The following is a 57,671-nucleotide window of genomic DNA, read 5'->3' as shown; positions in this document are numbered from 1 at the left end:
TATAGTAATGCAAAAAAAGTATTCGAAAACGCAGCAAGCACAGGAGAAGAAATTGTTCAAACGTATAATGAATTAAAAACAGCAAACCAAACATTTGTACAATCAAAAGTGGTAGAAGAACAGCCAAAAACACCGAAAGAAAAATTACAAGTGAATATTGAATCTGCAAAAGCTTTAGTAAAAAAAGCGCAAGCTGGAGAAATAACAGATGGATCAGTTAAATCATTAAGTCAAAAAATCACAGTTGCAGAAGCGGTGTTAAAAGATAAAAATGTAAAAGATGAGTATGTAGAATCAATGAATCGTACGTTAGAGCATGCTATTTCATTGGTTGAAAAAAGCATTAACAAATAAGGAAGAAGAAAAAGAAGCTTATCATGATAGGCTTCTTTTTTGTTATACTAAAAGTAGAATAGAAAAAGGGAGCGAATAATTTGGAAGAGAAAAAGATAAAAAGAATTCTTGAATATGTATGGATCGCTGTTGTGCTCCTTGTAGGATATTATTTATTAAAAGATAAAAGTATATGGGTTCTATTTTTAATGACATTTTTATTAGCGGGATTAGGAACGCTATTTATTAACTTTTTCTTTGATAGTGTAAACGCGTGGAGAAAGAAAAAGAAGGAGACGAAGTAAGGGAAAATAAGCATGCAAAAGTTGAAGTTTATGAATTAACTTGCATCGGCATATTTGTCATTTTACAATCGTTAACTAAACAACAGAATAGAACATGAAAATAGCTCGCCTTTTTATAGGCGAGCTATTTTTTATGCTTCTTTTTTCTCATCGTTTGTTTTTTCAGTAGCTAAATGACTATGCTTTCTAGAGTAGAAGAAATAGACGCATAAACCGATAATAAGCCAAACTGCAAAGCTGATCCATGTTGTTTTAGACAAATTAATCATTAAATATAAACAACAAAGAATAGCGACAACTGGTAATACAGGTACGAGAGGTGCACGGAATCCACGTTTTAAATCAGGATGAGTTTTTCGTAAAATAAGTACAGCACAGCAAACGAATGTGAAGGCTGTTAACGTACCGATGTTTACTAAATTCGCTAGTAAATGTAAGTCTAAAAGTCCTGCTAATAAAGCTGCAAATACCCCAGTAATCCATGTGTTTAGTAAAGGGATTTTCACTTTTTTATTTATGCGTGCTAACGCTTTTGGAAGTAAACCGTCTCGGCTCATTGCATACGAAACGCGAACTTGTCCATACATAACGACTAAAAGAACGGTTGTCATTCCTGTCATTGCACCAACTGCAAGTAGCCCAGCGATAGTATCTTCTCCAACGAAATGTAGTGCAAATGCAACGGGATCAGAAACATCTAATTGAGTATAGGGAACCATACCTGTTAAAACGAAAGATACGATCATGTATAAAACGGTACAAATAAGAAGGGAACCGATAATACCGATTGGTAAATCACGCTGTGGTTTTTTCGTTTCTTCCGCAGCAGTTGCGATCGCATCAAAACCTAAGAATGCGAAGAAGACAGTGGCAGCTCCAGTAATAATGCCGTCGTATCCGAATGGAATGAACGGTGTCCAATTTTCAGGCTTTACATATTTTGCGCCTGCTACGATAAAGGCGATAATAACTGCTAATTTTATAAGGACCATAACATTATTAATGCGTGCGCTTTCGCGTATACCAAAACTTAAAAGCCCAGTAATGATAAGTAAAATACAAACAGCTGGTAAATCAATGAGACCACCTTTTCCCATGCCGGGGGCCGAGGCAATAATGGCGGGAAGGTGTATATTGAACCCTTGAAGCAATGATTGTAAATATCCAGACCAACCAACAGCTACCGCTGCAACTGCGAGTAAATATTCGAGCATTAAACACCAACCAACGATGAAGGCGACAACTTCTCCGACGGTCATGTATGCATAAGTATAAACACTTCCTGAGACTGGTATAGAAGAAGCGAATTCTGCATAACAAAATGCTACACAAGCACAAGTAAATGCAGCGATAAGGAATGATAACATAATACCAGGACCAGAATGTTTTGCCGCTACAATACCTGTTAATACAAAAATCCCTGTCCCAATTACGGCGCCGATTCCTAAAAACGTTAAATCTAATGCAGTTAGTGTTCGATCTAGCTGCCGTGGTGATTCAGTACTAAGCGCTTTTTTTCGTAATAATGATTTCACTTTGGACTCTCCCCCCATTTTTTCGTCTCCATAACTGCGAATAGTGTGAACCCATTGGAAAAGAGTACGTAAGTGAAGGTACAGTTATGGTATATAGTTTTTTGAAATTTCTGGATTAATTTTAATATAATTCAGAATATTTTGTCAAATAAAACTTTAACAAATAAAATGCCGGTTGTAAGGAGAAACTATGTGCAGACATAGATGCAGGTTAACAATCAGTAGAGATGAAGAATAATCCACTGATTAAAGTTTTACTTTATATAGTAGGAGAAGATGCTATGTTATTTTATTTCGAACTTGTCGTCATTTTACTTTGTACGAAATTAGCTGGTGATATTAGTGTTAGACTTGGCCAGCCTTCTGTACTCGGTAAATTAATCATTGGTATTATTATCGGTCCAGCCGTGCTAGGTATTATTAATAGTTCTGAACTTATTGATGAGCTTAGCGAAATTGGTGTTTTGCTACTTATGTTTATGGCGGGGCTCGAAACAGATTTAGAAGAGCTAAATCGGAACTTAAAATCGTCATTTGCAGTAGCGGCTGGTGGAATTATTTTTCCTTTTATCGGTGGATATGTAGTAGGACTGCTTTTTGGATTGATGCAATCCCATGCTATTTTTTTAGGATTATTACTTTGCGCCACATCGGTTAGTATTACGGTACAAACGTTACGAGATTTAGGGAAAATGAATACGAGAGAAAGTACAACAATTTTAGGAGCAGCTGTATTTGATGATGTGATAGTCGTTATTTTATTAGCGTTTGTAATGAGCTTTTTAGGAACGCAAGATGTGAATATAACACTTGTCATTGCAAAGAAAATTATTTTCTTTGTAAGTATTGTTTTTATCGCATGGAAAGTTGTTCCGTGGATTATGAAAATGCTCGTACCACTTCGTGTATCTGAAGCGTTAATTAGCGCGGCTCTTATTATTTGTTTTTCATTTGCTTATTATAGTGAACAAATGGGAATCGCAGGTATCATCGGAGCTTTTGCAGCAGGAATTGCAATATCTCAAACAGCGTATAAGCATGAAGTGGAACATAAAATTGAACCGATTGCGTATGCGATATTTGTACCAGTGTTCTTCGTAAGTATCGGGATGGAAATTACATTTCAAGGTATTGGAAGCCAACTTTGGTTCATTATCATTATGACGCTTATTGCGATTTTCACAAAGTTAATTGGATCAGGTTTAGGAGCAAGACTAACAGGATTTAATTTACAATCTTCTATTAGTATTGGGGCAGGGATGGTATCGCGCGGTGAAGTAGCGCTCATCATTGCAGCAAATGGATTAACGGCGAATTTGTTAGCGAAAGAAAATTTCACAGCTATTGTCATTGTCGTTATATTAACGACGATTATTACGCCGCCGCTTTTGAAGAAATATTTTGTATAGAGAGAAGGAGCTTATCTTATATAGGTAAGCTCTTTTTTTATCGTAAAAAGCAATGGTTATGTAGCATGAATAGGTTGTAATTATGTTAAAATCTACGTATATGCTAGGGCAAGGAGAGAAATAGATGAAGATTACGAGGGGAAAAGTTATAGGCGTAGTTATACTTCTTTTACTTTGCATACCATGTATTGTAGGAAAAGAATCAAAAGTGAAAGATTTTCCGGTTTCTATTTTTTCTTCTCATGTGGAAGGCGGTTATCCACATGAATATAAATACACTGCATTTTTACCAGACTTCGCAGTTTGGCTAAATGGATGGGAAAAGAAGTGGACAGAAGGGGAAAGAACCGTTTATCAAAAAGGGAATCGCACTGTAAATGTGTTTCATCCTCCTGGTGATGATGGCTATTATCTTCATGAAGAAGGAGAATATACGAAATAAAAAGTAGCCACAAGAAGTGGAGGTTAAATGGTGAAAGCTTCAACATTACTATTTAAAATTGAAAATAATATGGATCAATTTTCACCAGCTGAAAAGAAGGTTGCCATGTATATAATGGAGAACGCAGAGATTGTTCCGAATTTAACGACGAAAGAAGTGTCTACAAATGCGGGAGCGAGTGAGGCGAGTGTTGTACGTTTTTGTAAAACAATCGGTATTGGGAGCTTTAAAGCATTTAAGTTAGCGCTCGTTCGTGAATTAACGATTGCTGATTATAATATTAACGATTTTTCAGTGATGAATACAGAAGATGGACCGTATGATTTGTTCAATAAAGTTACATATGTGAATAAAGCTGCAATTGAGGCGAGTGTTACCGCGATAGATAAAAAGGAACTCGAGAAAGCAGCAGATAGCATTGTAAATGCTGATAAGGTCATGTTTTACGGTGTAGGTGGGTCAGCTACACCGGCGATGGACGGAGCTTATAAATTTACTCGACTTGGATTTACAGCGATGATGCTATCTGATTTTCATATGATGTTGCCACTCGTCACGAATTTAAAAGAGGGAGATATATTTGTGGCGATTTCTACTTCTGGGCGGACGAAAGATGTGCTCGAAATGGCGCAATATGCGAAGAAGCGAGGAGCTACGGTTATTGCGATTACGAAGCTAGATCAATCATCTCCTTTATATAAAACGGCAGACATTCGCCTTTGTATGCCAGATGTGGAGCAAGATCATCGTATAGCGAGTATTGCTTCAAGGATGACGCAACTCAATATGATTGATGCTTTATACGTTATTACTTTTAATCGTATTGGTAATAATGTGATAGATCAATTTATGGAGACTAGAGAAGAAGCAGTAAGGTTACGGAAGTTAAAGTGAAAAGATGGGGCAACCCATCTTTTTTTTGTGGCTGGACATAAATTTGTCATGAAAAGAAATAAAATTTCATAAAATAATAAAGTAATATTGATTTTAAATTTCTTAAAGTTATAATAAAAGTGTGAAATTAAATTTCAAAGAAGGTGACAACATGCTAGAAAATTTATCTACAGAACATCGCAATGAGAAGACGATGAATTTAGATGAGATGAGTATAAAAGAAGTTTTACAAAGCATGAATCAAGAAGATCGAACTGTTGCGTTAGCAGTTGAACATGAAATAGAAGAAATTGAAAAGGTTGTACAGATTGTTATTAAGTCTTTTGAAGAAGCTGGACGATTAATTTATATTGGGGCTGGTACGAGCGGCCGTTTAGGCATTTTAGACGCAGTGGAATGTCCACCGACATATGGAACAGATGACAAAATGGTGCAAGGATTTATAGCGGGTGGATTGAAAGCGTTTACTAAGGCGGTAGAAGGTGCTGAAGATCGTGAAGAGTTGGCAGAAGAAGATTTAAAAAGTATTGGATTAAACGAGAAAGATACGGTGATTGGAATTGCAGCAAGTGGTAGAACGCCTTATGTAATTGGCGGATTGAAATACGCAAATAGTGTGGGAGCGAGCACAGCGAGTATTTCTTGTAATAAAAATGCTGTGATAAGTAAATATGCAAAACTAAATGTGGAAGTGGAAACAGGAGCAGAAATATTAACAGGCTCAACACGTTTGAAGGCTGGTACAGCGCAAAAGTTAGTACTGAATATGATTTCAACAGCGTCTATGATTGGTATAGGAAAAGTATATAAAAACTTAATGGTAGATGTTCAATCTACAAATGAAAAGCTAGTAGAACGCTCAAAACGAATTATTGTTGAAGCGACAGGCGCTAGTTATGAAGTAGCTACAGAGTATTACGAAAAAGCAGATCGAAATGTGAAAGCTGCAATCGTTATGATATTACTACAGTGTGAATATGGGGAAGCACTAAAAAAATTAAACGAAGCGAAAGGATTTGTGAAGAAGGCACTCTAAACTCTGGGGAGGGGGATTCTGTTATGAAGAAAGAAGTGAGAATGGCAAGTGAGATTACGGAGCAACTTGGGGGAGTAAAAAATATTCGTGGCATTGCTCATTGTATGACGAGGTTACGACTAACGCTTCATGATGAAAGTAAAGTGAATATGGACCTTTTGAAAAAAGTTGAAGGCGTTATGGGTGTGATTGAAGATGAAACACTTCAAGTTGTCGTTGGTCCAGGAACGGTAAATAAAGTAGCGGCAGAAATGGAAGTTTTAACAGGATTACGAATTGGTGAGGTGGCAGATTATCACCTTGAAGATATCGGCCAAGAGATAAAGTCAGGGATTAAGAAGAAAAACAATACACCAGTGAAAAACTTTTTAAGAAAAATAGGAAGTATTTTCATTCCGTTAATACCTGGTCTTGTTGCTTCAGGAATTATAAATGGAGTCGCTAACTTTGCGAAAAATGCAGGTGCTGATCCAAATGCAACATGGCTACAAATGTTACTTTTAATTGGCGGGGGTATCTTTACATTCTTAGGAATTTTAGTCGGTTGGAATACAGCGAAAGAATTTGGAGGGACACCAGTTCTTGGGGCAATTGCTGGTATTTTAATTTTCAATCCGGCGATGGCAAATGTAAAATTATTTGGTGAAGCGCTAGTACCCGGACGGGGCGGGCTATTTGCAGTTATTTTTGCAGCATGGCTCATGGTTGTAGTTGAGAGACGAGTACGAAAAGCAGTGCCAAATGCAGTTGATATTATTGTAACACCCCTTATTACTGTATTAGTGGTAAGTATAGTAACGATGTTAGTGATTCAACCAGTTGCAGGATTCTTATCTGAGGGAATTACAAACGGAATTAATGCTATTTTAAATATTGGTGGAGCATTTGCGGGAGCGGTGCTTGCGGGAACATTTTTACCGCTCGTTATGGTCGGATTACATCACGGTTTAACACCGATTCATATGGAATTTATTAATCAAACGCACGTAACGCCGCTATTACCTGTATTAGCAATGGCAGGTGCTGGGCAAGTAGGGGCAGCGATTGCGATTTATGTGAAAACAAAAAATAAACGACTTCGAAATGTTATTAAAGGTGCATTACCAGTCGGTTTTTTAGGGATTGGTGAGCCGTTATTATACGGGGTTACATTACCACTTGGGAAACCGTTCCTTACTGCTTGTTTAGGTGCAGCTGTCGGTGGTGCATTCCAAGCGGTTATGAAAACGGCTGCACTCGGAATTGGTGTATCAGGATTATCTTTAATTCCGTTAATTGCTGATAATAAATATCTATTATATTTCTTAGGGTTAGTAATTGCATATACTTTCGGATTTATCTTTACGTACTTCTTCGGATTTAAAGAAGAAATGGCAGAAAACATATAGAGAAAGGGGTCCCTTTCTCTTTTTCTATTAATAGAAAGGGAGATTCATATGATAGGAGTTTCAATTTATCTTTCAAAAGAGCGAGTAGAGAAACAAGAAGAATGGTTGGAAATAGCACAGAAAAACGGATTTTCATCTATTTTTACATCTCTTCACATTCCAGAAGACGATCCAAATACGTATAAAGAATTAATACAAATACTTGGGAAACAAGCGCTGAAGTATGAAATGGAATTAATGGTCGATGTCTCTCCGAAATCTTTACATCATTTAGGAATAACGTATGAAAATGTGGAAGAGTTAGTGGGGTGGGGCATTACAGGATTACGAATGGATTACGGTATTGCGCCAAAAGAAATCGCATGCGTATCACATAAGATGAAAGTAGCGTTAAACGCGAGTACGATTACGGAATCATTTTGGAAAGAGTTAATGGCAGAAAATATACGAGTAGATCGTGTAGAAGCGTGGCATAATTTTTATCCGCGTCCAGAAACAGGACTAGCAAAATCATTTTTGCAAAAACAAAATAAATATTTACATGAGTGCGGAATAAAAACGATGGCATTTATTCCAGGGGATGGTGAAAAACGAGGTCCTTTATATGAAGGTTTACCGACTTTAGAAAAACATCGATATATGCGCCCGCTTGAAGCGTATTTAGAGCTTGTCCAAGAGTGCGATGTTGATAAAGTGTTAATTGGAGATATAAGCGGGAGCCTAGAAAGTGTACAAGAAATCGCGAGTGCGAGTGGTGGAATTATCCCGGTGCGGTATCAATCATTTATGAATGATAGCGACGCGGTACAGCTGATAGAACGAGTGCATACGAACCGGCTTGATCCAGCACGTGATGTAATTCGCTCTGTAGAATCGCGAGAAGAAAATAATGTTGTATTACAACCGGTGAATACAATTTTAAGAAAAAGAGGCAGTATTACAATTGATAATGAATTGTACGGTAGATATGCGGGTGAAATGCAAATTGTTATAAATGATTTACCTGCAGATAAGAAAGTGAATGTTGTTGGAATGGTTGTGGAAGAGGACGTGTCTTTATTGCCTTATATTGGTGCTGGAAAAAAGTTTCAACTTTTTTACGTGATTGAGTGAAACCTTGAATTAGCGCTATTTTGTAAAAAAACATTATCTGTAAAAGGGGTAATGTTTTTTGTTTTCTTTTAAAAAGTATTTGACGAATGAAAGGAAATACCGTATTGTTTTGTCTTGTGAATAAAAGTTCGTCATAACAAAACAAAAAGGAGAGTTCAGAATGAATCAATATATTGGTAATTTAATTATTCGTATCGTGTTAGGAGTTACTTTTTTTGCACACGGTTTAGCAAAGTTTCAATCAGGTATCGATAACGTAGCAGGATGGTTTACAAGCATCGGCTTACCAGGTGGTCTTGCATACGGTGTAGCAACAGTTGAATTAGTTGGTGGTATATTATTAATTATCGGTTTAGGTGTGAGATATGTAGGATTGTTATTTGCTCTTATTTTAGCTGGAGCTATCGTAAAGGTAAATGGAGCAGCAGGTTTATTAGGAGATGGAAAGAATCCGGGATATGAATTAGATCTTGCATTATTGTCAATGGGTGCGTATTTATTCATTGTAAAAGCAGAAGGATATGTAGATCGTTTTTTAAAAGAGAAAGTAATGAAAACGAAGTAACTTTCATTTTTTAAGTGTTGACTTGACGACCAAATGTAACTATAATAGTTACATTTGGTCGCATAGTTACGGAACAGCTAATATTTTTTTGTTATAAATGTAACTTAATTGGTTACAACTTAAGTGGAAAAATAAAAAATGTGGAGGAAATAGCATGACTAAGTCAAATTTAGAAATGATTCGAAGCACATATGAAGGTTCGGCTTCTTCAAATGCAAAACATTTAGCGGAAGCCCTTTCTAGAAAAGTAGAATGGACAGAGGCAGCGGGTTTTCCGTACGGCGGAACGTATATTGGTGTAGAAGCAGTAATGAAAAATGTATTTAGTCGTTTAGGATCAGAATGGAATGATTATAAGGCTAGTGTAAATACGTACCATGAAGTAAACGGAAAAGATGTGATTATTGCTGAAGGGGTTTACTCAGGAGTTTATAAAGAGACGGGAAAATCCTTTGAAGCAGACTTTGTTCACGTATGGAAACTTGAGAACGGAAAAATCGTGAAGTTTAAGCAGTATGTGGATAGTTATATTGTACGAGAAGCGATGAAGGCTTAAAATGAAATAAAAGGAAACAAATGGAATCGACTATGTGCAGGCGATTCCATTTGTTTATGTAATTATTAGGGGGAATGGGGAGTACATAATATGAAAAAATGGATAATAGGGACAATTACAATGATTGTAATTGTGATGGGGGCTTTATTCGGTGTTACTAAATTTCTTAATTATATAGAGGAAGAGGAGAAGAGCCTTAAAGTACAAAAAGTAATGGATCAACAGGAGAAGAAAGTAAAGGAAGAGAAGCCACAAGTTAGTGAAGATGAAATTATTTCTACAATGCATAGGATGGTACATCAAAAAGTGAAATCCTCTGAGAAATGGGGATTTATCGAAATGACAAATAAGGAAATTAGTGGTGCGAAGAACGCAGTAGAAAGCAGTACAAATTTTAAATATAAATCAAAGCTACTTTCTACTTTGGAGCGTTGGGAGAAAGGAGACTTTTCACAAACGGTTGAGGAGCATAACTTTTTGTGGGAAATTCAAGGTGGTGATACCGGAAAGGCAACAGAACGTTTATCGCCAGAAGAAGAAAGACAGTATGTGAAAGAAATGAAGGGTAAATAAAAACATCGCCACTCTGGTGGCGATGTTTTTTCATTAAGAATGTTTTCGTACTAAAGTTCTAGTCGTTTGAGGAGAAACAGTTTTAAAATGAGAAAATAAATAACATCCTGTCACGACGATAATTGTTCCGAAAATTTGAATCCATGTTAGCTCTTCTCCGAGGAAAATAAATGCTAAAATAGCTGTGAAAATTGGATTGAAATTTAGAAAAATCCCCGATGTAGTAGCTCCTAATTTCTGTACACCAATGTTCCAAAACACCATACAAAGGACTGTTGAAATCAATCCTGTATATAAAAGTGATGTAATGAAAGAAGAATTGATATTGGAAACAGTGAAGTTGCCTATGTTAAATGGGAGTAATAAAATAACGCCAAAAATACCAGAATATAAAGTTGCCATGAGTGGTGTAGTTGTTTTTGTCGCCCATTTACTACAAACAGAATAAATGCCCCAAATACAAACAGCAGCAATCATCCATAAATCGCCGCTATTAAAATGTAGTGAAAATAAAAGAGCGAAATTTCCTTTCAAAAGAACGAGAATGACGCCGAAAAATGAAAGAATCATAGAAAGAATTTGAAGTGTATTTACTTTTTCTTTTAGAAATAACACAGAAAATAGTGCAATTGAAATAGCGTTCAATGTAGAAATAAGACCTACATTCGTTGCGGATGTTTTTTCTAATGCTAAAAATTGAAAAATGTTAAAAAGAGCGACTCCTGATATTCCCATAAGTATTAGCGGAAGTATTGCAGAGCGTGGTGGAATGATTTTCTTCTCTTTAAACCATACCATTGGTAATAAACAAACAATCGCAATCATCCATCTTAAACTTGTCAGTGTCATCGGAGACGCATGATCGACGAGTGATTTCCCAACGACGAAATTTCCTCCCCATAATAAGCTCGTTAATAATAATAAAAAGATGTAAAAATAAGGCATACTAAAAACCCCTTTGTTGAAATAAGAATGAACTGTAAATAATTTTAGCATTTTTCTTTATTGTCTAATATATTCTTTTGTATAATGGTGAAAACTCAATAAAATGTTTTGTTGGAAATCTTATTCGCAGAAAAATATTCAGTTTTATATAAGTTATGAGATGTTTCTTCGAATAATCGTCGGTAAGAAAAAAAGGGGGAATTTTGATGGAGTCATCTGTTATTAAAGTGCTAGATGATTTGGATATACAAATTTTAGATATATTACAGAAGGAGTCGCAAGTAAGCAATGCGGAACTTGCACGCCGTGTTAATTTATCACCAGCTGCTATGCATGCAAGAATAAAGAGATTAGACGGGGAAGGTTTCATTGATAAGCAAGTAGCGATTTTAAATCAAGAAAAGCTTGGATTTGATTTATTATGCTTCATTTTTATGAGCACAAATATTCATCAGTATGAAAAGCTTGAAGTGTTAGAACGAGAATTAGAATCTATGCCTGAAGTGTTAGAATGCCACTGTTTAACAGGCGAGTATGATTATTTATTAAAAGTTGCAAATCGTGATCGAAAAGAATTAGAGCATTTTATTAGGAAGTTAAATAAATTAGGCATCACGCGTATACAAACGAGTTTAGCACTTCGTGAAATTAAATATTCTACAGTATTGCCGATACGGAATGAGGAACCAAGTACGAAATAGAGTGCTTGGTTTTTTTATTTGTGTAAAATTCAGAAAAATAATTGACGAGGCGAAAAGAGAATTGTATTATTATATAAAATTACGAATTAATATTCATTTATTTTTATAAATATTAATGTGCGGGTTAAGGGGATATAATATGGAAATTTGTAATGCTGTTACAAGTGATGTGAAAGAGGTTTATAACTTAATTGAAGTGTATGCGAAAGAGGGAGTTGTTTTACCACGTTCTCTCTTGTCTCTTTATCAATATTTACAATGTTTGTATGTTGTGAAAGAAGAAGAGAGCATTATTGGAGTCGCTGGTTTACACGTATTAGGAGAGGATCTTGCAGAAGTACGATCGTTAGTAGTTTCGCATATATATGCAGGAAAAGGGATTGGGCGTATGTTAGTGAATCATGTAATGAATGAGGCAGCAAAAATAAAAGTGAATAGAGTAATTTCTTTAACATATGAAACGGAATTTTTTCAAAAGTGTGGGTTTGATTTTGTGAATAAAGAATCATTGCCAGAGAAAGTATGGGTTGATTGTAGACATTGTCCAAAGTTTGATTGCTGTGATGAGGTGGCGATGATTCGGTATGTTGGGTGAAATTTTTAGAGAAAAAAAGTGCCCACTATTATTTAGATAATAGTGGGCATCTGTATTTTAATAAGAAATGAGATGTTATTAGGAATTTGAATTCGTTTGTCTCATGGCAAAATTATAAAGTGGATCTCTAAGTTCATAGTTATACGTAGAACCGTCGACAAGCCCTACAACTTTGTCGTTATCATAAAGGTCGAGCATAAATTGTGCCATTTGTTTTGCAGTATGAAATTTCGGTACAACATTATCGTATTGGAACTCATCAATATTAAATGAACGTTTCGCGAATTCTGTTTCAGTTGCGCCAGGAGCTAAAACTTTTGCTTGTAGTTTTGCACCTTGTTCTTTCAGTTCGTGAGATAGTCCTTCTGTAAATGCACTTACATAGAATTTCGTAGCGCAGTACGTAATAGCGTTAGCAACAATCGTGTATCCACCGCCTGATGAAACGTTAATAAGCTGTGTTCCTTCGGTCATTGAATAATCTCGAACGAAAAGGGAAGAAAGTATTGTTAGTGCTTCTATATTTACATGCAACATCGTTTCGATTTTGTTTAAATTTTGTTCAGCAATTGAGGCGAAATTACCAAAACCTGCGTTATTAATCCACGTTTCAATTTGAAAACTTTGTAGACTTTCATAAAGTTTATAAACTTCTTCAGTGACGGATAAATCAGTTCTTCGAATGACAACATCCAATTCCGGATTCATTTCGTTAATTTTTAATTTTAATTCTTCTAATTCTGCTTGTCTTCGTGCTACGAGTATTAAGTTTTTTCCGCGAGATGCAAAGGCTAAAGCTGATTCATAGCCGATTCCTGAACTAGCACCAGTAATAACAGTATATTTCATATAAACTCCCCCTGAATTCAAATTGACTTATTTATGTTTAGATTGTATTAGTTAGAGTACACTCTAAGTCAAATGTTTTTTGAAATTTAGATAAGGTAGTAAAATATATGAGGATACATATCGTGTGAAGGAGAATAATTATGTACACAATTAGCGAGGTAGCGAAATTATTAGGAGTGAGCACACATACATTACGATATTATGAAAAGGAGAATATATTAATTGCAAACCGTGATGCCAATGGGAATCGACTCTATGAAGAGTCACATATAAAGTGGTTGCAGTTTGTAATGAAGTTAAAACAAACGCAAATGCCGATAGCGAAAATAAGAGAATACGCTAGATTATATACAGAAGGGGAGCATACAACCGAAGCCCGGTTACAGCTTTTAGAAGATCATAAAAAATCTATTCAAACTCAAAGAGAAAACTTAGTAATTACAGAGAAGATGCTTGAAAATAAAATTATTGCGTACAAAGACTCGTTGGAAAATAAATAGCGTACAAAACACTGTGTTTCCTTTTTTATGTGGAAAAGGGAATTCAGTTTTTTTGTTTTGGAATTGATTTGTGAGCATTTCATCATAATGTAATGAAAAATTAAAAAAGAGCAGCTAGCTAAAAGCAACTGCCCGATTCAAAGGGATCTCCAAGGGGGAATGGAGAAAATATTTTGTTACTACCATTATTGACAGAGTATTGAAAAATATACAGTCGAGTTGAAATTTTTTTTATAATCCCCCTTCACACATATATGGTGAGGGGATTTTTGTTTCTTTTGTCCTTATTTAGCATGAAAATTCGCTGTTGACACTTCACAAATTGTTCATGTAGAATGTTTATGAATGACATTCAGTCATTTTTCGTGAGAGGATGTAGATAAGCAATTTATACAGGAAGATAAGGGAACACGAGAGCTCATTAATAGGGGGATGTTAAAATTACATTGAATCTCTTTTGGGGCGTAAGAATTTGAAAGAACTTTATAATCTTAGTCAGCTTGGTGACGGAACAAATATAATGATAAAAGAGGATGATATTGGTTTATATATTATTTAGTGTGAGATTATATTTTAAAAAAACAAACAAATAAACTGACTGACGGTCAGTCAGTTATAAAAGGTGAGAGGTATGAAAAATAAAGCTTGGTTATATGTCATATTAACATGTATTTTTGAAGTCTTCTGGGTGTTTGGTTTTAATACAGCCCATACTTGGTGGCATTGGGTCATTATTGTAGGAGTTATCGCTGTTGATTTTCATTTTCTTTCTAAAGCGTGTGAACATCTGGCGACAGGGACAGTATATGCGGTGTTTGCTGGTGCTGGTACTGTAGGAACTTTCTTAATGGATGTTTTTCTTTTCGGTGGAAGTTTTAGTTTAGGAAAATTATTCTTCATTGTGATGGTTGTAGCTGGCGTGATCGGTTTAAAATTGGCTGATAATAAAGCAGAGACTGTGGAAGAAACTATGGAAGGAGCTGCTTAAAAATGGGTTGGATTTTCGTATTTTGTGCTGCAATTAGTGAAATAGTCGGTGTGATAGGCCTTAAAATGTATAGTAAAGATAAGACGTTAGCAAATGGAGCGATTTATATAGGTGGATTTGCAACTTCCTTCGCATTCTTATACACATCTTTCTTGTTCTTACAAGTAAGTGTGGCCTATGCGGTTTGGATTGGCATTGGAACAGCAGGCGCAGTTTTATTAAATATGTTTCTGTTTGGTGAATCGAAAAGTAAGGCACGTATTATTAGTGTAGCTCTTATTGTATGCGGAGTGACGGGATTAAAGGCTCTTTCTTAAGAAGTATACTATAGCACAAATTATATATTATATTTTTGTCTCCTAATAGAACAATGAATCGTCTATTAGGAGATTTTTTCTATATAATAAGATGAAATAATACACTATGATTGACAGTATAATGCACTTTCTTATAAAATGAGTGACAGTCATTCAATACGCGTGTGAAAGGGTTTAGATGATGAATAAAAAAGAGAAAATTATCTTTGCAGCTATTGAAGTGTTTCAGGAAAAGGGCGTTGAAAAAACAAAGATTTCTGATATCGTGAAATTGGCTGGTATTGCGCAAGGAACTTTCTATTTATATTTTCCTTCTAAGTTATCTGTTATGCCTGCAATAGCAGAAGTGATGGTTGAAAAGATGATACTTGCAGTAAAAGAAAAGGTACAGAACGATGGACCTTTTTCAAAGAAAGTTACGCAAGTAATAGATGCTGTTTTTGACTTTATAGCGGAATATCGTGAGATACAAGCTTTAATGTATGCGGGTCTTGCATCTACTGAACATATAAAAGAATGGGAAGCTGTATATGAGCCTCTTTATAAATGGCTAAGTGAATTTTTAAGCGAGGCAAAAGAATTAGGTGAAATTCGTGATTCAATTCATGCAGAAAGAACTGCGAAGTTATTTATCGCTCTTGTTGAATCAGCAGCTGAACAAGTTCATTTATATGATCATAAAGATGATGAGCAAGTTGAACTCCAAAAAGCAGAGGTGTTAGATTTTTTAACACATGCACTACATATAAAGTGAAACTTTAATCAGTGGGGGGACATTTCCCACTGATTATTAGCCCACACCAATCGGGCATTTAAGGGCAGTTATCTCCCGCATAACTTCCTCGCATTCGCCGAATTTTGAGGTGGGAGTCTTACTGCCCGCAAATAGCGAGGTAAAAGAATAAACGACTGGGTGAATTCATCAGAAATAAAAGGGTGGATTCATTTCATGCACAAACTGAATGATAATCATTCAGTTTGTTTTTATGCATATGCTGAAGGGTAAAGCGAAACTTTAATCAGTATGGGGGTTCCACCCTCACCAATTGGGATAAAGAAAAAACTTCTTGGGCATTATTTTTGAGAGAAACTGTACAGAAATGAGTTTTATGGGAAGAGGTGTTAATCATTGAAGAAACCAATTAAAGAACAAAAGATGGTATTAATCATTCTTTTAAGTAATATATTTATTGCTTTTTTAGGCATTGGATTAATCATTCCAGTTATGCCGTCCTTTATGAATGATATGAATTTAACAGGGAAAACGATGGGATATCTCGTTGCAGTATTTGCAATGGCCCAACTTCTTACTTCACCAATTACTGGTCGATGGGTCGACCTTTACGGTAGGAAGAAAATGATTATCATTGGATTATTTATTTTTGGTGTTTCAGAGCTTCTTTTTGGATTAGGAAAAGATGTATGGATGCTTTATGTAGCAAGGATGCTGGGCGGGATTAGTGCTGCGTTTATTATGCCTGGCGTTACAGCATATGTTGCTGATATTACATCTATTCAGGAACGTCCAAAAGCGATGGGATATCTGTCTGCGGCTATTAGTACTGGCTTTATAATAGGACCTGGAATCGGCGGATTTATTGCAGAATATGGTATACGTGTACCGTTCTTTGTGGCAGCAGTTATTGCCTTTATGGCATGCATTATTTCTATATTTATTTTGAAAGAGCCGTTAACGAAAGAGGAGCTTGCAGAGATTTCTACTAATACGAAGGAATCAAGTTTTATCGGAGATTTAAAGAAATCTTTAAATCCAATGTATGCTATAGCGTTTATTATTGTATTTGTGCTTGCATTCGGTTTATCCGCATATGAAACTGTTTTTAGTCTGTTTTCTGATCATAAATTTGGTTTCACACCGAAAGATATTGCTGCAATTATTACAATTAGTTCAATTTTTGGGGTAGTTGTACAAGTATTTATGTTTGGGAAATTAGTGGACATATTCGGTGAAAAAGTGCTAATTCAATTATGTTTAATTGTAGGAGCAGTGTTAGCGTTTGTTTCAACAATAGTCTTTAATTATTGGATTGTGCTCCTTGTTACTTGTTTTATTTTCTTAGCTTTCGATTTACTGCGTCCAGCGTTAACGACGTTTTTATCAAAAGCAGCTGGAAAAGAGCAAGGGTTTGTTGCTGGAATGAACTCAACTTATACGAGCTTAGGAAATATTGTTGGACCAGCGATGGGTGGAATATTATTTGATGTAAATATTCATTATCCATATGCTTTCTCAGGAGTTGTTTTAATAGTTGGTCTCGGCATTACATTTATGTGGAGAGAGAAGCAGTTAGCTGAAAGTTTGGCGAGGTAATTTAATAAGTAACGAAAAACCCCTTACTGTTGTAAGGGGTTTTTATTTTATAAATTTAATCCAAACCGTTTTAATTCTATAAAGATACTTTCTAATTGCTTTCCTTTATCCGTTAATGTGTACTCTACACGAGGCGGAACTTCTGGATACACTTTTCTCGTTATAATCCCTTGCGTTTCTAACTCTTTTAGTCGAAGTGACAATGTTTTCGGGCTAATGCCATCCATTGATTTTTGTAAATCACTAAAGCGTAATGTTCCTTCAATAAGAAGGTCACGAATAATTAAAAAAGTCCATTTTGTACTAATTACGTCAAGTGTTTTGGCGATAGGGCATGGAATACCTGGTGAACCTTTCGTTAATATAACCGGATCTATATTGCTCATGGAACTAGCCTCCATAAAAAAATTATGTGAATTTGCTTTATAGTATCACAAAACTATCTTTTTGGTAACTATATGAAAAAAATATCACTACTTCCAAAAGGGAAGTTAGTGCATATACAATAGCAATACGAAATAAAAAGGGTTTGTAGCAGGAGGAGGTGATTTCCATGGGTATAAAAAGGTTATTTGCGTTACTAAGTTTTTTGGTCATTTGTATTGTGCTTGTAGCGTGTAGTGGGGAGCAAAAAACTGAGATCCAATTATTGAAGGAAATGCCGAAGCCAAAAACAATGACAATCGATCCTTCACTAAGCAAAAGAGAAGCGACAGAAATGGTTCATGCAGCCCAGCGTTTTTACGCATTTTGGGATACAGGTAAGGAGAAACTTATTCCGCAGACTGTTACTGATACATTCTTTGATAACACACTACCGAAAGATCGCCCACAAGGTACGGAAGGATTAAAGTTTGCAGCGCAAAATTTCCGTAAAGTAGTTCCAAATATACATTGTGAAATTGAAGATTTATTAGTGGTTGGTGATAAAGTAACAGCCCGTCTTTCTTTTACAGGAACTCATAATGATAAAAAAATTAGTTTTTTTGCGATTGATATTTTGCATGTGAAAGACGGAAAGATAACGGAAGATTGGCATTTAGAAGATAATCTTACGTTAAAACAGCAACTTGGCTTAATAGCTGAGGAATAAAAATATAGGGGAGAGAAATGTGATGAAAAATATATTGATTATAAATGGACATGAGAAATACGGTTCAAAGGAAGGACGACTAAATAAAACGTTAGTTGATTATATGGTAACTGTATTAAGTGAGAATCATCATGTGAAAACAACAACGATTCAAGATGGATATAGTATTAAAGGAGAACAAGAGAAGTTTTTATGGGCTGATGTTGTGATTTATCAAACACCAATTTACTGGTTTAGTGTACCTGGATTATTTAAAACGTATATGGATGAAGTATATGAATATGGCTTGTTCTTTAAAGGCGCAGATGAATACGGAACAGGTGGTTTATTAAAAGAGAAGCAGTATATGTTTTCTACAACTTGGAATACACCTGAAAAGGCATTCGGAGATAAGACGAAATTCTTTGAAGGAGAAAGTTTAGAATCAGCGATTAGTCATTTACATCGCGTGCAGAAATTTCTCGGTATGAGTCCGTTAAAGAGTTTTGCATGCTATGATGTGGTGAAGAATCCTAATATAGATAAGTTTTTATTAAACTTGAAAAATCATTTGGATGAAGTAATTAAATAATAGTTTGCATCTTTGTGCGTGAGAAGGTACGACTAAACGTGTAGTACCTTCTCTTACATTCATAAAAGTTGCTTAGTTTTTATTAGCCTAAAATTTTCATAAGTGGAGTCTAATCTTTTATGAAATCCGTTGAAAATCTTTACTCATACAGGACTGTTTTAGTTTTTTTGATTTTATTAAATATTTAATATCAGAGGTGTTATCATATGAAAGCTGAATATGATAATAGTTAATATACTCAAATAATGCAAAAACATAAACAAATAGGGAGAATGATAGCCCGCCAAAAGGTAAGTGGGGATACCAAATCAAAAAATCAATAATAAACATACCAAGTCCTGTGATAATCAATCCTATATTTATCTTTTTTAGTCTTTTTAAATATTGAATGATCCAAATAGGCGTAACAGATGTTTTTTCTTTTTTTAGTCTTTTCCACTTTACGTACCAGTAAACAGTTCCTTGTAGTAAGAGAAACTCTAAAAGAAGAAATGAGACCCAAAAAGAATACAGGGAATATAAATATAATGTAGGATAAGCATAATTAATTAAGTAACTTGCAAAAATAAAAGTAATGACTGAAAATAACTCACCTGTGTATAGATAGGAAAGCCTTCTTTCTATGTTTCCTCTCATAGTTTCTCTCCTTTTATAAAGAATATATATTCGAAACCCTCACATTTTAGTGCGGGGATGGCTGTATCCATAACTTCGCAAAATTCGCCCAACCGAATGAATCAATTGTTACGTTTTTTAAAGAAGAGGGATATGTTTTTCTTTTTAAAACGTGATAGTTAAATAAAATAATGTATTCAGCTTGCAAAAACTCTTCAATTTCATACATGAGTTCATAGCGCTTTTCTTTATTTTCTTCTAATAAAAATGTATCTAGTAAAAAATTAATTTGTTTTTCATAGTGCGGGTCCATGAATCGATTTATAAAGCAATTTTTATTTTTAAATACGTTTAAAAATGCCATTTCATGCTCAGTGGCAAATACTTCTCCCATTAAAATGATATCGGCATGTTTATCAATAGAACGATCCGTATAATCTGAAACGAGAAATGGGTGAAGTTCTACTTGCACTCCTAATTGTTCGCAACGTTCTTTTAGGAAGTCTGCGTCGTTTGCACTATCTTTAAATGCGAAGAAGTAAATATGTATTATTTCTCCATTATATGTGCTCTTTTTCAAATACTCTTTCGCTTTTTCTAAAGAGTAGGATCTTCTCGGGGTTTGATGACGGCTTCTTTCAGGAAAGAAGCTTGATGCAGCAATTGTTCGTCTTCCTTCTATGTTACAAAGTATCGTTTCAACATCATATATTTCTCTCCAAGCTTTACGAAAGTAAATATCGTGATGGGGACCAGTTTTTTTAAAATTGAAGCTAGCATAAATGCAACCTATTTCTTCTATTTGGATATCGTGTCTTTCGTTTTCATTTTCATTTGGCAGTTCATAATCAGAATGTATTTTCACATGATCTGGAATACGCCAAAACTCAATACGGTCTAGTAACGCACGCTCTTTAAAATAATGGGTGAAAGCTTCGAGTACGATATTATCTTCAGAGTAATGAGCAAGTTTAAAAGGTCCAGTACCTATGTAGTGATGATTTTGAATGACTGCATCATGTGGCAAGATTGCGAGCTGCATTGAACTCACATAATGTAAGAAAAATAAGTTCGGTTTTGCTAAATGGAATCGTATTTGCAGTGGTAATGGTGTTTCAATTTGAACAATTTCTTCTGTTAACCATTCGAAAGGAGATTGGACTTGCTTTAATCTTTCAAATGAAAATTGAACATCTTTAGAAGTTAAAAGAGTTTCGTTATGAAAATGTATATCTTTTCGTAAATGAAAGGTCCACGTAAGTTGATCCTGACTTAATTCCCACGTATGAGCAAGATGTGGTTCCATTTTTTCTGTAACATCGTTATAAACGACTAATGTATCAAAAATTTGACTAGTAAGATGGCTCTCCGTAGTTACAGCCGCAAAAGCCGGATCTAACGGTAATATCTTTCTTGATATAGGGATCTTTAATATGTCGTACATATCATTTGAAGGTTCATAGCCAAAATGATGATGTAGTTTACTTTCTATTTTTTTCTGAAGTGCAAGAGGAAGGGGTTCTGTTAAAAGAAGAAAGATATCTTTTAACTTTTCTTGCTCTAAAAGTTCATCTGTATATAATTCAATTGCTTCTATTAAAGTATGTGAAAATATAATTTCCGTCTTATTCCCGCGGCCTCGCCCTGGAGTCCAGCAAATTAATTGTTCTTCGCTCATTTTCTTTAATAAAATCTTCACGTTTTTCGTACTGCAATATAAAATATTCGCTAATTCTTGTAAGCTATTTCGCATATGCTGTTGATCTTGTACATGCAGCCTTAGTCTAATATAATAGTCCATAATTTTCATATGTATACACGTCCTTCTGTATAAAAGGGGAAACTCTTTAGAATATTCTAACCTTTTTCTTCCTCTTTTTCAAAGTAAAATGAATAAGCATAAGGAGGGAGAAACGATGGGGTTTTGGAGTATGCATCGAAATATAAAAATTAGAATTATAACATCATTTTTAACACGAACTGTATCAACGATGATTTTTCCATTTATGGCGATTTATTTTTCAATAAAATTAGGCAGTGCGATTGCTGGCGCTTTACTACTAATTAATGTGTTAGCTTCATTAATAATTGGTTTATATGGCGGGTATATTGGAGATCGGCTTGGACGTAAAAAAGTAATGATTATAGGTCAAAGTATACAGGCCGTTTCCATTGCTTGTATGGGAGTTGCGAATTCGGATTACGTAGACTCACCGTGGTTAACGTTTTTATTTATGTTAGTAAATAGCTTAGGATCTGGACTTATGAATCCAGCGACCGAGGCGATGTTAATAGATGTGAGTACACCTGAAAATCGAAAGGTTATGTACAGCATTAACTACTGGGCTATTAACTTATCCATTGCAATTGGAGCGATATTTGGCGGGCTACTATTTGAAAACTATCGCTTACAATTGTTTATTGTATTAACGGCTGTTGCTGTAATTACTTTATATGTTATGGCTGTATATATGGAAGAAGTGTATGTGGCTCGCAAAACAGTAGAGAAGAAAAATGTATTAAGAGATATGGCGGAAAGTTATAAAGTTGTTATGAAAGACCGAGCGTTTTTAATCTTTTGTGCAGCGAGTATATGTACGTTATCTTTAGAGTTTCAAATTAATAATTATTTAGGGGTGCGTTTGCAGAAGGAATTTGAAACGGTTCACTTTTTATTCGGAAATGGTTTTACTTTTGATTTAACAGGTATTCGAATGCTGAGCTGGATATCTGCAGAGAATACAATTTTAGTTGTTTTATGTTCGGCGCTTATTATTAAGATGTTAAAGCGTTTCAATGATTTGAAAATCTTGTATGTAGGTTTATTCATTTACACAATTGGATTTACAATACTCGGAACGAGCAATAGCTTATGGATTTTATTAATTGCAGGGCTATTCCAAACAGTAGGAGAGATGATGTATGTTCCGGTTCGTCAATCCATTATGGCAGATATGGTGCCAAATGAGGCGAGAGGTTCGTATATGGCGATTAACGGAATGGTCTTTCAAGTAGCGAAAATGAACGGTGCATTAGGTGTTATGTTAGGTTCATTTATTGCATCTTGGGGAATGAGTGCTCTATATTTTATCGTTGGTATGAGCAGTATTTTATTATTTATGAAGGCAATTGGGAAAGAGAAGTATCAGGATGAGAGAGAAGTTTCGCAGATTGGATAAAACTATATGAAAAGCGAACTAGCTATACGGGGACTCGCTTTATATATAGCCCCTAAAACGGATCAACTTCAGCTAAGTCAGGATTGGCGTTAGGATTAGTTAACAAATTCTTCAGTACACCTACTTCAGAGAGAGCGACGAGAATATAACCACTAATGAGGACGATGATTCCGATGACCCGTAATGTTTGTAGTGTAATGTCACGGCTATTTTCTTCTGAGTTGTTTTTGGGGGGGGAGAAGGTGGATTGTTGTTCATAGTAGAGCTCCCATCTTTTTTATTTGTCCCGCATTAACGGGCAGTAAGACTCCCACCTCAAAATTCGGCTGTAAAGCAAAGGAGTTAGGTGGGAGATCAACTGCCCGTAAAAGCCCGATTGGTTCAACTAATAATCAGTGGGGGATGAACAAAACCCCCACTGATTAAAGTTTCACTTTATATGTGCGAAATTATTATTTAACTTATGGATAGGAATTGTATAGTCATTTTCACTATATGAGAAATGCCTACGAAAAGTGATTAGAAATTTTGGGACGAGAAAAGAGGCTGCTATGTGCAGCCTCTTTTTGAACTAAAACGAAGAAATCCTCTTCTTTGTTTTCGGTATGATAATAAATTTGATCCATAGCATTCCTATTACTACAATGATAAAGCCAATTAATAATTGTCTTGTAGCAATAAGTACAACGCCTGAAAATACAACTAATTGAATGCTTATTAACATAAAAATTAAGCTGAGAAATTGATTCATTCTTTCATCGGTGCTAATTGGATATAATGCTACGATAATATTTCCCGAAAAATACTTCCACAGGGAACGAAGCTGCATAGAGATCATATATAGGACGCCGTAAGCGATAGCGCCTTTCACGTAAATATTCGGTACAAAATATAGGGTGAAGGCACCGAGAATACTTAAGCGAATATATATACCGAAATAATCATTACCACGTAAAAACGCTAGTGTATGTAAATAGAAGAATGTTGCTTGTTTTTTATGTAATATAGGTTCAATCCAATTTGTAAGCCATTTTCTTTTGTTTACTTGTTTATTCATTTGCGGAACATCAGTGAAGATGCTAGCGAATTGATAAAAGCGTATGTTCATTTTTTCTTCTTGCTCGATTATGTATTCCCACGGTATTCGTTTTGTGGGCTGTTTTTTCGTATAAAGAAGTAGGAAAGCAAGAAGTAATAGTAATCCGCCTAACATAATGATATTTGCAATATAAAACAGCATGTAAATGATAAGTGTGTTACAAGCAATACGAATGATAAGCCATATATTTTTTTCATGACTATCACGCCATATCCAATGTATGTATATGTTCCAGCCTTTTAAAATCATCAAAACGATAAAGATTGTACATAAAAAAGGTACGGTTAATTGTAATGATTGCATGGCAAGCGGTACCATGATAAGGAACGTAAATACGAGTGGGAAAAGCTGAATGATGTAATTATATAGAAGAGATTTTTTAAAATAAGATGTTAATTTCTCTTCTAGTGCTAGCAAATAGACAGCGTCAGGTTTTTGCATAAAGGTGCGAATTGGGCATCTTGTTATAATGAGTGTAAGTACGGCTGTGATGAGTAATAAAGATATTCCTTTAGACGGAGATGCTTTCAGAAACTGAGCGTAATAATATGCACCAACGCATGTAATAAAGATAAAGCTATATAGTAAACCGTTAATCATACGTGCAAAGTATGTGATGATATTTTGAATATGTTGTTGGAAGCGACTGCTCCATAGCGATTCGATTGACATGTTTTTCACCTCTTTGTTCTATTATATATGTTTTATTAAGTAAAAAACGAGCAAATTGCGTTATGCAACTTGCTCGTTTTTCTTTTCGTTATTTTTTTTCTGATCACGATTCATTAATGGATAGAAGGCAAAGCCGATTACGAATAAACCAATTCCGAGAAGGAATGTTTTTATATCGGATGCGCCGGTTTTAATAACCCATAGTGCATAGCAAAGTGCGATAACTGCGACTATGCCATCCATAATTCTTGCCCGCATTTCATTTTTATATGTTTCACCAGTTGCGACTAGTTTTAACTGGAAGATTGGTGAAACGAGATATGGAATGAGATAGGCTAAAGTTGATACTGTAATAACGAATGTATAAGCTTCCGCGATTGTTCCTGATAATGTTGAGAATAAGAACACTTGCGACATAATGTTTGTTAATCGTAGTGAATAGATTGGGCTTCCTTTTTTATTTGTTTTTGTAAAGAAGGAAGGGAAGAAACCTTCTTTTGCTGCTTGATAAGGTACTTCTGAGCTTAATAAAATCCAACCTAATATTGAACCGAATAGGGAAGTAAGAGCAAGTAATGCCATAAGTTTCCCACCGCCATGACCCATCGCTGCGTTTAATGCGTCTGCTAATGGACGTTCAGAAGTTTGTAATTTATCAACATGAAGTACACCCATTGTTAAAATTGTAATTCCTAAGTAAATTGCAACTGTAATAAGTAAACCTGCAACAGTGGCACGCTTTACCGTTTTTGGAGAAACAGCTCTATTGGATAAAAGAACGGCTGATTCAATTCCGATAAATGCCCAAAGTGTTGTTAGAGCAGCTAAGTTTACTTGTGATAGAAGCCCGTGTGATACGCCTTCTTTATCGATCATCGGTGTGTACCATTGTCCAAACTTTGAGGCTTCGAATGCAAATAAAGTAACGACGATGAATAGAAGGAATCCAGTTACTTTCGTTGTTGTTGCTAAGAAGTTTAGTTTTCCGGCTCCGCTTACACCGTTTGTTAAAATTAAATGAGTTCCCCAAAGTAAGACGGAACAAATTGTAAATGTAATTAGTTTTCCAACTTCTATATCGAAAGAGCCAATTGAAAACAATAGACGTGTATCTTTCATAATCGGGAAGAAGAGTGATAAATATCCCGCAAAAGACGTAATGATGGCAACGTTACTTGCCCAGTTTGCAACCCAATATCCCCACACCATGCTGAAACCAGCCATTTTTTTCTTTTTTGGTGATGAGAATAAAGCATATGCATGACTTTGTGGTCCTGTCGTTAAATCAGGACGACGAATTGCTAAATTACCGAAAACAAGAGCTAGCATTAAAACACCAAACCCTGTTGTTAACCAAGCTAAAGTGACACCGAGAGGGCTTGCTGTTTGTGCCAACGTACTTGGCACCATGAAAATACCAGCGCCAACCATGTTACCGACAACGAAAGCTGTTAGTACCCAAAAGCCCCATTTTTTTTGTTGCATAGAAAATACCTCCAAAGTTAGTATAACCAAGTCAAGCGAGGAGATATGTATGTCTTCCTGGTAAGGAAGAGAAGTTCCAAACAAAACAAAAAAAGCACGTAAATTTGCCGCTACATGCTTTCTATCTTATAAGAAACCCACGACATACCTCTCGATAGCTCTCCACAAACGAAACGTTTGTGACAGTTCTGCACTTATTAAATGCAGACCCAGCAAGCGTGCATGGTGGACACGGCTTACTTCGGCAATCATTCCTTCCTCATTCATTCATCAATGCCACTACATCTCCTGAAATGATACTCTTAATGACTGCAACCTCTACCTCACCGAGATACGAATGAGGATTTAAATATTAAATTAACGTATTTAAGAGTAACAAATGAATTTTTATACGTCAATGGATATAGTAATAATCAGATTATGGAGAAGAGTTTGTTATTAAAGGTGAGGGCAATAATATACAATCTTTGAATTTTCATAATATAATAAAATGACACTTTAATCAGTGGGGGTTTTGTCCATCCCCCACTGATTATTAGTTGAACCAATCGGGCTTTTACGGGCAGCTGATCTCCCACCTAACTTCCTCGCACTCGCCGAATTTCGAGACGGGAGTCTTGCTGCCCATAAATAGCGGGATAAATGTTATTGCTGCTAGAAGATAGAGAAGGGGATGAAGTGTATGTATGCATCTAATAAGAATTCTGTAATAGGTGTACTAGATTCAGGGGTTGGGGGAGTAACAGTTGCGAGTGAGATTATGCGTCAATTGCCTAAAGAAAGCATTTACTATATTGGTGATAATAAGCGTTGTCCGTATGGCCCAAGAGATGTAGCAGAAGTGGAATCTTTTATATTTGAAATGGTTGAGTTCCTCAAACAATTTCCATTAAAAGCGCTAGTAGTAGCTTGTAATACGGGTGCAGCTGCTGCATTGACTGCACTGCAAGAAGCACTAGCTATTCCAGTTATTGGTGTTATACATCCAGGAGCAAGAGCGGCCATTAAAGTGACGAAGAATGGGAAGATTGGAGTAATTGGAACAGTAGGTACGATAAAGTCCAATATGTATGAAAAAGCGTTACACGAGCTACATACATATGTAGAAGTGCATAGCTATGGTTGCCCAACTTTAGCTACAGTTGTAGAAAATCAATTAGAAGATACAGCGTATGTAACGAAACAAGTAAAACAAGCTTTATTGCCATTAACGAAAGAAGATATAGATACGTTAATTCTTGGTTGTACGCATTATCCACTTTTAGAATCATATATAGAAAAGGAATTAGGAGAAGATGTGACGATTATTAGTTCTGCAGAAGAAACAGCGATAGAGTTAAGCACGATTTTACAACACCAAGGGATTTTGTCTGAGAATCTGAATCTGAAGCATCGATTTTTTACAACAGGCTCTGTTTCATCATTTGAACATATTGCTCAGCGCTGGCTAGGGTATCAAATTTCTGTAGAATGTGTAAATTTGCCTATGCAAAATCAAACCGTGAACTAAATTATATAAAAAGAAGCTGACCTAAAATTAGATCAGCTTCTACATATAAGATTAAACTAAGTTTAATACAGTTACTTTTTCACGTGTCATAGACTCAAGGCTCTTACGAATACCTTGTGCGCCCATACCTGAACCTTTTACACCGATGAATGGGAAGTGGTCAGGGCCGCGCTCTGTGCGTCCGTTAATTTGAACAGAACCAGTTTCGATTTTGTTAGCAATTGCAAATGCTTTGTTAATGTCTTTTGTGAAGACACTTGCTTGCAGACCGAACTCTGATTTGTTAGCAATTTCAATTGCTTGTTCATCTGAAGAAACACGGATGATTGGAAGGATTGGGCCGAATGGCTCTTCCCAAGCAACTTTCATTTCTTCTGTTACGTGGTCGATTAATGTTGGGTAAATTAAGTTACGCTCACGTTTGTTACCGATAACGATTGTTGCACCTTTTTCAGCAGCATCGTCAACTAAACCTTGAACGAAGTCAGCAGATTTATCGTCGATTAATGGAACGATTGTGCTGTCTTGTTCTGGAGATCCAACTGATAATTTAGCTACTTGCTCTTTTAATAAGCCAACAAGCTCGTCCGCTACGTTTTCGTGTACAAGTACACGTTTAATAGCTGTACAACGTTGACCAGAGTAAGAGAATGCACCGCTTACGATATGATTTGCAGCATCTTGTAAGTCAGCATCTTCACGAACGATACCAGGGTCTTTACCACCAAGTTCTAATACAAGTGGAATCATTGCAGCTTTTTTCGCTAAATGTTTACCTGTGTTTGTACCACCTGTGAACGATACCATATTGATGCCTTCGTGCTCTACTAAGTAGTCGCCAATTACAGAACCGCGTCCTGTAGCTACGTTTACAAGACCTTTTGGAAGGCCAGCTTTATGAAGTGCTTCAACCATTTTAATACCACTAATTGCACCTTGAGTTGCTGGTTTGAAGATAACCGCGTTACCCATAATAAGAGCTGGTGCAAGTTTTGCAGCAGATAAGTTTACTGGGTAGTTAAATGGTGCGATTGCTAATACAACACCAAGTGGTGCGCGTTGGATAATCGCAAGTTTAGATTTTGTTCCGCCAGGGAAGCTATCGCCCATCATGCTTTCTCCGTGCATATGAAGAGCTTCTTCAATAGTGTAACGAATGAAGTCAGCTGTACGAACAACTTCTTTTTTCGCATCTTTATATCCTTTACCGACTTCTTTCATAATGATATCGGCAATTTCATCTTGCATATTTACGAGCTCATCAGCCCATTTATATAAATATTTTGCGCGATCTTGTAGAGAAGCTTCTGCCCATGATTTTTGAGCTTCTTTTGCAGATGCAATTGCTTCGTCTACTTCTCCGCGAGTAATTGCTTGTACTTGACCAATTACTTCGTGTAAGTATGGAGATGGAATTTCGATTGTTTGACCTGAAGAGCTTTCTCTCCATTCTCCGTTTAAATAAAATTTGTACGTATTGCTAGTTGTCATGATTAGTCCTCCTAAAATAGCAACTTGTAAGAGTGAGTATAAGGTGATTGTAGGGGGGTTGATAATATTTTTCAAATGAAATTTTTGTGAAAACGATTTCTTATTCTTTTTTATTTTGTATGCCCTTTCTTACAGAAGATTCTCTTATTTTAAACTGGATTATAAGTAGAATGCATCACTTTCATTTTTGTGATAAAAGATTATTTTATTCTATAGCTAAAAAAACAATTGACAGAATACTCAATAAAGTTGTAAGATTATAAATGGAAAATAAATGAAAGGGGTGTGCGTAATGATTGTAATCGTAAATGTAATGGGCTTAGCTCTGTTAAATGGCGGAAAACATTCATATCATTACGCAACCCGTGCGGATATATAGGACTTTTTTGTCTTATGAGAAGCGTACGTTGCGTATATCGTAACGTACGCTTTTATGCATTCCTTTGCATATCGTCAAGCGGCGGTATGCTTTTTTTTGTTTATTTTCCTTGTACCCATGCTTTGTATGGGTACGATAAAGTGAAACTTCCATTGGTGGGGAGATTGTATTCCTTGTTGATGATTAGTCTTCACCGCCCGTTAATTCGGGATAAAATAAACGTTTGGAAGGTGGAAAAATGTGATGGAATTGTATGGCAAACGAAATGTAAATGTGATGGGTTTGGATAGCGGATAAAGAAATGTGAGTCAAACGAGAACGAGAAGGGAGAGGTTATATTGTTTTCAGTACTGCAAAAATTAGGATGGTTTTTTAAAGAACATTGGAAAAGGTATAGTATCGCAATTGGGGTACTTTTAATTGTAAACGTAATAGAGGTAATTCCTCCGAAGGTGTTAGGAATTACAATTGATAATATTAAAACAGGAGCCTTAACGAACGAGGCGATTATGCAATATATTTTTATTTTACTTGGGGTAACGATAGGCGGGTATGTGCTCACTTTTATTTGGCAGCATCAACTATTTGGTGGGGCGTTCGTACTTGAGAAAACGATGCGTTCAAAATTTATGGGGCATTTACTCAAGATGACGCCGACGTTTTATCAAAAAAATCGTACTGGCGATTTAATGGCGCGAGCGACGAATGACTTAAAAGCAATTGCGATGACAGCAGGTTTTGGTATATTAACGCTCGTTGATTCTAGTCTATATATGCTTACAATCGTTTGTATGATGGGCTTTTCAATTAGTTGGCAGCTAACATTTGCTGCGCTTATACCGCTTCCGATTATGGCGTATGCGATGAATATATACGGAAAGAAATTGCATGAACGATTTACCGTTGCACAAGATGCGTTCGGAGATATGAATGATAAAGTGCTTGAATCAATTGCTGGTGTACGCGTTATTCGTGCGTATGTACAAGAAAATGCTGATCAAGAAAGGTTTCATCATTTAGGGGATGACGTATACGAGAAAAATATGAAAGTAGCAAGAATCGATGCGCTATTCCAGCCAACTGTGAAAATGCTCGTTGGTCTTAGTTATTTAATTGGTCTAGTGTACGGTGCATATCTCGTGTTCCAATCAAAAGTAACACTTGGGGAACTCGTTTCTTTTAACGTCTATTTAGGTATGATGATTTGGCCGATGTTTGCAATTGGTGAATTGATTAATGTTATGCAAAGAGGAAATGCTTCGTTAGATCGTGTGAATGAAACGTTAGCTTATGAACCGGATGTAAAGAATCCAAAAAATCCAAAGGTTGTACAAGAGCCGGATTACATTCAGTTTAATAATGTTTCTTTTTCATATCCTTCATCAAATGAAACAAATTTAAAAAATGTTTCGTTCTCATTAAAACAAGGAGAGACACTTGGAGTTGTTGGGAAAACAGGAAGCGGGAAAACGACGCTCGTTCGTCAGCTTCTTCGTCAATATCCACTTGGAGAAGGAGATATTGCAGTTTCTGATGTGACGCTAGATAAAATTACGAATGATAACGTACTTGGCTGGATTGGATATGTACCTCAGGAACACATTTTATTCTCAAAAACAGCGAAGGAAAATATTTTATTCGGAAACAGAGAAGCGACTGAAGAAGAACTTGAAAAAGCGATTGAAATAGCTGCGTTTAAAAAGGATTTAGAGTTTTTACCGGAAGGTTTAGAAACGCTTGTTGGAGAGAAAGGTGTTTCTTTATCAGGTGGGCAAAAGCAAAGGATTTCGATTGCGAGAGCTGTTATTCAAAACCCGGAAATCTTAATTTTAGACGATTCTTTATCAGCTGTTGATGCTCGTACTGAAGCGGCAATTATTGAAAATATACGAACAGAAAGAAGCGGGAAGACGACGATTATCACGACGCATCGTTTATCAGCGGTACAGCACGCAGATTGGATTCTCGTTATGGATAACGGTGAGGTTATTGAAGAAGGTTCGCACGAGGCGCTCGTTCGAAATGGGGGCTGGTATGCTGAGCAGTTCGAACGGCAGCAAGGTGAAAGTGCGGATAGTGGGGTGAAAATATGAGCGTTTCAAAACGATTGTTTCAATATGCGATGAAAGTGAAAGGGCCAATTTTTGCAGCTATGGCGATGCTATTTGTTTTCGTCATTGCAGAGCTTGCAGGTCCGTTCGTCGCAAAAACGATGATTGATGAGCATATTGTTGGCATAGAGAGGCCTTGGTATGAAACAGAAAAAAGTGAGGATGCTGTTTCGTATAATGGCGCCTTTTATAAGCGAGGCGATCGCTTTGAGGAAGGCGAGAAAAAAGGGAAGGAAGTTCGAGTTATTCAAGTTGATTTTCAGTACTATTTTGTGCCGAATAAAATAACGCTTGAAGGTTCTCGGTCCGTTAAGGGTGATGTGATTACCGTTCAGAGTGGTAAGGCCGTGCAGGTGTATAAAGCGAAAGCATTAACGAAAGAAGAAGTATTTGCGTTTTATAAACCAGAAATAAACCGACTATTACTACTTGGCGGTGGATATTTCGCTTTATTAGTAGTCGTATCATTATTTGCGTATGGAAAGCAGTTCTTCTTACAGAAAGCAGCAAACAAAATTATTCAAATTATGAGAGAAGACGTTTTTTCCCATATTCAAACGTTGCCAATTCGGTATTTTGATCATTTACCGGCAGGGAAAATTGTTTCGCGTGTAACGAATGATACAGAGGCAATTCGTGATTTATATGTAACGGTACTTGCGACATTCGTCTCTAGTATTATTTATATTATTGGGATATTCGCTGCGCTATTTTTACTCGATGTAAAACTTGCGATGTTCTGTTTATTAATTATCCCGATTTTAATTGTTTGGGCGATACTGTATAGAAAGTATGCGTCTGTATACAATCATAAAATGCGTTCGCGTTTATCGGATATTAACGGAACAGTGAATGAATCGATTCAAGGGATGCCAATCATTCAAGCATTCCGTCAAGAGCGTGAAACGAAGAAGGAATTTGAAGAGTTAAATGGCGATTATTTTAAATATCAAAATAAAATTTTAAATTTAAATGCAGCAACATCGCATAACTTAGTGTCTGTATTAAGAAACATCGCTTTTACAGGAGTGATTTGGTATTTTGGTGGTGCTTCATTAAGTGCTACGGGTATTGTTTCACTCGGGGTACTGTATGCTTTCGTTGATTATTTAACGAGATTATTCTCGCCGATTACAAATATGGTGAATCAGCTTGCGAATTTAGAGCAATCACGTGTTGCATCAGAGCGTGTTTTTGAATTGTTAGAGGAAAAAGGAGAGGCAGTAGAAGAAGAACGTATGCCTCGTTTAAACGGAAATGTGAAATTCGATAATGTGTCATTTTCTTATAATGGGAAAGATGAAGTATTGAAAAATATTTCTTTTGAAGCGAAACAAGGGGAGACAGTGGCACTTGTTGGTCATACTGGATCAGGAAAAAGTTCCATTATGAATGTACTCTTCCAATTTTATGAATTTCAAAAAGGAAAGCTTACGATTGATGGTCACGATGTAACAGAAATGCCGAAACAGGCAACTCGTGAACATATGGGAATTGTATTGCAAGATCCGTTTTTATTTAGCGGGACAGTCGCATCCAATGTAAGCTTAGAGAACGAAAATATTTCAAAAGAGCGTATCGTAAAGGCGTTACGTGATGTTGGTGCTGAAAGATTTGCGAACAATTTAGATGAAGAAATTACGGAGAAGGGAAGTACACTTTCAACCGGAGAACGTCAGCTTATATCGTTTGCTAGGGCACTTGCTTTTGATCCGGCGATTTTAATTTTAGATGAAGCGACTTCTAGTATTGATACAGAGACAGAAGCGATGATTCAACAAGCGCTAGAAGTTGTGAAAAAAGGAAGAACGACGTTTATTATCGCTCATCGTCTTTCAACAATTAAGAGCGCTGATCAAATTATTGTGCTTGATAGAGGAACGATTTTGGAAAAAGGATCTCATGATGAATTAATGAAAAAGCGCGGGCGTTATTACGATATGTATAAAACGCAAATGGAAGGAAACCAGAGCGCTTAATATTTAGAAGAACTTGCGATTTTCGCAAGTTCTTTTTTGATTAAAATTATATCGACGTTTTGACAAAGGATATCGATTCTGCGATAAATCATGACAAGCAAGAATAATAAGAAGTATTGTTTTACCTTTTTCTATATAAATGCTATATTAAAAAATGTTACTTATTTTTTGTATGTAGCGTTATTTTTCCATTTTGTTTGATTATGAAGAAAAAGGTTAAACTAAATAAGAACATTTTCATTGAAAAATTGTTCAAGATTGCATACAATCAATATAGTTTTTAAATTCCTATCAGAATACTTGGAGGATCACGATCATGAAAAAATTATTTTCAGTGCTTGCAGTAACTACATTAGCAATTGGGATTGTAGCGGGCTGCGGCAAAGAAGAGAAAAAAGATACAGCTAGTCAAGATGCGTTACAAAAGATAAAACAAAGCGGTGAACTTGTAATTGGAACAGAAGGTACATATCCGCCGTTCACATTCCACGATTCAAGCAATAAATTAACTGGATTTGACGTTGAATTAGCAGAAGAAGTTGCAAAACGTTTAGGGGTAAAACCAGTGTTTAAAGAAACACAATGGGATAGCTTACTTGCAGGAATAGATGCAAAACGTTTCGACATGGTTGCTAACGAAGTTGGTATTCGTGAAGATCGTCAAAAGAAATACGACTTCTCTAGTCCATACGTTTCATCTTCAGCGGTATTAGTTATTGCGAAGGATAAAGATAAACCTGCTACATTTGCTGATGTGAAAGGATTAAAAGCGGCACAATCTTTAACAAGTAACTATGCAGATATTGCTAAGAAAAATGGTGCAGAAATCACTAGTGTAGAAGGCTTTAGCCAAGCAGCAGAATTATTAAACACTGGTCGCGTTGATTTTACAATCAATGATAAGTTATCAGTATTGAACTATTTAGAAACGAAGAAAGATGCAAAAATTAAAATTGTAGATACAGAAAAAGAAGCATCACAAAGTGGTTTCCTATTCCGCAAAGGTAGCGACAAGCTTGTACAAGAAGTAAATAAAGCGTTAGAAGATATGAAAAAAGATGGTACGTACGACAAAATAGCGAAAAAATGGTTCGGTGAAAATGTATCTAAGTAGTGCATTGGTCTCAGATCGATTGTCTACATGGGTAGATATTATGCAAACTTCCTTCATGCCTATGCTGAAGGAAGCCGTGTTTACGACAATTCCATTAACGCTTGTTACGTTTATTATCGGTATTATACTTGCGACGTTAACAGCGCTCGCGCGTATTTCAGGTAGTCGTATTTTACAATGGATTGCTCGTATCTATGTATCTATCATTCGCGGAACGCCACTTCTTGTACAGTTATTTATTATTTTCTATGGTCTTCCAACTCTTAATATTGAGGTTGAGCCATATACAGCAGCAGTTGTTGGATTTTCATTAAATGTCGGTGCATATGCATCTGAAATTATTCGTGCTTCTATTCTTTCTATCCCGAAAGGGCAGTGGGAAGCAGCTTACACAATTGGGATGACATACCCGCAAGCGTTAAAACGTGTTATTTTACCACAAGCAACGCGTGTATCTATTCCGCCGCTTTCGAATACATTTATTAGTTTAGTGAAGGATACTTCATTAGCATCGTTAATTTTAGTAACAGAAATGTTCCGAAAAGCGCAGGAAATTGCGGCAATGAACTATGAGTTTTTAATCGTTTATTTCGAAGCAGGTCTTATTTATTGGGTAATTTGCTTCCTATTATCTATTGTGCAACAAATATTAGAAAAACGTTCTGAACGTTACACTCTAAAATAATCCTTTCATAAAAGGAGTTTTTGTTTTTATGATTTCAATTCAACGTTTACAAAAAAGTTTCGGAGATAATACCGTACTAAAACATATAGATTTATCAGTTGAGAAGGGCGAAGTTGTTGTTATTATCGGGCCATCTGGATCTGGTAAAACGACATTTCTACGTTGCCTCAATGTGTTAGAAACACCGAATGCTGGTAGCATTCGCATCGGTAATAAAGAGCTCGATTTCTCTAAAAAAGTATCGAAGAAAGATATTGTAAATCTTCGTACGCAAACAGGTATGGTATTCCAGCACCATAATCTATTCCCGCATTTAACAGCACTTCAAAATGTAATGGAAGGGCTCGTTACAGTGAAGAAGATGGGGAAAGAAGAAGCGAAGAAAAAAGCAAACTACTTCCTTGAAAAAGTTGGTCTTGCGGATAAAGTAGATTTATATCCGTTCCAGTTATCAGGCGGACAACAACAGCGCGTCGGAATCGCTCGTGCACTTGCGATGGAGCCGGAAGTTTTACTATTTGATGAGCCAACGTCAGCGCTTGATCCGGAACTAGTTCAAGAAGTTTTAAAGGTAATGAAAGAACTTGCTAAAGAAGGAATGACGATGGTCATTGTAACGCATGAAATGCGCTTTGCTCATCAAATTGCGAACCGTGTTATTTTCATGGATGGCGGTGTCGTTGTCGAACAAGGTACACCAGAAGATGTATTTACAAATCCAAAAGAAGAACGAACGAAGAAGTTTTTACAAATGTTGCAGTAAATAAGAAAGGTCTCAGGGCATATGCCCTGAGACCTTTTTGCCATATATATTTATTTTTGGAATCCGCCAAGGCTTTGTTCAGCCATTGCAACTAAACGTTTTGTAATTTCTCCACCAACAGAACCGTTAGCGCGAGCCGTAGAATCTGCTCCTAATTGTACACCAAATTCTTGAGCGATTTCGTACTTCATTTGATCGATTGCAGCTGTTGCTCCTGGTACTACTAATTGATTGTAAGAACTTTGGTTTGCCATAGGAATATATCCTCCTTAGAGTGTAAAAGTTTTTTGGTTGGACTAGCTGGAGTTGAACCAGATTGCCGCCCCGTTTGGCGCTAATCCATCGGTAATTAAGTTTGTACTCATAGTATGGATGTTACCTAGAAAGATATACAAAATAATAATTTGTAAATTTTGTAAAAAATCTTCGCTAGTTTGTAAATTATGAAATAAGAGTAATCGTTGTATTTTTAAGAAAGAAGGCTAAACTAAGAGCAATATCATATGAGTGTTTTTTCTTTGTATAACCAGCTTGGCTTACTTAACTTATGATTTGTTAAAGTGAGATAAATTACAGCTTAGTAAAATAAAAATTAAATCGGTAACAACTTCATAGTTCTGTATTAACCCGGGATGAGGCAGAAAAAGGAACTGACCGCTCCTATGCCCGGCTAGATGCTCTCTTCTAACCTAAAAAAAGGTCTTACAGGTTTTAAACGATAACGTATGGAGGAATAGCGATGGGAATTTGCCCGCTTTGCAACGCACTAGAATTACAAACATATTCTTGTCAAAATTGCCAAGGTGTACTCCAAGATTATGGGAAAACTGTAGATTACTTAGATAATTACAGTGCATATTTGGATCAGGAATTATTAAGTGCGGTAGACGGTTTAACAAATAATAATTCACAAGAGTATTGCAATCATGTGTTTTATTGCGGAGTATGTAATCTGGAAACGGAAGTTGTAGTGAAGCTCATATAAAGTGAAACTTTAATCAGTGGGGGTTTTGTTCATCCCCCACTGATTATCAGCCCTCACCAATCGGGATAAATAGAAAACTTCCACCTTATGAGTGAGGTGGAAGTTTTTGTATTTGTGAGTTAATCATAGGGGAAGGGATATTTTCGGTGTTTGACGAAGGCTCTGATTTTATTTGAGACATTTTTTCTTTCGTGTCGCGCAAAGAATGTTCAGTTAAATAGATGGCATATTCATAAAATAATTGGCGTGTAAGTTCACTTTGTTCTTTTAACTTTTCATCTTGGAATACAGTTCGCCCAGGTTTAGAATTTGCTTCAAATAGCCATGGTTTTTCCATCGTGTCTAAACCGATATCAAAACCGATTTCGCCAATGTTCCCGGTTACTTGTTTATCGAGTGCATAACTTATTTGTAAGGCTGTTTGTTTTAATGTATTTTCAATTTGAACTTGCTTTGTTGAATCAGGAAAAAGTTCCTGAAGTAATTTTGTATCACCACCGCTATTTACATGAGTTGTTAAGCTACCTTTGCCAGCGATTTTGGCGACAATTGCACTAACTATCCAATTGCCAAAATGGTTTTTATTTGTATGGATGCGAAAATCGACGGGTTGCCCCTCGAAGCGGAGCAATGAGATGCCTTGCTGTACGATAAAATTTTTTAAATCATGTCCTTTTAACACATGGTTAAGAAGTGCTTCTAATGATTGATACTTTCTTAGTTTGTTTTGGTCATTTTCACGATAACGACAATAGTAGCGATTCTCTGCTTGAGAATAGAGTATTTGATGAATATTTCTCCCGAAGCTACCATGTATCGGTTTCATATAAATATACTTATACGTACCAAGAAGTCGTTCTACTTGTTCGAAATGTTGAAAAGCTTCTGTTTTTGGCAAGAATGGTTTAATCGAATTTTCTTTCATTAGGAGTTGATGAACTTCCCATTTGTTGAAAAACCCTGGATTAAACCATGGGATTGCATAATCGCTTTCTAATCGTTTCTTTGCCCTCACGATTGGTTTGTAATTTTCTGATTGGCGATTTGGTAATCGGTCGTAAATGACATTCGGTAAAGGGACTTTGCTTTTTACCCATCTTTCTTCTTGATAGAAGTACCCTTCAATTGTTTCTTCTTCCCAATTTATATGTTGAACGCCAAAGACAAATACAAATGGTCGCAATGTGAATGGTAGTGTTAGTAACTCACCGAGAGAAGTTGAACGATTTCCTAAAGGAGTATTGGATTCATCGTTAAAACCAGTTGTGAAAATCCCGATTAATGGACCAAAAATGATTGTTTGATTTTGTGTGAGTGCATGGATTGTCGTTGAACCCGGTAGTAAAAGTTTGTCTGCAATGTGTTTTCCAATAGTGATTTCGCGAGTGAATGAATAATGAATTTTAATATCTTCACATGCGATATAACGTATACCAAAGGAAAGGGATGTAATCGGTGGTGTAATAGAAAAAACGTAAGGTAAAGTAATACTATTTGGATACTCATCTGAAATGTTTAATGTATATACGTGCTCTTTCAACAGAGTTTCTCCTCCTTTCATTATGGTGTGAAACGGCTAAACTTTAATGGACCATGAAAAATTTGCTCAGCTAACTGATCATTGTATCTAGTGTAAATTTCGTATGACGGCATCGTATTGACGTACATAAGCCAAATGGCCCCTTTTTGATCCATAATGGTAGAAAGTTCTAGTTCAAATAATGAAGAATATGACTGATCAAGTGTTTGAAAAACTTCAGTTACAACGTCATGTAAAGCATCTTTCAATAATTGAACGCCAGTTGAAGAAAGTAAATATTTAATTTTAGAAAATGGATGTAACATAGAACGTTCTGTTGCTGAAAGTAAAAATTGTGCAGGGAATGAACCTTTTTGTATAAATTGACCGAGCACTTCCCAATGCTGTTCTTTATTTTTTTGTATAATGGTTCGAATATGGATTGGATATGATAGTTGATTTGGAGGTTGTAGCATTGGGTGAATCATATAACGGGATAATTGTATGTTAAATTTGCACCATGATATAAATTCATCGGTCCGTTTAAATTGAGTAGAAGGATGATGCTGTTCATTTATTGTATCGATATGAAATGTTTTATTTTTGTAAGTGGCTCGATATACATCTTCATTGGAATGTATATTCAGTGGTCTTATAATAATATCTCTTGTTTCTAGTAGTAATTTGAAAATTCCTTGTACTGTTCCTTTTTTAATTTTTGGTATGTAAGGGGAAAGACGTTTATTAGCAAGAAAAAGATTGTGTAAATTGCTTGGATTAATAAGCGTGTTATTTAAAAAAGTAGTGGAAGAGCGTTTGTGTAATGAATGAATAATCGGTTTTGCTTGTTGGAATTCCTCATCCTCTTTGAAATGACAACGATCATATATATATGAAGGAATGGGAAAGGTTTGATCTATCCAATTTCCTGTATCTGTATCGTAAATAAGACCGGAAACAAGATCTGTCTTTGAATCAATGCTAAACGGTGTGAATTGGGCAACGACGTTATGATAAAGTCGAGCTCGCTTAGCGATTTCGGTGTAATACGTTTGCTCATGATGAAATTGAGAAGTTAAAAGACCAAGAACCAACGAAATCACTCCTTTATTAACAAGATGTTTGCATAATAGGCGAAGCTATATATTGCAAATACGTTTTTATACCATTATACTTTTGTCCGTATGACGATATGCTATCGTTTTAGAGAAGTGAAAGGTTGATTATAATGAATATATGGTTGAATATGTTAACAACGACAGGGCTCGGGGCAATTATTGGAGGATACACGAATCATTTAGCGATAAAAATGTTATTTCGTCCTCATCGTCCTATTTATATTGGGAAGTTTCAAGTTCCATTTACGCCGGGGTTAATTCCGAAGCGCCGTGATGAGCTTGCTGTTCAATTAGGGAAAATGGTTGTAGATCACTTGTTAACACCAGAAGGAATCGGAAAGAAACTAACGAATGAAGAGTTTCAAAAAAGTTTAATCCACTGGGCGCAGGTGGAAGTGGATAAAGTAATTACGAATGAACAGTCGTTACGAGATATGTTAGAAAAATGGAATGTAGCACATGTAGAAGAAGAGGCGACTCAAAAAATCGAACATGTTATTACAGAAAGAACTCATGCATTTTTAGCAGAGTACTATACATATACATGGGAACAAGCCTTACCTCAGTCTGTTCATGAAAAAGTAGAGAATGCGATTCCAAATGTAGCGTCTTTTATTTTGAATAGAGGGATTAGCTTTTTTGAAAGTGAAGAAGGAAAGGCACGTCTTTCAAAAATGATTGATGACTTTTTTGCTTCTCGAGGAACGTTGCTTAACTTAGTTGGTATGTTTTTAGGGAATGTAAGTTTAGTGGATCGTGTGCAGCCGGAAGTTATTAAGTTTTTAGGACAAGATGGAACAGGACAACTTTTAACTGATGTACTGCAAAAAGAGTGGGAAAAGTTAAAAGGAAGAGACGTAAAAGAATTAGAAACGTTCGTAGAGAAAGAAATGATTGTGAGCTCCATATTGTCAGCGGTTAAAGTAGAGGAAACAGTGAGTAGATTTTTAAATCAGTCTGTTCAGCAAGTATGTGAGCCGGTTCGAGAAACGATCGTTGAAATAGTGGTCCCTAGCCTGATGCAGAAAGGCTTGAAGTGGGGGACAGAAAACGTCGGAGATATATTGAAAAATCTACACCTTGCGGAAATCGTCCAGCAAGAAGTATCTACCTTTTCAACAGAGAGACTAGAAGATCTCGTATTATCTATTACAAAAAATGAGTTAAAAATGATTACATATTTAGGAGCGTTATTAGGAGGAACGATTGGATTTATTCAAGGCTTGTTGCTCTTATTCCTTAAGTAATAAAGGTGGGTACATAGAAATAAAAGTGAAATTTCTTCACATCTCTTGCATAGTTTGATATGGTAAGAAGAGGTGCGGATAAAAAGCACTTAAAAGGCAGTGCGTACGAAAAGCGCTAGCCTTCTAAAGGAGGAAAAATAAAATGACAAAAAACATTCATGATGTTGCATATGAATTACAAAAAGCAATCGCTGAAAACGAAGATTTCCAAACATTAAAAGCAAGCTACGCAGCAGTACAAGGAGATGCAGCTTCAAAGAACTTATTTGAAGAGTTCCGTACAATGCAACTTGGTTTACAACAAAAAATGATGCAAGGCCAAGAAATCACTGAAGAAGATAACCAAAAGGCACAAGAAGTTGTAACTCGCATTCAACAAGATGCAAAAATCACAAAGTTAATGGAAACTGAGCAACGTTTAAACATCGTTATCACTGACGTTAACAAAATCATCATGAAGCCACTTGAAGAATTATATAGCGCGCAACAAGCGTAATGATAGAAGACGCTCCTAATATGGGAGCGTCTTTTTTGTTTAGGGAAGTTGATAGTTATATCACAAAAAATCCCTTTCAAAATAGCCATTTTTTAGTGGTTATTTTGAAAGGGATATGTAATACATCTTTTAATTTTCTTTATTGCTGTTAATTGAAGTTTTAATATTTTTTTCGTTCAAAAACTTTTCAATCTCTTTTTGCTTTCTACCATTAACTTTCTCAAAGCGCTTTGTGAAAGAAAAATCTGTCTTGAACAAGTTACCATCTTGTGCGAGTTTGTCTATTTCCTGGTCTAGTTCTACTGAAAGTGCCGTAGACGATGAAATAAATTCATAGATTTCCTTCGAAGGCTGCTTATAATCATCAGGTATAGTATTAGTACTAATAAAATTATAGAAATTCGCATCATTTTGTTTCGCTAAATCGATTAGTTTTTGTAATTTTTCTCGGTCAGATTCAGTAAAATTCTTATCAGAAGTTGTTGAAGCGAGAGGAATGATATTTTCAGATAACTCCCAACTATAATCTATATAATTTTTTATACTTTTTTTCATTTCATCTTCATTAATATTTTCATTCTTTTTTGAGGAATTGAATATATTTTCTGGAATTTTAATAGTAACATCTTTAATAGATTGTACATCGTCTAATTTATCATCTTGTGCATCGTTTGCTTCATTAGATTGTGCATTGTGTGAACAAGCTGATATAAATAAAAGAGTAAGCAGCATGAGTAGGTATAAAGTATATTTCTTCATTTTAATCTCCTTTTTCATTCATTAGTATCTTTGTAAAACGGCTAAATTCCATTTTAAATACTTTACTAAAAGTGAGTATACATGTTTTATCATTTGGTAAGATATTACAGAGATTAGTAAGCCGATGCAAAAAGCTATGAACACACTATATACATCTGAATAACTGATTTGATGAAACCCTTTAAAAAATCCTAATCCTAGTAATAAGATAGGTGAAATGATTAATAATGGAGTGGCAATTATAAGTGCTAGAAGAATCGGCAATAGAAAGAGTAATAAGAAAAAGGCGATAATGATAAATATAAAGTTCAAAAAACTTAAGCTCATAACAGAAAATATTGCTGTTATAATATTTTTGAGGCTGCGTTTATGATCGGCGTTGCTTATAGAATATGTAACATTAAGTTCTTTAGCGATAGTTTTAGGGTTTCCTAGCTTTTTAGAAATTTCTTCTTCAGACTTCCCATCCTGTTTACCACTGATAAAATGAGTTTCGTACTCCGAGATAATATCTTGTCTTTCTGAATTAGGCATATTCCTTAGAGAAGAATTAAGTTGTTTTAAAAATTCACTTTTGTTCATTACAATCACTTTCCTTTATAAAATGATTAATCACATCTGAGAATCTTATCTATTTTTTTTATAAACAGCACAACCTTTCTGCAACTTTTGAAATGGAGATATAAGAATTCCAATTAATGGTTATTCAATTATTTACAAATATACCATTTACTAGTGTTCTTTGCAAGGTACTGTAATATTGTTAATACTATAAATAGATGAAAGTATTGTTATATATTCCTAGAGGGGGATATCTATAACAAGAAGCATAATATGGCCAAGAATCTTTTATTAACCCATAAGTTCGCCACAATTGGAAATATTGTTTTTTCCAATAAGTACTACAAAATTGAACAAAACATTTAAAGAAAATACGATATCACTTCTATTTCTAATTTATTAAAATAGGCTTTATAGTAAGAATTTCTAAAAATATAAAGGAGGGATATGCTTTGTTTCCAGGTACTTTATATGAAACACATGTTAAAACAAAAAATTTAGAAGTAGCAAAAGAGTTTTATACTAAACTTGGATTATTTCATGCTCGCACTATTGAAGAACGCCGTGTAGCATTCTTTTGGTTTGATAAAGAAAATAAGAAGGAACAAATGCTGGGCGTTTGGGAGGTATCAGAAGAAGCATTCCATACAAGTCACTTTGCATTCAAGGTTAACTATGAAGAAATCATCCATGCAAGAGAATGGCTTCTTAATAAAGGAATAAACCCAAGGGCCGCTTTTGGTCTTGAACCTTCCGAGCCTATGGTTCATACCTGGACACCTACTGCAAATCTTTATTTTTATGATCCTGACGGCAATTCTTTAGAATTTCTGTGTTTACTTCCTGAAAAGAAAAAAGTAAAACAAGATGTTATGTATTTAAGTGAGTGGGAAAGCTTGGTGAGTGAAGAATAAATTTGATTTTTGACTCAGATCCCGCAAAACAATTTTAAAAGGAACCATAACATTGCCCAAGTGGCAAAGTTATGGTTTAAATCACAAAGATTCTAATGAATAAGCTAATCATTTCGAATATCCTACACTGATAAGTATTTTTATTTATTATTTTGTAAAATTCCTGGTAAGTTTATGGGTAAAGTGACAATATCAGAATGGTATTTTAAGATAAATAAATAATTGTAAGCGCATTCTTTAGTGGTTGTCAAAATACTGTCAAATTCATCTCGTTGGAAAAATAATGTATTTGTAATATAATGATAAACAATACTTCACCACATTAATTAACTAGGTGAAATTAAAATCTTTATTACACACATTATGAAATAAAGGGATGATTAGTTTGAGTACAGGTGTAAAAGCAAACGACGTGAAAACAAAAACAAGAGGAGCAGATCTTGTTGTTGATTGTTTAATTAAACAAGGTGTTACACATGTTTTCGGTATTCCAGGAGCGAAGATTGACTCTGTATTTGATGTACTGCAAGAAAGAGGACCAGAGTTAATTGTTTGTCGTCATGAACAAAACGCAGCATTTATGGCAGCGGCTATTGGTAGATTAACAGGGAAACCGGGTGTATGTCTTGTAACTTCAGGACCAGGGACATCAAATTTAGCGACAGGTCTTGTTACTGCGAATGCGGAGAGTGATCCCGTTGTTGCTTTAGCTGGTGCGGTTCCGCGTACTGATCGATTAAAACGTACGCATCAATCTATGGATAATGCTGCACTATTCGAACCAATCACTAAATATAGCGTAGAAGTAGAGCATCCTGATAATGTGCCAGAAGCACTATCAAATGCATTTCGAAGTGCTACTTCTACAAATCCAGGAGCAACTCTAGTAAGTCTTCCGCAAGACGTTATGACTGCGGAAACGGCTGTAGAGTCTATCGGTGCGCTTTCTAAGCCGCAGCTTGGAATCGCTCCCACACAAGATATTACATATGTAGTAGAAAAAATAAAATCAGCGAAATTACCAGTTATTTTACTTGGTATGAGAGCGAGCACAAATGAAGTAACGAAAGCGGTTCGTGAATTAATTGCTGGTACAGAACTTCCTGTTGTAGAAACGTATCAAGCAGCGGGTGCGATTTCACGTGAGTTAGAAGATCATTTCTTCGGCCGCGTTGGATTATTCCGCAATCAACCAGGTGATATTTTACTAGAAGAAGCCGATCTTGTTGTATCTATCGGTTATGATCCAATTGAGTATGATCCAAAGTTCTGGAATAAGCTTGGAGACAGAACAATTATTCATCTTGACGATCACCAAGCAGATATAGACCATGATTATCAACCAGAGCGTGAATTAATTGGTGATATCGCTTTAACTGTAAATAGTATTGCAGAGAAATTACCGAAGCTTGTATTAAAGACGGAATCAGAAGCAGTTTTAGAACGATTGCGTGCGAAATTATCAGAACAAGCGGAAGTTCCAAATCGTGCTTCAGAAGGTGTTACTCATCCATTGCAAGTCATTCGTACATTGCGTTCTTTAATTAGTGACGATACAACTGTTACGTGTGACATCGGTTCACATTCTATTTGGATGGCGAGATGTTTCCGTTCTTATGAACCACGTAGACTATTATTTAGTAACGGTATGCAAACGTTAGGTGTTGCGCTACCTTGGGCAATCGCTGCAACGTTAGTAGAACCAGGTAAAAAAGTAGTTTCCGTGTCAGGTGATGGTGGTTTCTTATTCTCTTCGATGGAGTTAGAAACAGCTGTCCGTTTAAATGCGCCGGTTGTACATCTCGTTTGGAGAGACGGTACATATGATATGGTTGCGTTCCAACAAATGATGAAATACGGCAGAACATCAGCTACAGAATTTGGCGATGTTGATCTTGTGAAATATGCGGAAAGTTTCGGTGCAATAGGTCTTCGTGTCAATACACCAGACGAATTAGAAGATGTATTAAAAACGGCATTAGAAGCAGAGGGCCCTGTCATTATTGATATTCCAATCGATTACCGTGACAACATTAAATTAAGCGAGAAATTATTACCAAACCAATTAAATTAACGAGGGGCATGAGTGAGATGAGTGTTGCACAAGTAATTGACATTGATGCAAAAAGAACGAAAACGAACAATGAAGTATATCAAACATCTACAATGCTTGCGTTATTAGATGGTATATACGATGGCGTTATTAACTTTGAAGAATTAAAAGAGCGCGGGGATTTCGGCATCGGTACATTTGATCAATTAGATGGTGAAATGATTGCATTTGATAATGATTTTTACCATTTACGCTCAGACGGTTCGGCAGAAAAAGTAGAACCAGAAGAAACAACACCGTTTGCGACTGTAACGTTTTTTGAAAAAGAAATGAGTTATCGGGTAGAGCATCCGATGAATCGCGAAGAAGTAGAAGCATTATTACATGAATTAATGCCAAGTAAAAATTTATTTTATGCGATTCGAATGGATGGGACTTTCCGTGAAGTAAGAACGAGAACAGTTCCAAGACAAGAAAAACCGTATACACCGCTTGTTGAGGTGACGAAATCACAACCGATCTTTTCATTTAAAAATACAGACGGTACGTTAGCTGGATTTTGGACGCCAGATTACGCACAAGGCATCGGTGTAGCGGGGTTCCACTTGCATTATATTGATGATAAAAGAAGCGGGGGCGGACATGTTTTCGACTATGTTGTAGAAAACTGTACGATCCAAATTTGTCAAAAAGCTCATATGCATTTAGCACTTCCGGAAACAGCCGATTTTATGACGGCGGAACTATCAAGAGAGAATTTAGAGAATGATATTGCAACTGCGGAAGGTGCGGAGTAAAAGGAAAGGGAAGCCTAAATAGCTTCCCTTTTTACTTTGAAACAAACGGATGCTTCTCATAATAAAATCGCCACGGATAATGAACAGCTTCTTCCGCATAATCAATATTAATGCGAGGGCCGGCTATTATGTTATATGTGGATGATAAATGTTCTTCCTCTGGAACGAGTTCAATATGTAACGTATTACTTTGGAGTGATACCCCGCGTTCTTCTAAAGTGATTCCGAGTGCGCGGCATAGTTTTCCGGGGCCATTTGTTAAGCTTTTGTATTGTGCTTTCGTAATGTCGGTTTTGTTGTAGCGCACTAGTTTCATTTCTTCGATTCCGTCTACAGGCTCAAGAGCGCGAATGAGAACTCCTTGCGGGGTGCCGACTGGTGCTGTAATAACGTTAAAACAATGATACATACCGTAAATAAGATATACGTATGCATGTCCTGGTGCGCCGAACATGACTTCCGTTCGATCTGTCCGTCTTCCTCCGTAACTATGTGCGGCCTTATCATCTGGACCTTTATACGCTTCTACTTCTACAATAATTCCGCTCCGCTTTATGCCATCTACAATATGCACAAGTTTATGTCCGAGTAACTTTTGGGCGACTTCTAACGTATCGCCTTCATAAAAAGAAGGTGGTGCTTGCATAGTACTATCTCCTTTGCCAGTTGTATATGTATATAGTAAACCAAATTTTCAGTAGTAATTCTAACTCGTTCTATTTACTGAAATTATTTCATAAATTATGGATAGAGTACAACAGCGAAGAGGGGGAGTGCGACATGATTTATCGCTTACTAGCTCTTAATATAGATGGGACACTACTATACAACAACGGAAAAATCGCAAAAGGGTTACGGGAAACAATTGACTTTGTGAAAAGAAAAGATGTATACGTTACATTGTTTACGAGTCGTAATTTTCAATCCGCTCATAAAATAGCGAAGGCGTTAAAATTAGATTCTATATTAGTTACACATAGTGGTGCTTTCGTTTCAGCATCGTTAGATAAGCCGTTCGCTCAAAGGAGGTTATCTGAAGAGAAAACCTTTAATATTGTGCAAGTATTAGAGCATTTTGATTGTAATATTCGCATTTCGCATGAACGATTTTCAATTGGGAATCGTGAGAGAAATACACCAAACTTAATTGCGCGTACTGTATTATCAAGTGCAGACCCGTTATTTTATCCGGTTCAATTTGTAGATTCTTTAGGAGATGCACTGCGTGATCATCCAGTAGCTGCGCCGAAAATTGACGTTGTCTTTCATAGTAAGGGTGAACAAGAAAGAGGGCTTAACACGCTAAAAAAAGCGTTTAAAGATATATCATATGTCGATTGTGATGCGAAACGAATAGAAATTCTTCCAGAGAATGTATCGAAGCTACGTGGGTTACAATTGCTTGGTGAACATTTAAACATACCGCTAAATGAAATGGTAGCGATAGGGGATAGTTTAGAAGATCTAGATGTGATTGAAAATGTTGGGCTCGGGGTAGCGATGGGGAATGCTCCTGTAGAATTAAAGCAAGCGGCGGACTGGATTACACGCTCTAATACTGAGAACGGCGTAGAGTATATGATTAAAGAGCATTTCCGTAAACAATTCCCGCTTCCATTTTTAAAGAATCATAAACATACACCGAAACGATGAAAGAAAAACGTAGCTTTTTGGCTACGTTTTTTTGTCGACCTTATTTGAAAAATTTAAATTCATATTCAAATGAAAAATGAAAGCGTTTTATGTGGTGAATTGTGTCTGAAATCCAGACAATTCACTTGAATACTTTAGAAAACTGTTGTAGAGTGGATGATGTTGCCAAAACAGTTACACCACATGAAATATTCTTCAGATTAATTTCATTGAGCTCCCATAAGTAAAAGCACTTTCGCATGTTAGTTTAGTTCACGTATTATCTCAAAAATGAATTGTAGTAGATTCACCAATTAGTTGTAGAGCTTCTTTGTTTTATTAAAATGGATTATTTGTAAATTAGTATGAATAGGTTTTAAGTACATATGAAATGTACTTCTTTTTATAAGTTTTTGAAATTTGAAAAGGGGGAATGAATTTCTTGAAGAAATCATTTAGGCAAAAGGTTAAAAAAATAAGTAGTAGTTTTATGGTCGTATTATTAGTATGTATGAATTTTTTAATCCATTTACCAAACAAAGCAGAGGCAGCTACAACAGAATTAAAAGGTTTAGGTGATGTATCTTATTACAACGCAATTATTTTTGGAGATCATAGTGCAACAAGTGCGGATATTGAGGGTGCGATGGCTGTTCAAAAGAATATGAACGCATCAAGTTATACAGTCGTAGCGGCTGCAACTGGAGCGAGTAACTTAGCTGGAGCAACATGGGTAGATGAAGGATATCCATCATTATTACTAGGTGGTCAATTTACGAAAGCGGGAACAGGACAAGTAATTATCCAAGATGGAACAGTGGCGATGACAAAAGATGGTGACCCTGAAGGTGCAATGAAATCATCGTATGACCGTATCTCTTATAAAGAGCAAGCAGAGATTGATGCCAAATTTAAAGAGTTTAGAAAAGACGTTGATGGTGTAATTGGGGATGCGAGCCAACTACATACAGATACACCAAAACCTAATATGAGCTTTGGTATCGGAGAAGATGTAAAGAATCCTAATATTTATGTTTCTTCAGGCTTAACAGGAAAGAAAACATTTGATGTAAGAGATGTTTATCTTCCGAACATAGATAACAAAGACTTTATTGTTATTTATTCAGATGCGGAAGAAGTGAATTTTGGTAGTGGTGCAATTTTGTATGATACAAGAAATACTGGGATGGCAACAGACTTAATTAATACATCTCAAGCATATGATCCTAATTCATCTTTTACTGAGTTAGCTAATAAAGTAATTTGGGTGTTTCCAAATGCTACTAAAATATCCACTAAAGGTTATGGTGTAGTAGGAAGCGTGTTTGCGCCTAACGCAGTTGTGGAAACAAAAGGTGGTTCTATTAACGGACAAGCCTATGTTGGTGGATTACACCAAAGAGATGGATTTGAGGTTCATAATTTCAAATTTAACTGGCCGAAATGGAAAAAGCCATCAGTTGAAAAAGGAAATTTACAAATTAAAAAAGTTGATGAAAACGATGAAAATATTGTTTTAAAAGACGCAAAATTTGATGTTATAGACAAAGATAATAATATTGTAGCTACTGTTACAACAAACGACAAGGGTATTGCGGAAGTTAAAGATTTACCACTTGGTGATTATTTTGTAAAAGAAATTAGTGCACCAGAAGGTTATATAAAAGTTGATACACCAGTAAAAGTAACAATTGATAGTACAAACGTAATGGAAATTGTTATGAAGAATACGAAAAAAGTAGAGAATGGCCAATTTAAATTGTTGAAAAAAGATAGTGAATCTGGTCAACTTCTACCAGGTGCAAAATTTGATGTATATGATAAAGATGGGAATGTTATGGAAACAATTATTACAGACGATAAAGGTGAGGCTTTATCAAAACAACTTCCAGTTGGAACATATACATTAAAAGAAGTTGAAGCACCAAAAGGTTATGAACTATCATCTAGCTCAGTTCGTGTTAATGTAGTATCTAATGAGGTTGTTACGGTAGAAGCATTAAATAAAAAAATCGTTGAAAAAGTAACAGGTCAATTCGAAATCGTAAAAGTAGATGCGAATGATAAAGAGAAACTATTATCAGACGCAGAATTTGAAGTGTATAAAGATGGTAAGAAAGTAGATACGTTACGAACAGATAAAACTGGTAAGGTAATCTCTAAGAAGCTAGAACCAGGAAAATACACATTAAAAGAAACGAAAGCACCACAAGGGTATACATTATTAAAAGAAGAAATTGAAGTCGTTGTAGAAGCAAACAAAGTAGTACAAGTACAAGTAGAAAATGCAAAAGAGCTAGGAAGCTTACAAGTAATCAAAAAGGATGCGGAGAGCGGAAAAGTTCTAGAAGGCGCAGAATTTAGACTGAAGAACGAAAATGGTCAAGTAGTTGGAGAAGCAAAAACAACGAATAAAGATGGCGTTGTTACCTTCGAAAATCTAGTGCCAGGAAAGTACACGTTAGAAGAAACGAAAGCACCAGAAGGCTACAAAGCAGTAGAAGTAAAAGTGGAAGTAAACGTTGTAGCGAACGAAGTAGTAAAACAAGAAGTTACGAATGAAAAAGTAACAGGTCAATTTGAAATCGTAAAAGTAGATGCGAACGATAAAACGAAAGTATTATCAGACGCAGAATTCGAAGTGTATAAAGATGGTAAAAAAATAGATACATTACGAACAGATAAAACAGGTAAAGTAATTTCTCAGAAATTAGAACCAGGAAAATACACATTAAAAGAAACGAAAGCACCACAAGGATATACATTATTAAAAGAAGAAATTGAAGTCATTGTGGAAGCGAATAAAGTAGTAGAAGTACAAGTAGAAAATGCGAAAGAATTAGGAAGCTTACAAGTAATCAAAAAGGATGCGGAGAGCGGAAAAGTTCTAGAAGGCGCGGAATTTAGACTTAAAAACGAAAGCGGTCAAGTAGTTGGAGAAGCAAAAACAACAAATAAAGATGGCGTTGTTACCTTCGAAAATCTAGTGCCAGGAAAATACACGTTAGAAGAAACGAAAGCACCAGAAGGTTATAAAGCAGTAGAAGTAACAGTGGAAGTAAGCGTTGTAGCGAATGAAGTAGTAAAACAAGAAGTTAAGAATGAAAAAGTAACAGGTCAATTTGAAATTGTAAAAGTAGATGCGAATGATAAAACGAAAGTATTATCAGGTGCAGAATTCGAAGTGTATAAAGATGGTAAAAAAGTAGATACATTACGAACAGATAAAACAGGTAAAGTAATTTCTCAGAAATTAGAACCAGGAAAATACACATTAAAAGAAACGAAAGCACCACAAGGATATAAATTACTAAAAGAAGAAATTGAAGTCGTTGTAGAAGCAAACAAAGTAGTAGAAGTACAAGTAGAAAATGCAAAAGAACTAGGAAGCTTACAAGTAATCAAAAAGGACGCAGAGAGTGGAAAGGTTCTAGCAGGTGCAGAATTTAAATTAAAGAACGAAGCTGGTCAAGTAGTTGGAGAAGCAAAAACAACAAATAAAGATGGCGTAGTAACATTCGAAAACGTAGTGCCAGGAAAATACACGTTAGAAGAAACGAAAGCACCAGAAGGTTATAAAGCAGTAGAAGTAACAGTGGAAGTAAATGTTGTAGCGAATGAAGTAGTAAAACAAGAAGTTACGAACGAAAAAGTAACAGGTCAATTTGAAATTGTAAAAGTAGATGCGAATGATAAAACGAAAGTATTATCAGGTGCAGAATTCACAGTATATAAAGATGGTAAAAAGGTAGCGGAACTGAAAACAGATGAGAGTGGAAAAGTGATGTCACCGAAATTACCATTAGGTGAATACACAGTGAAAGAGACGAAAGCACCAGCGGGTTATAAACTTTCTAATAAAGAATGGAAAGTAACAATTCAAAACGAGAAAGAAGTAGTAAAAGTAGAGGCAGAAAACGAAAAAATCTTAGGTTCTCTACAAATTATTAAAATGGATGATAAAGATCAAGAAAAACGTTTAGCAGGCGCAGAATTTACATTGAAAGATGCTAAAGGAAATGTTGTAAAAGAAGGAATTACAACAGATGAGTCTGGAACTGTTAAAGTAGACGGACTAGTGCCGGGTGAATATACGTTAGAAGAAACAAAAGCGCCAGAAGGTTATGAGTTAACAAAACAAGTAATTCAAGTAACAGTTGATGGTGAAAAAGTTGTTGATATAAAAGTAACGAATAGTAAGAGCCTTGGTCAATTTGAAATCGTAAAAGTCGATGCAAACGATAAAACGAAGGTACTACCGGATGCAGAGTTTGAAGTGTCTAAAGATGGTAAGAAAATAGATACGTTACGAACAGATAAAACAGGTAAAGTAACCTCTAAAAAATTAGAACCAGGAAAATACACATTAAAAGAAACGAAAGCGCCACAAGGATACACTTTATTAAAAGAAGAAATTGAAGTCGTTGTGGAAGCAAATAAAGTAGTACAAGTACAAGTAGAAAATGCAAAAGAACTAGGAAGCTTACAAGTAATCAAAAAGGATGCAGAGAGTGGAAAAGTTCTAGAGGGCGCGGAATTCAGACTGAAAAATGAAAATGGTCAAGTGGTTGGAGAAGCAAAAACAACTAATAAAGATGGCGTTGTTACATTCGAAAACGTAGTGCCAGGAAAATACACGCTAGAAGAAACGAAAGCACCAGAAGGCTACAAAGCGGTAGAAGTAACAGTGGAAGTAAATGTTGTAGCGAATGAAGTAGTAAAACAAGAAGTGATGAATGAAAAAGTAAAAGAAAAAATAACAGGTCAACTAGAAATTACAAAGGTAGACGCTAATAATACAGATAAAACATTAGCGGGCGCAGTGTTTGAAATTTGGAAAGATGGAACAAAAATAGACACATTAACAACAAATAAAAATGGTAAAGCGACTTCGAAAAAACTGGAGCCAGGAGATTATATTTTAAAAGAAATTCAAGCACCAGAAGGATACAATTTATCTGATAAAGAAATCAAGTTCACGATTTCTAATCAAAAAATCGAAGTTGTAAAACTTCAAATTACAAATGAAAAAGATACAGGTAAAGATCCAGAAAAACCGGATGAAGGAACAGAAAAGCCAGGTGAAGGAACAGAAAAGCCAGGTGAAGGAACAGAAAAGCCAGGTGAAGAAGTAGGAAAGCCAGGTGAAGGAACAGAAAAACCGGGTGAAGGAACAGAAAAGCCAGGTGAAGGAACAGGAAAACCGGGTGAAGGAACAGAAAAGCCAGGTGAAGAAGTAGGAAAGCCTAACTTACCAGAGAAAGAACAAGGCGGCTCTAATGATCAAGAGCTTCCAGCTACAGGGCATAATACGAATTATCTTCCGTTTATAGGGGTAATTCTTGTACTATTAGGGCTACGTTTAAGATTTATGATTAAAAATAGTTAATAGGATTTATAAAAGGCATAAGAGAAAATGTTTTCTCTTATGCCTTTTGCTTTTATATAGAAAAAATAAGGTAAAAGCTTCTGTATTGACCTGCAAACGCCCTTCAAGTAAACTAAAGAGAGTTTGCAAATGAAAAGGTGATAATGTTGTTAATTTCAATTAAAACGTTACAAGATGATCGTTTTTTACGTCCGCTACAAAATATTGGCGGTTTATTTTTTGAAGAGAGCACGATAGGGTTTGAGCAAGAAGAAGCAAATCTGATCGTTGATATACAGATAGAAGGTAATGTGACAGCATCGGCTCGTTTAACGGATGTTGCAACCGGAAATGTGTATGAAGAAACATTCTCGAAAGATTTATCTGCTTTCACAGAAGAAAAAGAACGTATGAAGCAAGTGAAACATGTTGTTTCTTACGTATATCTTTCTGTGCTTCAACAGCTAACTGGACTTGAACAGAGTTGGGGAATTTTAACTGGGGTACGCCCAACGAAACTTCTTCACAAAATGCTTCAAAATGGTATGTCAAAAGAAGAAGCGCATAAAGAACTTCGTGAAAGTTATTTAATTCATGAAGAGAAAATTGAGCTTCTGCAACGTATCGTAGATTGCCAATTAGCGGTCGTTCCGGATTTATACCGTTTGAAAGAAGAAGTAAGTATTTACATTGGTATTCCGTTTTGTCCTACAAAATGTGCGTACTGTACGTTCCCGGCTTATGCAATTAACGGACGCCAAGGATCTGTTGATTCATTCTTAGGTGGCTTGCACTATGAAGTTCGGGAAATTGGTAAGTTTTTAAAAGAAAAAGGTGTTAAAGTTACGACGATTTATTACGGCGGTGGTACACCGACAAGTATTACAGCAGAAGAGATGGATATGCTGTATGAAGAAATGTACGAAGCGTTCCCAGATGTGAAAGATGTGCGTGAAGTAACAGTTGAGGCAGGTCGCCCAGATACGATTACACCAGAAAAGCTAGAAGTGTTAAATAAATGGAATATTGACCGTATTAGTATTAATCCGCAGTCATACCATCAAGAAACATTGAAAGCAATTGGACGTCATCATACTGTAGAAGAAACAATTGAGAAATATCATTTAGCACGTGAAATGGGAATGAACAATATTAATATGGACTTAATTATTGGTCTTCCTGGTGAAGGGTTAGAAATCTTTAAGCACACGTTAGATGAAACAGAAAAGTTAATGCCAGAATCATTAACAGTTCATACGTTATCATTTAAACGTGCTTCTGAAATGACACAAAACAAACGTAAATATAAAGTAGCAGGTCGTGAAGAAATTACTGCGATGATGCATGAGGCAGAAGAGTGGACGAAGAACCACAATTACGTGCCATACTATTTATATCGTCAAAAGAATATTTTAGGTAACTTAGAAAACGTTGGTTATGCAATACCATCGCAAGAAAGTATCTACAATATTGTTATTATGGAAGAAGTGCAATCTATTATCGGACTTGGTTGCGGGGCATCAAGTAAATTTGTTCACCCACAAACAGGAGCAATTACACACTTTGCGAATCCGAAAGATCCAAAATCATATAACGATGGCTTTGTGAAATATACAGAAGATAAACTGAAAATTTTAGAAGAGCTATTCGCGTAAGGAGAAGAAGGCTGTCCCAATTTTGGGATAGCTTCTTTTTAATATAGGGGGATGTTGCTATCAGCTTTTGTCGATAAATCGATATATTTGAAAAACCGCCGATATAATTGCATTTACTGAGATGTGGATTAAAAACTAACTTCATTTGTAAAACTATGTCGATAATAATCAGAAAAATTAGTCAAATTATTAGAGGACAATGTCTACTTATAGACGAAATGATAGATTTATGAAAGAGAAAAGGGGGAAATTGTTGGCATGTACATGACGATAGGGAGAATTTTTGATTTAGCAGTGGGCAAGTATCCGAATAAAGAGGCGTTAGTAGAACCAGAAAAAAATATTCGCTGGACATATAAACAGTGGGATGAGCAAATAAATAAAACAGCGCAAGCTCTATTGAAAGAAGGCGTAAGAAAGGGAGATTGTGTATCTGTTTACTTATATAACTGTCGTGAATTTGTAAACGTTTACTTAGCTTGTGCGAAAATTGGCGCGATATTTAACCCAATTAATTTCCGCCTAAAAGCAAAAGAATTATCGTATATCCTCCAAGATGCAGCCTCGAAAGTAGTTGTCTTTGAAAAAGAAGTCGAATCAACTGTTGCTATGATTGAACGAGATTTTCCAAATACATCTTTTTGGTATGTAGAAGACGATACACCTTCCTATGCTAGTTCCTACCATGAAAAAGTAAATGAAGCATCAGCTGAAAAAGTAGATATTGTAGTTGATGAAATGGATTTTTGTTCTATGCTTTATACGAGCGGTACGACTGGTCGTCCGAAAGGCGTACTACATCGTCATCGTGATATGGCTGAGCATAGTATGATTTGTACGTATTTCATAAAATATAACAGGGATAGTGTTGGGCTTGTAGTAGCGCCTTTATATCATTGCGGCGAGTTAAACGCTGGAATAATACCGCGCATTCAAGTTGGTGGCAAGAATGTTATTTTGCATCACTTTGATACGAAAACAGTATTACATACGATTCAAGAAGAGAAGGTTACGACGTTTTTTGCAGCACCGACGATGTGGAATATGTTACTGCAAAAAAATCTAGCCGAGTATGAGTTAACTTCGATGAAGATTGGCGTATATGGCGGGGCTGCAATGGCTCCAGCGTTAGTAAAGGAATGTAAAGAACGTCTTTATATTGATCTTGTTCAAATTTACGGAATGACAGAAATGGGACCAGTTGTTGCGTTTCTCGTAGAAGAGGATCAGATTACGAAAGCTGGTTCAGCAGGAACACCATGCTTTAGCCATGAAATTCGAATTGTCAAACCGAACGAAGATGCACCGGCAGAGCCAGATGATATGTTGCCTCCTTATGAAGTAGGGGAAATTATTTTGCGTGGTCCAACTATGATGGCTGGCTATCATAATCGAGAAGAAGCAAATGCAAAATCAATGTATAAAGGATGGTATCATTCTGGCGATTTAGGCTACTTCGATAAAGACGGCTATTTATTCGTTGCAGACCGCGTTGATGATATGGTAATTAGCGGTGGTGTAAATATTTACCCTCGTGAAATTGAAGATTTCCTTCATAGCCACCCTGGCGTATTAGATGTTGCAGTACTTGGTGAGCCAGATGAATTATGGGGAGAACGTGTTGTTGCGGTCGTTGTAAAGAAAGATGAAAATATTACAGAGGCTGATTTAGAAACGTATTGTAAAGAAAGTGATGAATTAGCAGATTATAAACGTCCACGTCATTACTTATTTGTAGATGAACTTCCTCGTAATGCGAGCGGAAAACTGCAAAAGTTTGTGCTGAGAGAGTCGTTACAAGGATCGAATAAATAGGGAGTAGAACAGTCGTTTATACAGATAAGGCTACCTTTCTTAATAAGGAAAGGTAGCCTTATTTTTTGGGAATTATTAGATATGATAAATAGAGGGATCAAAAAAATAGTATGTACCTTCTATTTATAATTCCTTCCTATAAGGCCATTTAATTGAATAAAGGCGTATTTTTTTGAATTGGACCATTTTGTTGAAAAAGGATATCTCCAATTTTTAACGAATACAGGGTTATAAATAAGCAAAAGTGGTGAGATAAATAGGAAAAAAATTTAATTTCTTTTTGGACAATAAAACGGAAAAATGTATAATTAACAGGCTTCAGAGCGCGGGTTGTGTTTTCGCAGAAGAGGAGACCCGGTTACTTATTTCAGCGGCACGAACTCCAGAGGACCTCAAGAAAATGGTAGAAATGCGTGCCGATGGTTTACCACTTGAATATGTTGTTGGATACGCAGAATTCTGTGGGTTGCGGATAGAAGTGGACCAAGGCGTTTTCGTGCCTCGTCAACGTACCGAGTTTCTTGTTCACCAGGCAGAAGCTCTGTCATGTTTTGGTGATATCGTCGTTGATCTATGTTGCGGGTCAGGTGCTGTGGGTGTAGCACTGGCAGCAGCTTTAGGACAAGTTGA

Annotated in this window: 53 protein-coding genes, 1 pseudogene and 1 riboswitch (1 of these 55 running past the window's edge); of the genes and pseudogenes, 38 read left to right on the top strand and 16 right to left on the bottom strand. The window is 35.9% G+C overall.

Annotation, left to right across the window (positions count from 1 at the left end):
* Both MR109_RS19105 and MR109_RS19100 read left to right on the top strand, forming a co-directional pair.
* A protein-coding gene (locus tag MR109_RS19105; RefSeq protein ID WP_242273541.1) for a LamG-like jellyroll fold domain-containing protein crosses the window boundary here: on the top strand, window positions 1-354 show its final stretch. Its footprint begins 2,109 nt before the window's first position; 354 of the gene's 2,463 nt are visible here — the last part of the coding sequence; its start codon lies off the left edge, out of view; its stop codon occupies window positions 352-354.
* Window positions 355-434: 80 nt separating this feature from the next.
* Window positions 435-638, top strand: coding sequence for a hypothetical protein (locus MR109_RS19100; RefSeq protein WP_002170516.1), 204 nt, complete (start codon window positions 435-437; stop codon window positions 636-638).
* 131 nt (window positions 639-769) lie between these two features.
* Here the strand turns inward: MR109_RS19100 and MR109_RS19095 are convergent, their stop codons facing one another.
* Entirely contained in the window at window positions 770-2,191 is a 1,422-nt protein-coding gene (locus tag MR109_RS19095; protein ID WP_242273540.1) for a branched-chain amino acid transporter BcaP, read from the bottom strand.
* 209 nt (window positions 2,192-2,400) lie between these two features.
* Between MR109_RS19095 and MR109_RS19090 the strand changes: the two genes are divergently transcribed.
* From MR109_RS19090 to MR109_RS19050, 9 genes are all read left to right on the top strand, one after another.
* Window positions 2,401-3,582, top strand: a complete 1,182-nt coding sequence (locus tag MR109_RS19090; RefSeq protein WP_242273539.1) for a cation:proton antiporter — start codon at window positions 2,401-2,403, stop codon at window positions 3,580-3,582.
* Window positions 3,583-3,706: 124 nt separating this feature from the next.
* Window positions 3,707-4,024, top strand: coding sequence for a hypothetical protein (locus MR109_RS19085; protein WP_025150257.1), 318 nt, complete (start codon window positions 3,707-3,709; stop codon window positions 4,022-4,024).
* 30 nt (window positions 4,025-4,054) lie between these two features.
* Window positions 4,055-4,918, top strand: a complete 864-nt coding sequence (locus MR109_RS19080) for a MurR/RpiR family transcriptional regulator (protein ID WP_033719284.1) — start codon at window positions 4,055-4,057, stop codon at window positions 4,916-4,918.
* 151 nt (window positions 4,919-5,069) lie between these two features.
* Window positions 5,070-5,954 carry an N-acetylmuramic acid 6-phosphate etherase gene (gene murQ / locus MR109_RS19075; RefSeq protein ID WP_242273537.1) on the top strand — a complete coding sequence of 295 codons (885 nt, stop codon included), beginning with the start codon at window positions 5,070-5,072 and terminating at the stop codon, window positions 5,952-5,954.
* 23 nt (window positions 5,955-5,977) lie between these two features.
* Window positions 5,978-7,342 carry a PTS transporter subunit EIIC gene (locus tag MR109_RS19070; RefSeq protein WP_002170522.1) on the top strand — a complete coding sequence of 455 codons (1,365 nt, stop codon included), beginning with the start codon at window positions 5,978-5,980 and terminating at the stop codon, window positions 7,340-7,342.
* Window positions 7,343-7,390: 48 nt separating this feature from the next.
* Entirely contained in the window at window positions 7,391-8,455 is a 1,065-nt protein-coding gene (locus MR109_RS19065) for a DUF871 domain-containing protein (RefSeq protein WP_242273535.1), read from the top strand.
* Between the two features lie 160 nt (window positions 8,456-8,615).
* Window positions 8,616-9,020: a DoxX family protein gene (locus MR109_RS19060; RefSeq protein WP_002150357.1), complete on the top strand. Its 405-nt coding sequence runs from the start codon at window positions 8,616-8,618 to the stop codon at window positions 9,018-9,020.
* Between the two features lie 154 nt (window positions 9,021-9,174).
* The gene (locus MR109_RS19055) at window positions 9,175-9,576 is read left to right on the top strand and encodes a nuclear transport factor 2 family protein (protein WP_098790214.1); all 402 of its coding nucleotides are present in this window, start codon (window positions 9,175-9,177) and stop codon (window positions 9,574-9,576) included.
* 90 nt (window positions 9,577-9,666) lie between these two features.
* Window positions 9,667-10,149: a PRK06770 family protein gene (locus MR109_RS19050; RefSeq protein WP_098307381.1), complete on the top strand. Its 483-nt coding sequence runs from the start codon at window positions 9,667-9,669 to the stop codon at window positions 10,147-10,149.
* Between the two features lie 33 nt (window positions 10,150-10,182).
* Here the strand turns inward: MR109_RS19050 and MR109_RS19045 are convergent, their stop codons facing one another.
* Complete coding sequence (locus tag MR109_RS19045) at window positions 10,183-11,094, bottom strand: DMT family transporter (RefSeq protein ID WP_242273534.1); 912 nt, start codon at window positions 11,092-11,094, stop codon at window positions 10,183-10,185.
* Between the two features lie 206 nt (window positions 11,095-11,300).
* Between MR109_RS19045 and MR109_RS19040 the strand changes: the two genes are divergently transcribed.
* Together MR109_RS19040 and MR109_RS19035 are read left to right on the top strand one after the other, a co-directional pair.
* Complete coding sequence (locus MR109_RS19040; protein ID WP_002170527.1) at window positions 11,301-11,795, top strand: Lrp/AsnC family transcriptional regulator; 495 nt, start codon at window positions 11,301-11,303, stop codon at window positions 11,793-11,795.
* Between the two features lie 139 nt (window positions 11,796-11,934).
* Window positions 11,935-12,390, top strand: a complete 456-nt coding sequence (locus tag MR109_RS19035) for an N-acetyltransferase (RefSeq protein ID WP_071717771.1) — start codon at window positions 11,935-11,937, stop codon at window positions 12,388-12,390.
* A gap of 78 nt (window positions 12,391-12,468) precedes the next feature.
* On the opposite strand, the gene MR109_RS19030 is transcribed toward MR109_RS19035, so the two are convergent.
* The gene (locus MR109_RS19030; RefSeq protein ID WP_242273532.1) at window positions 12,469-13,239 is read right to left on the bottom strand and encodes an SDR family NAD(P)-dependent oxidoreductase; all 771 of its coding nucleotides are present in this window, start codon (window positions 13,237-13,239) and stop codon (window positions 12,469-12,471) included.
* A gap of 140 nt (window positions 13,240-13,379) precedes the next feature.
* Here MR109_RS19030 and MR109_RS19025 point away from each other — a divergent pair, with 140 nt between their 5' ends.
* From MR109_RS19025 to MR109_RS19005, 5 genes are all read left to right on the top strand, one after another.
* Entirely contained in the window at window positions 13,380-13,739 is a 360-nt protein-coding gene (locus MR109_RS19025; RefSeq protein ID WP_242273530.1) for a MerR family transcriptional regulator, read from the top strand.
* A gap of 631 nt (window positions 13,740-14,370) precedes the next feature.
* Entirely contained in the window at window positions 14,371-14,727 is a 357-nt protein-coding gene (locus tag MR109_RS19020; protein ID WP_002170531.1) for a DMT family transporter, read from the top strand.
* Between the two features lie 2 nt (window positions 14,728-14,729).
* Window positions 14,730-15,044 carry a DMT family transporter gene (locus tag MR109_RS19015; RefSeq protein ID WP_048373562.1) on the top strand — a complete coding sequence of 105 codons (315 nt, stop codon included), beginning with the start codon at window positions 14,730-14,732 and terminating at the stop codon, window positions 15,042-15,044.
* A 178-nt stretch (window positions 15,045-15,222) separates the two neighbouring features.
* Window positions 15,223-15,798 carry a TetR/AcrR family transcriptional regulator gene (locus tag MR109_RS19010; protein WP_025150272.1) on the top strand — a complete coding sequence of 192 codons (576 nt, stop codon included), beginning with the start codon at window positions 15,223-15,225 and terminating at the stop codon, window positions 15,796-15,798.
* Between the two features lie 375 nt (window positions 15,799-16,173).
* Complete coding sequence (locus MR109_RS19005; RefSeq protein ID WP_025150273.1) at window positions 16,174-17,376, top strand: MFS transporter; 1,203 nt, start codon at window positions 16,174-16,176, stop codon at window positions 17,374-17,376.
* A gap of 47 nt (window positions 17,377-17,423) precedes the next feature.
* Here the strand turns inward: MR109_RS19005 and MR109_RS19000 are convergent, their stop codons facing one another.
* A complete protein-coding gene (locus MR109_RS19000; RefSeq protein ID WP_002170535.1) occupies window positions 17,424-17,762 on the bottom strand; it encodes a winged helix-turn-helix transcriptional regulator in 339 nt (112 codons plus the stop codon).
* 167 nt (window positions 17,763-17,929) lie between these two features.
* Here MR109_RS19000 and MR109_RS18995 point away from each other — a divergent pair, with 167 nt between their 5' ends.
* Together MR109_RS18995 and MR109_RS18990 are read left to right on the top strand one after the other, a co-directional pair.
* Window positions 17,930-18,469: an ester cyclase gene (locus MR109_RS18995; RefSeq protein WP_242273528.1), complete on the top strand. Its 540-nt coding sequence runs from the start codon at window positions 17,930-17,932 to the stop codon at window positions 18,467-18,469.
* 22 nt (window positions 18,470-18,491) lie between these two features.
* Entirely contained in the window at window positions 18,492-19,040 is a 549-nt protein-coding gene (locus tag MR109_RS18990) for an NAD(P)H-dependent oxidoreductase (protein ID WP_242273527.1), read from the top strand.
* Between the two features lie 117 nt (window positions 19,041-19,157).
* Here the strand turns inward: MR109_RS18990 and MR109_RS18985 are convergent, their stop codons facing one another.
* Window positions 19,158-19,676 (bottom strand): general stress protein, encoded by a 519-nt coding sequence (locus tag MR109_RS18985; protein ID WP_242273525.1) that lies wholly within the window; start codon window positions 19,674-19,676, stop codon window positions 19,158-19,160.
* Window positions 19,677-19,722: 46 nt separating this feature from the next.
* Window positions 19,723-21,465: an SgrR family transcriptional regulator gene (locus MR109_RS18980; RefSeq protein WP_242273523.1), complete on the bottom strand. Its 1,743-nt coding sequence runs from the start codon at window positions 21,463-21,465 to the stop codon at window positions 19,723-19,725.
* A gap of 106 nt (window positions 21,466-21,571) precedes the next feature.
* On the opposite strand from MR109_RS18980, the gene MR109_RS18975 reads away from it, so the two are divergent.
* On the top strand, window positions 21,572-22,834 hold the full coding sequence (locus tag MR109_RS18975; RefSeq protein WP_242273521.1) for an MDR family MFS transporter: 1,263 nt from the start codon (window positions 21,572-21,574) through the stop codon (window positions 22,832-22,834).
* Between the two features lie 52 nt (window positions 22,835-22,886).
* Here the strand turns inward: MR109_RS18975 and MR109_RS18970 are convergent.
* The 3 genes and pseudogenes from MR109_RS18970 to MR109_RS18960 all read right to left on the bottom strand — a co-directional run bounded on the left by MR109_RS18970 (window position 22,887) and on the right by MR109_RS18960 (window position 26,090).
* A pseudogene (locus MR109_RS18970) lies at window positions 22,887-23,092 on the bottom strand (hypothetical protein).
* A gap of 313 nt (window positions 23,093-23,405) precedes the next feature.
* Window positions 23,406-24,605 (bottom strand): ABC transporter permease, encoded by a 1,200-nt coding sequence (locus tag MR109_RS18965; protein WP_242273520.1) that lies wholly within the window; start codon window positions 24,603-24,605, stop codon window positions 23,406-23,408.
* A gap of 60 nt (window positions 24,606-24,665) precedes the next feature.
* On the bottom strand, window positions 24,666-26,090 hold the full coding sequence (locus MR109_RS18960) for an amino acid permease (protein ID WP_242273519.1): 1,425 nt from the start codon (window positions 26,088-26,090) through the stop codon (window positions 24,666-24,668).
* A 147-nt stretch (window positions 26,091-26,237) separates the two neighbouring features.
* Window positions 26,238-26,419, bottom strand: a riboswitch (Lysine riboswitch).
* Window positions 26,420-26,772: 353 nt separating this feature from the next.
* On the opposite strand from MR109_RS18960, the gene racE reads away from it, so the two are divergent.
* Window positions 26,773-27,600: a glutamate racemase gene (racE, locus tag MR109_RS18955; protein ID WP_242273518.1), complete on the top strand. Its 828-nt coding sequence runs from the start codon at window positions 26,773-26,775 to the stop codon at window positions 27,598-27,600.
* Between the two features lie 51 nt (window positions 27,601-27,651).
* Here racE and gapN read toward each other — a convergent pair whose 3' ends face one another.
* Entirely contained in the window at window positions 27,652-29,091 is a 1,440-nt protein-coding gene (gapN, locus tag MR109_RS18950) for an NADP-dependent glyceraldehyde-3-phosphate dehydrogenase (protein ID WP_048373546.1), read from the bottom strand.
* A 717-nt stretch (window positions 29,092-29,808) separates the two neighbouring features.
* On the opposite strand from gapN, the gene MR109_RS18945 reads away from it, so the two are divergent.
* The 5 genes from MR109_RS18945 (at window position 29,809) to MR109_RS18925 (ending at window position 36,122) form a co-directional block, all read left to right on the top strand.
* Window positions 29,809-31,563, top strand: coding sequence for an ABC transporter ATP-binding protein (locus tag MR109_RS18945; RefSeq protein ID WP_242273517.1), 1,755 nt, complete (start codon window positions 29,809-29,811; stop codon window positions 31,561-31,563).
* Window positions 31,560-33,560: an ABC transporter ATP-binding protein gene (locus MR109_RS18940; protein WP_242273516.1), complete on the top strand. Its 2,001-nt coding sequence runs from the start codon at window positions 31,560-31,562 to the stop codon at window positions 33,558-33,560. The genes MR109_RS18945 and MR109_RS18940 overlap by 4 nt, the downstream gene beginning before the upstream one ends.
* A gap of 316 nt (window positions 33,561-33,876) precedes the next feature.
* Window positions 33,877-34,674, top strand: a complete 798-nt coding sequence (locus MR109_RS18935; protein WP_071720481.1) for an amino acid ABC transporter substrate-binding protein — start codon at window positions 33,877-33,879, stop codon at window positions 34,672-34,674.
* Window positions 34,661-35,359: an amino acid ABC transporter permease gene (locus MR109_RS18930; protein WP_242273515.1), complete on the top strand. Its 699-nt coding sequence runs from the start codon at window positions 34,661-34,663 to the stop codon at window positions 35,357-35,359. Before MR109_RS18935 ends, MR109_RS18930 begins: the two co-directional genes overlap by 14 nt.
* Before the next feature lie 28 nt (window positions 35,360-35,387).
* Window positions 35,388-36,122, top strand: coding sequence for an amino acid ABC transporter ATP-binding protein (locus MR109_RS18925; protein WP_002170550.1), 735 nt, complete (start codon window positions 35,388-35,390; stop codon window positions 36,120-36,122).
* A gap of 50 nt (window positions 36,123-36,172) precedes the next feature.
* Here the strand turns inward: MR109_RS18925 and sasP are convergent, their stop codons facing one another.
* A complete protein-coding gene (sasP, locus tag MR109_RS18920) occupies window positions 36,173-36,376 on the bottom strand; it encodes a small acid-soluble spore protein, SasP family (RefSeq protein WP_000013349.1) in 204 nt (67 codons plus the stop codon).
* 485 nt (window positions 36,377-36,861) lie between these two features.
* Here sasP and MR109_RS18915 point away from each other — a divergent pair, with 485 nt between their 5' ends.
* Window positions 36,862-37,107: a hypothetical protein gene (locus MR109_RS18915; RefSeq protein WP_071720477.1), complete on the top strand. Its 246-nt coding sequence runs from the start codon at window positions 36,862-36,864 to the stop codon at window positions 37,105-37,107.
* An 85-nt stretch (window positions 37,108-37,192) separates the two neighbouring features.
* On the opposite strand, the gene MR109_RS18910 is transcribed toward MR109_RS18915, so the two are convergent.
* Both MR109_RS18910 and MR109_RS18905 read right to left on the bottom strand, forming a co-directional pair.
* A complete protein-coding gene (locus MR109_RS18910; protein WP_242273513.1) occupies window positions 37,193-38,647 on the bottom strand; it encodes a YheC/YheD family endospore coat-associated protein in 1,455 nt (484 codons plus the stop codon).
* Between the two features lie 20 nt (window positions 38,648-38,667).
* On the bottom strand, window positions 38,668-39,720 hold the full coding sequence (locus MR109_RS18905; protein WP_242273511.1) for a YheC/YheD family protein: 1,053 nt from the start codon (window positions 39,718-39,720) through the stop codon (window positions 38,668-38,670).
* Window positions 39,721-39,845: 125 nt separating this feature from the next.
* On the opposite strand from MR109_RS18905, the gene MR109_RS18900 reads away from it, so the two are divergent.
* Together MR109_RS18900 and MR109_RS18895 are read left to right on the top strand one after the other, a co-directional pair.
* A complete protein-coding gene (locus MR109_RS18900; protein ID WP_242273509.1) occupies window positions 39,846-40,991 on the top strand; it encodes a DUF445 domain-containing protein in 1,146 nt (381 codons plus the stop codon).
* 142 nt (window positions 40,992-41,133) lie between these two features.
* Window positions 41,134-41,487 (top strand): YlbF/YmcA family competence regulator, encoded by a 354-nt coding sequence (locus MR109_RS18895; protein ID WP_002170555.1) that lies wholly within the window; start codon window positions 41,134-41,136, stop codon window positions 41,485-41,487.
* Between the two features lie 129 nt (window positions 41,488-41,616).
* On the opposite strand, the gene MR109_RS18890 is transcribed toward MR109_RS18895, so the two are convergent.
* Both MR109_RS18890 and MR109_RS18885 read right to left on the bottom strand, forming a co-directional pair.
* Window positions 41,617-42,246 (bottom strand): NDxxF motif lipoprotein, encoded by a 630-nt coding sequence (locus tag MR109_RS18890; protein ID WP_242273507.1) that lies wholly within the window; start codon window positions 42,244-42,246, stop codon window positions 41,617-41,619.
* Window positions 42,247-42,267: 21 nt separating this feature from the next.
* On the bottom strand, window positions 42,268-42,828 hold the full coding sequence (locus MR109_RS18885) for an HAAS signaling domain-containing protein (RefSeq protein ID WP_242273506.1): 561 nt from the start codon (window positions 42,826-42,828) through the stop codon (window positions 42,268-42,270).
* A 431-nt stretch (window positions 42,829-43,259) separates the two neighbouring features.
* Between MR109_RS18885 and MR109_RS18880 the strand changes: the two genes are divergently transcribed.
* The 3 genes from MR109_RS18880 to alsD all read left to right on the top strand — a co-directional run bounded on the left by MR109_RS18880 (window position 43,260) and on the right by alsD (window position 46,571).
* The gene (locus MR109_RS18880; RefSeq protein ID WP_178940763.1) at window positions 43,260-43,721 is read left to right on the top strand and encodes a VOC family protein; all 462 of its coding nucleotides are present in this window, start codon (window positions 43,260-43,262) and stop codon (window positions 43,719-43,721) included.
* 385 nt (window positions 43,722-44,106) lie between these two features.
* Complete coding sequence (alsS, locus tag MR109_RS18875) at window positions 44,107-45,795, top strand: acetolactate synthase AlsS (protein ID WP_242273505.1); 1,689 nt, start codon at window positions 44,107-44,109, stop codon at window positions 45,793-45,795.
* A gap of 17 nt (window positions 45,796-45,812) precedes the next feature.
* On the top strand, window positions 45,813-46,571 hold the full coding sequence (gene alsD / locus MR109_RS18870; protein ID WP_098475409.1) for an alpha-acetolactate decarboxylase: 759 nt from the start codon (window positions 45,813-45,815) through the stop codon (window positions 46,569-46,571).
* Between the two features lie 31 nt (window positions 46,572-46,602).
* Here alsD and MR109_RS18865 read toward each other — a convergent pair whose 3' ends face one another.
* Window positions 46,603-47,217, bottom strand: coding sequence for a DNA-3-methyladenine glycosylase (locus MR109_RS18865; RefSeq protein WP_242273503.1), 615 nt, complete (start codon window positions 47,215-47,217; stop codon window positions 46,603-46,605).
* Window positions 47,218-47,351: 134 nt separating this feature from the next.
* Here MR109_RS18865 and MR109_RS18860 point away from each other — a divergent pair, with 134 nt between their 5' ends.
* From MR109_RS18860 to MR109_RS18840, 5 genes are all read left to right on the top strand, one after another.
* A complete protein-coding gene (locus tag MR109_RS18860) occupies window positions 47,352-48,224 on the top strand; it encodes a Cof-type HAD-IIB family hydrolase (protein ID WP_002170562.1) in 873 nt (290 codons plus the stop codon).
* 421 nt (window positions 48,225-48,645) lie between these two features.
* Window positions 48,646-53,592: a SpaA isopeptide-forming pilin-related protein gene (locus tag MR109_RS18855; protein WP_242273502.1), complete on the top strand. Its 4,947-nt coding sequence runs from the start codon at window positions 48,646-48,648 to the stop codon at window positions 53,590-53,592.
* Between the two features lie 143 nt (window positions 53,593-53,735).
* Window positions 53,736-55,226, top strand: a complete 1,491-nt coding sequence (locus MR109_RS18850; RefSeq protein ID WP_002170566.1) for a coproporphyrinogen III oxidase — start codon at window positions 53,736-53,738, stop codon at window positions 55,224-55,226.
* 258 nt (window positions 55,227-55,484) lie between these two features.
* Window positions 55,485-57,041: a fatty acid--CoA ligase gene (locus MR109_RS18845; protein WP_098475406.1), complete on the top strand. Its 1,557-nt coding sequence runs from the start codon at window positions 55,485-55,487 to the stop codon at window positions 57,039-57,041.
* Between the two features lie 280 nt (window positions 57,042-57,321).
* The coding region (locus MR109_RS18840; RefSeq protein WP_472926442.1) for a class I SAM-dependent methyltransferase at window positions 57,322-57,671 on the top strand (350 nt) is incomplete at its 3' end.

The organism is Bacillus cereus group sp. BfR-BA-01310 (assembly GCF_022664325.1).
Lineage (GTDB): Bacteria > Bacillota > Bacilli > Bacillales > Bacillaceae_G > Bacillus_A > Bacillus_A paramycoides.
Note: the sequence above shows the minus strand (reverse complement) of the source record. Positions and strands in the feature narration are given on the sequence as shown.

What these genes read in the sequence shown, in the direction of transcription:
- MR109_RS19095 (WP_242273540.1), bottom strand. Translation starts at nt 2,191, where the DNA reads ATGGGGGGAGAGTCCAAAGTGAAATCATTATTACGAAAAAAAGCGCTT.
- MR109_RS18960 (WP_242273519.1), bottom strand. Translation starts at nt 26,090, where the DNA reads ATGCAACAAAAAAAATGGGGCTTTTGGGTACTAACAGCTTTCGTTGTC.
- MR109_RS19060 (WP_002150357.1), top strand. Translation starts at nt 8,616, where the DNA reads ATGAATCAATATATTGGTAATTTAATTATTCGTATCGTGTTAGGAGTT.
- alsD (WP_098475409.1), top strand. Translation starts at nt 45,813, where the DNA reads ATGAGTGTTGCACAAGTAATTGACATTGATGCAAAAAGAACGAAAACG.
- racE (WP_242273518.1), top strand. Translation starts at nt 26,773, where the DNA reads ATGTATGCATCTAATAAGAATTCTGTAATAGGTGTACTAGATTCAGGG.
- MR109_RS18860 (WP_002170562.1), top strand. Translation starts at nt 47,352, where the DNA reads ATGATTTATCGCTTACTAGCTCTTAATATAGATGGGACACTACTATAC.
- MR109_RS18975 (WP_242273521.1), top strand. Translation starts at nt 21,572, where the DNA reads ATGGGGTTTTGGAGTATGCATCGAAATATAAAAATTAGAATTATAACA.
- MR109_RS18940 (WP_242273516.1), top strand. Translation starts at nt 31,560, where the DNA reads ATGAGCGTTTCAAAACGATTGTTTCAATATGCGATGAAAGTGAAAGGG.
- gapN (WP_048373546.1), bottom strand. Translation starts at nt 29,091, where the DNA reads ATGACAACTAGCAATACGTACAAATTTTATTTAAACGGAGAATGGAGA.
- MR109_RS18850 (WP_002170566.1), top strand. Translation starts at nt 53,736, where the DNA reads ATGTTGTTAATTTCAATTAAAACGTTACAAGATGATCGTTTTTTACGT.
- MR109_RS19000 (WP_002170535.1), bottom strand. Translation starts at nt 17,762, where the DNA reads ATGAGCAATATAGATCCGGTTATATTAACGAAAGGTTCACCAGGTATT.
- MR109_RS18885 (WP_242273506.1), bottom strand. Translation starts at nt 42,828, where the DNA reads ATGAACAAAAGTGAATTTTTAAAACAACTTAATTCTTCTCTAAGGAAT.
- MR109_RS19045 (WP_242273534.1), bottom strand. Translation starts at nt 11,094, where the DNA reads ATGCCTTATTTTTACATCTTTTTATTATTATTAACGAGCTTATTATGG.
- MR109_RS18985 (WP_242273525.1), bottom strand. Translation starts at nt 19,676, where the DNA reads ATGAGAGGAAACATAGAAAGAAGGCTTTCCTATCTATACACAGGTGAG.
- MR109_RS18995 (WP_242273528.1), top strand. Translation starts at nt 17,930, where the DNA reads ATGGGTATAAAAAGGTTATTTGCGTTACTAAGTTTTTTGGTCATTTGT.
- MR109_RS19035 (WP_071717771.1), top strand. Translation starts at nt 11,935, where the DNA reads ATGGAAATTTGTAATGCTGTTACAAGTGATGTGAAAGAGGTTTATAAC.
- sasP (WP_000013349.1), bottom strand. Translation starts at nt 36,376, where the DNA reads ATGGCAAACCAAAGTTCTTACAATCAATTAGTAGTACCAGGAGCAACA.
- MR109_RS19020 (WP_002170531.1), top strand. Translation starts at nt 14,371, where the DNA reads ATGAAAAATAAAGCTTGGTTATATGTCATATTAACATGTATTTTTGAA.
- MR109_RS19050 (WP_098307381.1), top strand. Translation starts at nt 9,667, where the DNA reads ATGAAAAAATGGATAATAGGGACAATTACAATGATTGTAATTGTGATG.
- MR109_RS19070 (WP_002170522.1), top strand. Translation starts at nt 5,978, where the DNA reads ATGAAGAAAGAAGTGAGAATGGCAAGTGAGATTACGGAGCAACTTGGG.
- MR109_RS18845 (WP_098475406.1), top strand. Translation starts at nt 55,485, where the DNA reads ATGTACATGACGATAGGGAGAATTTTTGATTTAGCAGTGGGCAAGTAT.
- MR109_RS18965 (WP_242273520.1), bottom strand. Translation starts at nt 24,605, where the DNA reads ATGTCAATCGAATCGCTATGGAGCAGTCGCTTCCAACAACATATTCAA.
- MR109_RS19055 (WP_098790214.1), top strand. Translation starts at nt 9,175, where the DNA reads ATGACTAAGTCAAATTTAGAAATGATTCGAAGCACATATGAAGGTTCG.
- MR109_RS18930 (WP_242273515.1), top strand. Translation starts at nt 34,661, where the DNA reads ATGTATCTAAGTAGTGCATTGGTCTCAGATCGATTGTCTACATGGGTA.
- MR109_RS18915 (WP_071720477.1), top strand. Translation starts at nt 36,862, where the DNA reads ATGGGAATTTGCCCGCTTTGCAACGCACTAGAATTACAAACATATTCT.
- MR109_RS18990 (WP_242273527.1), top strand. Translation starts at nt 18,492, where the DNA reads ATGAAAAATATATTGATTATAAATGGACATGAGAAATACGGTTCAAAG.
- MR109_RS19015 (WP_048373562.1), top strand. Translation starts at nt 14,730, where the DNA reads ATGGGTTGGATTTTCGTATTTTGTGCTGCAATTAGTGAAATAGTCGGT.
- MR109_RS19085 (WP_025150257.1), top strand. Translation starts at nt 3,707, where the DNA reads ATGAAGATTACGAGGGGAAAAGTTATAGGCGTAGTTATACTTCTTTTA.
- MR109_RS18865 (WP_242273503.1), bottom strand. Translation starts at nt 47,217, where the DNA reads ATGCAAGCACCACCTTCTTTTTATGAAGGCGATACGTTAGAAGTCGCC.
- MR109_RS18980 (WP_242273523.1), bottom strand. Translation starts at nt 21,465, where the DNA reads ATGAAAATTATGGACTATTATATTAGACTAAGGCTGCATGTACAAGAT.
- MR109_RS19010 (WP_025150272.1), top strand. Translation starts at nt 15,223, where the DNA reads ATGATGAATAAAAAAGAGAAAATTATCTTTGCAGCTATTGAAGTGTTT.
- MR109_RS19090 (WP_242273539.1), top strand. Translation starts at nt 2,401, where the DNA reads ATGAAGAATAATCCACTGATTAAAGTTTTACTTTATATAGTAGGAGAA.
- MR109_RS18890 (WP_242273507.1), bottom strand. Translation starts at nt 42,246, where the DNA reads ATGAAGAAATATACTTTATACCTACTCATGCTGCTTACTCTTTTATTT.
- MR109_RS18935 (WP_071720481.1), top strand. Translation starts at nt 33,877, where the DNA reads ATGAAAAAATTATTTTCAGTGCTTGCAGTAACTACATTAGCAATTGGG.
- MR109_RS19065 (WP_242273535.1), top strand. Translation starts at nt 7,391, where the DNA reads ATGATAGGAGTTTCAATTTATCTTTCAAAAGAGCGAGTAGAGAAACAA.
- murQ (WP_242273537.1), top strand. Translation starts at nt 5,070, where the DNA reads ATGCTAGAAAATTTATCTACAGAACATCGCAATGAGAAGACGATGAAT.
- MR109_RS19030 (WP_242273532.1), bottom strand. Translation starts at nt 13,239, where the DNA reads ATGAAATATACTGTTATTACTGGTGCTAGTTCAGGAATCGGCTATGAA.
- MR109_RS19040 (WP_002170527.1), top strand. Translation starts at nt 11,301, where the DNA reads ATGGAGTCATCTGTTATTAAAGTGCTAGATGATTTGGATATACAAATT.
- MR109_RS19025 (WP_242273530.1), top strand. Translation starts at nt 13,380, where the DNA reads ATGTACACAATTAGCGAGGTAGCGAAATTATTAGGAGTGAGCACACAT.
- MR109_RS18895 (WP_002170555.1), top strand. Translation starts at nt 41,134, where the DNA reads ATGACAAAAAACATTCATGATGTTGCATATGAATTACAAAAAGCAATC.
- MR109_RS18925 (WP_002170550.1), top strand. Translation starts at nt 35,388, where the DNA reads ATGATTTCAATTCAACGTTTACAAAAAAGTTTCGGAGATAATACCGTA.